Below are 57671 nucleotides of genomic sequence, written 5' to 3'. Positions count from 1 at the left end.
TGAACTGTAGATATAAGTCTTGAGCCTAACTTCTCTGAAGCTTCCCTTAACTCTTTTTGGCTTTTTTGAGCCTGTAATCTTATATTTAGCTTTAAAAGCTCATCTTTTTTTCCTTCTATATAATAATTATAAGCTAGATATACAGCTAAAAAATCATTATAATAAAAGCTAGTTTTTAAATAGTTTATTAAGTATTTTTTTGTATCTTTGGAATCTTTAATCAAATTCTTTAGGATATAATTTTCAAGTCCATAAGAATGAGAATAAGAACCTACAGGAAATTGACTATCATTTAATTGAAGGAGGATGAGCTCTTCTTCATATTTTTTTCTATTCATGGTGGTGATGGTGATCATGGTCGTGATGGTGATGGTGGTCGTGATCGTGGTCATGATCATGGTCGTGGCTATGATGATCAACTACTTGACCTTGAGGTAGAATTGCCATCAAGTTGTTTTTTGCCAATAACTTTGCCATAACCTTATCCATCTTTATACCATCTACGTTATTTAGCATTTCTTCAAGAGTCTTCTCGTATGGCGTAATTAGAGATTTGCCATCTTCTGACCAGTATAATTTTGCATGACGATTGCCGATAATATATGCCAAGTTGACAAAGCTCTTAGCCTCATCCATAGAAAGCTTTAAGCATTCGAGCTCTTCTATATTGATAGCATAGACTACATTATTTTCTCTATAAATTATATCTCCATGCTTTAGACCTCTTTGTCTATCTTCTTCAGAAAGTTTTAGACCCAAGTCCAAACCCTCATATTCAAATCTTTGAATTTTCTTATGGGCATGGTCGTAAGGCATATTAAGCCAATTAATTTTTAAATTTTCTTCATTTATTTCAAAAACATTTCCAATAATTTTTTCTATTATCACTTTATTCACCCCTTTTTTTCCAAACTTAATAGTACCCCATAAAACAAAAAAAAGCAATCACTTTGCATTATTTAAAGTGTGATTTCTCTTTATTCTCCCTTTCAATGATAAGCTTGGCGAAATATCCCAGACAAAAACCGCATATAGAATGTATCCATATACGGTTAATTATTCATAGGATAATTAAGCCCCCCCAAAATTGTAATTATAGCAAAGAGTACCCAGGTCTTCATGATGATTTTATTAAAAAGCTCGATATCACTTTCAAAGATATGATCTAAAAATCAAAAACTAAAGGATAGAAATAAACTCTTATTTAAACAATCCTTTCAAAGACCATCGTCGCTCGAATCTTGTCTCCTCCGAAAAACCCTTTGATCCACAAGATGGGGTTGTCATAGTATGAAGCTATATCCTAAAGAAGCTTGTTTATTTATGGCAGCTTGTAGGTTAGTTAAACTTGTGATTCCCAATCCTGTTCCTAAAAATTTCTCTATAAGCAGTACTTGAAGAACACCTTATTTATAACAAGCAAATCATCTGCTTCTGTCAGATATTAAAGTTTTTAAAACTTCTAAAGGTAAAGATTTAATTAGTTTGTCAATTGCACTATCATTGAATTTTTACTCCAATCTACTGTTTGTTATTTCTCAGGAGACCATTAATTATGGAGTTTTCAGATATGGATTTTATGATATTGGTATCTGCTTTTGCCTTTCTGCCTTTAAGTGATGTTTTTTCAATCTTATCTTTTTCGACATAGATAGCTTCATAATCATTATCGCAGCTTTTTAATTCTCCAGATATTGTTGAGTGATGAAAACCTAAAATTTTTGCTATTCTTTTAGAAGAATATCCCTCTTTACTTAATGACTCTATCATATTTCGCACATTTATGGTAAGATGTTTATATCTCACATTAACCTCCGTGTATTTTTGTCCTTTTTAACATTTCACACGAAATTAGTATGAGTTTTCTATTTTATTACAGTGTCGCATTTAATTTTACAAATTATCAAATAAAAATGGAGGACTTATGCTTTATGTTATAGGTCCTCTAAAATGAAAATTATCATAATTTTATTTTAATTTACAAAGTAATTAACTCTTCCATAAACTTGTTTTCCAGCCCTATCTTTATATTTCAAATATTTCATCGCTTACTTCATTCAAAAACTCAATATCATGGGAAACTATAAAAATTATTTTATCCTTATTTCTGTATTTTTTAATAAGTTTGGATATTTTTTCCATATTTGAATAATCCATACCACTTGTAGGTTCATCGCAATAAACAAATGTAGAATCTTTGCACATAACTGATGCTATCGCAAGTCTTTGCTTTTGTCCTCCTGATAAACTCATAGGGTGCCTTTCAATAAATTCTTCTAAACCTAAATCTTTTAAAATGATTTTTGCCTTTTCTTTATTGAAATTTTTTACTCCTAAACTAAGTTCGCTAAATACCTCATCCGTAAATAGCTGATGATTTACGTCTTGCATAACAAGTGAAGAGTTTTTAAGTCTTTCTTTCTTAGACAGTTTCTCTCCCTTAAAATAAATTTCTTCTTTTGATTTTTTCTCAAGACCAATTAAACATCTCAAGAGCGTTGACTTTCCTCGTCCATTAGAGCCTATTATGCCATAAATTTTGCCAAGCTTAAAAGAAATATTTTTTAAACTTAAATATTCATCCTCAGTAAATTTGTAGGAAAGATCTTTTATCTGATATTCTCCATCTCCTTTTAAATGAGGTACTTCCAACTTAGTTAGCTTCTTATCCCTTAAGGCTAAGTTATTTAAGTCTCTTGTATCTAATTTTAAAAATTCATTTCTTGTATAAGTTTTTTTAAGCTTACCCTTATCTATGAAAAAGATGTGGTCAACTATATCCATCAAATAATAAATCCTGTGCTCAGCTACAATTATGCTTATGCCTTTTTCTTTTAGTATTTTAAGCATCTTTGTCAAAACGCCTATACTTTTAATATCCAAATTTGATGATGGCTCATCCATAACAATAATCTTTGTGCCTGCTATATAAGAAGCTGCAATACAAAGTATTTGTTTTTCACCGCCAGATAGGTTAAATATATTTCTGTTCAAAAGATTTTTTATAGGGAAAATTTCAAGCATGTCCTTTAAACGCCTGTCCATCTCTTCTCTTGCAAGTCCAATATTTTCTAAATAAAACAATAATTCTAATGTCGTATTAACATTAAAGAAATATGTCTTAGGATTTTGAAAAACAGTTGAAACAAGCATTGAAATTTGATAAAGTTCCAAATCTTTTATATTATTACCATCAATAAATATTTCGCTCTTTGTCTTCGCGTTATCATATCTTACGGCTAAGCCATTGATTGAGTTTATTAAAGATGACTTACCACTTCCACTTTTTCCTGTAAACAACACGCACTCTCCCTCAGCTATGGATAGTGATATATCATCTATTATATGGTCTTTGCCATAATCAAGGCTTAAATTTTTTATTTCTACCATATTAAGCCTCCAACAATAAGTCCAGTTATAATTAAAACATATACAAAATCTATAGTCTGTATCTTTACAGGAATATATCTAGTCTTGGCAATTGGATTTTCTATTGCCTTTGTTTCTGCCGCTTTTGCAATATCATCTGCAATGTTTGAAGAAATAATTAATAGTGGCACTGAAACGTACTCAAGATATTTGATTGGATTTTTAAAATTTATCCCCCTTACCCTCATAGCCATTTTGATGTTTTTCTTCTCTTCTTTGAAAGATGGGAAAAATCTAAACATAACCGCAATAGGTATGGAAAGATTTTTTGAAATTTTAAGCTTATCCATTGATGAAATTATTGCGCCTACATCAGAGGTCTTTATCATAAAGCTAGCTGCCATAAATGGCAATAAAAACATTCTGAAGATAATAAATAAGCTTAAAAACATCTTAATTATTGGATTTATATTAGATAACACCATAAAATTAGGTAAAGCATATAATATTGCGCATAAAATTATCCATTTAAAAAATGTTTTTTTGTACCCATTCAAATAAAATAAAATACCAATAAGACAAACAATCGCTAGCTCAAAACTGATGTTTAAGCTATGCACAACAGTTAAACCTGTAAGAAATACGACTAATAACTTACTTATTGGATTTGGATTAAAGGGATAATTTGCAGAAAAGGTAGGCATTATACAATGCCTGCTTTTTCAAAGTGTTTTTTCAATAGTGCCTTGCCTATATATGCCCCTATAATTCCTCCTAGGAAAGCACCTAAGGCTACTAAAGCCATGTGAGGATAAGTTATTAGTTTTTCCATTGCATCAACATAATCTTTTCCCATCATCATAGATAATTCAATATATTTTTCTTTAGCTAAAAGCATTTGCATTAAAGAGCTACATATCCATGTGCTGAAGATTGCATAAGAAAGCATATTGTATTTAAATGAATTATAATTGCCAATCTTTCTAATTAATTCTGCTATTATCATTACTATAAGTGATAAGACTGCAACTACATAAGTATGTCCCATAGCAAACATCACAAGAGGTGATATCATACCGAGTATAAATAAGGCCCATGGTTTTTGAACTTTAGTCATAAATAACATAAGAACAGGCCCTTCAATTATGCCTAAAACTGTTGGGTATATTAAAAACAATATTGGAATCATACCCATCATGCCAACACCAAACATCAAGACGAAATAAATTACGGCAAAAACACCGATACTTACTAAATCTTTTACTTTTAATTTTTTAGTATCCATTTTAATCCTCCTAATAAATAAATTCTTCTGCCATTTTTGTTTTTTCTATTAAATTCATGTAAACTTTTGATTTTTGTAAAAGCTCTTCATGCTTGCCTTCACTTTCTAATTTTCCGTTTTCAAGAACTACAATCTTGTCTGCATTTTCTATGGATTTCATTCTGTGTGAAATGATGACAACAGTTTTATCTTTAATTAAATTATTTAAAGACTCTTGAATTTTTTTCTCATTGTCAACATCAAGGCTTGCTGCTATCTCGTCTAAGATCAATATCGGTGCATCTTTTAAGAAGGCTCTGGCTATTGATAACCTTTGTCTTTCTCCACCTGATAGTTCAGCACCGTTTTCACCAATAACTGTATCGAAACCCTTATCCATTTTTTCTATAAAATCTGTGCAATTTGCAAGTTTTGCTGCTCTTTTAACTTCTTCGTCACTTGCATCTTGCTTTCCGATCCTAATATTTTCCATAACGCTTTGATTAAATAGAACTACATCTTGGAAAACAATAGACACCTTATCAAAAAGGGATTCTGTTGATATTTCTTTTATATCTTTGCCATCGATTAAGATTTGTCCCTCGTCGTAATCATAAAGTCTTGATATAAGTTTCAATATAGTTGTTTTGCCACAGCCACTTGCTCCTACCAAAGCAGTTACCTCTCCCTGCTTAGCTTTAAAGCTTACGCCATTTAAAACTTTTGTGTCTTTATTGTAGGCAAATTCAACATCTTTTAAATCAATGTCAAATTTTTTTAGTTCATAGTCATCGCCTTCTTGTAAATCTTGATTTTGAATTTCTTTTAATCTTTCAATTTTAGGCGATAAATAAAATATCTCCATCATTCCCTCTTTAGATGCATCAAGAGCGTCTTTTATCTTCATGGCCGCTAGTAAATAACCTACAAGGTAGAGAGGGCTTATCTCTTTATTAATAATTAGATTTACGCCAACAAATATCACAACAGCAAGGGAAATAAAGCTAAAAATTGATGAAAGTGACATAATTAAAATAAGTCCTATCTCTGTCTTTAAGTGCACTTTTTCACTTTTATCCATTTTTTCATATAGCTTATCTTTCATTTCCTCTGATAAGCCATAGGCTTTGATCTCCATTTGCATCTCGATATTTTCTTGAAAGCTTTCTGAGTTTTCTCTTAAGACGTCATAATATCTTTTTTGTCCCTTAACCTGATGTTTTTTAGATAGGGGTATAAATATAAAGCTTAATATCGTTGGTATAATTACAGCTAAACCCATCTTCACATTGCTCACTAGCATCATAATGGATATTAGTGGGAAGAAGAGTGCCATACCGCCCACTTTTGGTATCGAGTGGCTCATTGCATGCTCTATACCTTCAATATCAGACATGATTGTCTGTGCTAGGTCTGAAATATCGTGTTTAGAAAAGTATGATAGAGGTAGTTTTGATAAATTTTCCGCTGTCCTTATTCTTAAGTCCGCACTTTCTTGATAGGTTGTGCTGTATAATTTATCGTATTCGATAGAAAGCAAAATATACATTACTATCAAGGTAAAAACTGAGAATGCTATATAAAATCCCTTGCTTTTAACAATATTTTCCAAAACTTCCTGAGCAAAAATCATTAGTAATATCGCAGGAAGCATGTTTATACAATAAACGAAAAATGAAGCCAGTGTTGCTTTACTTAAATTTCTTGCTCCTTTATCTGTAAGAGCAAATCTTTTTTTATAAAACTCCTTCATTTAAAACCCTCCATTCATTCGCACTGTTAAACATATCTTGCAGTCTCTTATACTTTGTATCACTTGACATTAATTCTTTGTCAGAACCTCTTTCTATAATTTTTCCACTATCCATTACAATAACTTCATCAAGGTCTTTAATTGTAGATAGTCTGTGTGCAATCATGATAACTGTTTTATCCTTCATCAGATTTTTAAAAGCTTTTTGCAATTCAAACTCGTTATCTGGGTCAATAGATGCTGAAGCTTCATCCATAATAATAATTTTAGAATCCTTTAAAATTGCTCTAGCAATTGCAATCCTTTGTTTTTCTCCACCGGATAAATAAACTCCTTTTGAACCTATGATAGTATTTTCTCTTTCTGGGAATTTGTCTAGTATCAAATCGCATCCTGCTAATTTTAAGGCTCTCATAACGTCATCTCTGCTCGCTCCTTTATTAGCTAAAGCAACATTATCATAAATGCTCTTCTTGAATAATTTTGAATCTTGAAAAACAAAGGAAATAGCTTTAATTAAGGCTTGGTCAGAATATTCAGATATTGGAATCCCGCCTATCTTTATGTTTCCTTCGTTAACATTGTAAAAACCTGATATAAGTTTTGCTACAGTCGATTTGCCTGATCCAGATGAGCCGACTAGCGCATAGGACTTTCCTTCTTCTAATTTAAAGGATAAATTTTCAATGACAGCTTTATCGTTATAAGCAAAGCTAACATTGTCAAACTCAATATTGTAATTTTTAAAATTATTGACATTGCCATGGACCAATTTATCTTTTTGCATATCATTATAAAGCGCCTCTAAAGTATCTACTGCATAATTGCCTTGAGAAATATACATAGCGTACCACATTATCCTCATAAATGAAACAAAGAGAACTCCTGATAAGAATAAAATCATGATAAGCTCAAGTAAAATCACCTTGGCGCTGCCTAAGCTAGTCATAAAATAAACTATAGGTATAATTAAAATTGCAATTAAACCAAAAAATAACCATTGATACAAAACATAGGGTTTTTTACAAGATAGTGAATAATCATAAGCATACTTTGAGTAATCTTTTATCGCCTTGTAAAAGCTTTTAAATGACTCTACATTTGCTCTAAATATCTTTACTACCTGCATTCCTCTTACGTATTCAACAGTCTCTGCACTTAGTTTAGATAGAGCTTCTTGGTATATCTTCATAAATTCTTGCTCTCCCATCATTGCACCTAAAATCAAGCCATCGATTATGGTAAGAGCAAGCAAAGTTATGCCAACTCTTATACTTACTATAAAGCCGAGTGCTAGTACAAGTACGGGTGTAACTATTGCCTGAGAACTATCGGGAATCATGTGAGCTACAACCTGATGAGTTTGCGCGGCGTTGTCATCTATGATCTTTCTTATTTGACCAGATGGATTTAAGTCAAAGAACCTAAAACTTGCTTTCTCTAAGCCGTCTATCCCCCTTTTTCTTAAATTTGTTTCAAGCCTAAAACCTAGTATGTGAGAACATGTTCCTGAAACAGAATAAAATATTGCTCCACTTGTTAGTGTGATGACAGATTTTAGCGCTATGCTCTCTGCGCCAGATAAATCTGAATTAATTATTAAATTATCCAGAAATTTGTAGATTAAATAAAATCCATATACCGTAAGTACAGCAGATATAGCAGAAAAGACTATAGCTAAAAAACCAAGATATTTTTTATCCTGCACATAAGCAAATAGTTTTTTGTAAATCTTCATAATAATATCTCCTTTCTTTGATATCCATTTTAGATATAAATTCGCTTAATTGATAATAACTATCATTGCTTTTTTATTATACATCGCTTATAATTACTAATACAATAGTTTTGAATTAATAAGGCTAATTGGAACATTGTCTAAAAGGGATAGGTGTATTATGACATATTATGATTTTGTAAAAGATTATTTGAAAGTAGATGAATGTAAAAACAATAAGAAGTACTCAAGTGCAGGGCACACTTTTTGTTGGAAAAAAGAGGACTCAACTTATGGAGAAGGCCTATATTGGTTTTATGAAGGAGATGGGTTTATTATTGATATACATGATTTTTATATCAGTGAAGAAGTAGTTCAAAATAATACCTATAGTATGGCAGACTATGTGTCGATATACACAAGCTACATAGTTAGCGCAAACGGAGAAAAATTTAATCCATATCAAACACTTACAGCGAACTCATTATGTACTTTTGATTTTGATAATATACGAGATGATTTTGTTTTTTTATTACATGAGAACTGTTATTATCTAGCTGTTTCCATTGGTTTTAAAAAAGAACTCTTAGAAAAGCATCTAGCAGCTATCAATATAGATACAGAATCATTTTATTCAGCTTTACTTCAACCGAATCAAATTATTCTTACAAAATCTTTAGAAAAAGTGGCTATGGAAATTCTAAATTGTAAGATGGATGCCCCCGCCGCTGATTTTTTCTTTAAAGCCAAGGCAAATGAGCGGGTAAGCATAGTTATTGACACATACTTAAATAGAAAAAAATATAAAATTGAATCTGATGATAATAAAGCACTTGAAGATGTAGCCAGATTTTTAGATGATCATTTCGCCATGAATGTAAATCAAGAAACCCTTGAAAAAATATCTAAAATGAGTGGAACAAAATTAAAAAATTTATTCAAAGAAAAATATGGTCAAAGCATTACAGAATACACTCAAAGAAAAAGAATGAATGTAGCTGAAACTCTACTCTTAAATACCAAACTTCCTATAAAGGAAATAGCCGAATCTGTAGGATACACATCCCATAGCAAATTTTCCATTTATTACAAAAGATACAAAGGAAAACTTCCTAGCGAGGTACGTGGTTTAGCTTGCGACCATCAAACTTTAAAATGTGATTGCTGTGATTAAACTATTTTTTTATATTTATACACCTTTATCTTATATGAGTTTATAGATATTTGTATAGGTATATATAAAATGGGTAAAAAGCAAAAAAAGAGCAGCCTTTTGAGCTACTCTCATAGAAAGTACCAAATGAGTTAAATATATTTTTTGTGTTTCCTCATACCAGTTGCAAAACAACACTCACGTCAATGTAGTTTTTTTGAGTCTTTTTGACGTATCCTTCTTCATCTTTATCGAAGACAAAATGCTTATAAACTCATCAAAATGCAGGATTTCTAAATTTACATCTTTTGTATCAACGCTATGGCTTACACATGGCTTGAGTGGTCAGTATGGATAAATTTTGAAAATTTTCAAAAGCCTCGTATGTGGGAATATATTAATCAATACGTATCTTCTAATACATTATATCATTCTGGGGCAAAGAAAGAAAAAACAGCCCTCATGACCTGAACCCCAAAATCCGGAATACGGATGGAGGGGTTTTTGTATGCCAAAATACACAAAAGAATTTAAAATCAAACTAGTAATGGAATATTTATCAGGGGAATCTGGAGGCAGTCCGATGATTGCTAAAAAATACGATATACCCGAAGGAACATTACAAAACTGGATAATCAAATATCAATCAGGTGGATTTGATAACTTATCAAAAAAGCAAAATCAAGATAAATTCACTAGTGAATTTCAGCTATCTGTAATACAATATAGGCAAATCAATAATATCTCATTCAGACAAACCGCAGAGCACTTTAATATAAGCAATAGATCAATAATATGTAATTGGGAGAGAGCATATAGACAGCTTGGTTTATCTGGACTAGAGGATAACAGAGGAAGGCCTAAAAAAGACATGACCAAATCAAATAAGAAGTTTAAACCTAATACTCCAATAAATGAAAGTGAAAGAGAAGAGTTAATAAGATTAAGAGAAGAAAATAGACTTCTCAAAATGAAGATAATCTACGAAAAAAAGTTACAAGCCTTGCTCCTGGAAGAGGAAACAGAAACAAGGAAAAGACAAAGATAATCCTCAACTTAATAAGAGAATATCCACAAAGTAAAATAAGTGAATGGATAGAAATAGCTAAGTTACCAAAATCATCCTACTATGAATGGAAGATAAAATTAGAAAGTCCAGTAGATAAAGACAAAGAAGTTAAAAATGAAATTAAAACCATAACAGAAGCTTCAAAAGGTCGATATGGCTACAGAAGAGTAACTATGGTATTAAAAAATAAAGGCTTTAATATTAATCATAAAAAAGTCTTAAGAATAATGAGAGAAGAATCCTTGCTATGCGATAAATTCAAAACTAGATCAAGAAAATACTCATGTCTAGACAATTCCCCAATGGAGAACTTCTTTGGGATATTAAAACAAGAAATGTATTATGGTGTGGAATTTAAAAGTTATGATGAATTAGTTAGTGAGATAGAAAAATATATCAAATGGTACAATGAGGATAGGATTAAGATAAAATTAAACGGAATGTCTCCTGTTATGTACAGATTACATTCCGCTTAAAATATTATTAGATTATTCCGTGTTTACGGGTTCAGGTCAAGGAGTCTTGTTTGCTATGTTTTTTTTAATAGTTTTTACTTATTTTAGTTTTGATATTCTATTAGCGTTTAAGTATTTATTTTTAAATGAAAAGAGAGACTCGAGTTAACAAGTCTCCCCAAAATTTGACAAATAGCCTATTTTAATCATTATCTCTTTGCATCAATAATAATTCTACTTTATTTATTTTATTAATAGCAATAATTGAAGATATTGGTCCTAACAAGGTTCCCAAAATTATTACTATTATTAACATTAGAATCATAAGGAATATATTCGGTCTTAAAAAAGGCATATTTAAAATTGATGAAAATACATTATTGAAAGTTATACTTAAAACAAAGGAAAGCACAGAACCTATGACTGCACCTGTACCATTAATTAGCATAGATTCAACAAGAACTACTTCTCTGAGTTTTTTCTTTGTTGCTCCTAATATCCTTATGGTTGCAAATTCTCTTTTCCTTTCCTTAACTGATAAGGTATTTACAAGACTTAAAATAAAGAAAGCTAGTATCCAAATCAAAGCTATCAATATATACACATATATAAGCATGTTTTTTGCTGAATCTGAAACTTGTGTCATTATTTTTCTTGGCAATAAAGGATACACTTTTTCTTTTTTAAATTCTTCTTTAATAAGTTTTTGAATTGTTTTTGGATCTTTGTTTTTTTCAACTTTTACTAAAATAGAAGATATATCATCTTTTTTTGCCACCGGATGATTAATTATCTTTTCATATTCCTTGGCTAATCTATGAGTTTCTTCTATTGTCATAAAAACTGAATTATCAAAACCCATGCCCGTTTTTGCAAGCCTACCTCTTATATCAAATTCTTGATTAAAAAATTTAACCTTATGATTAATATCCCCCACAATATTAGCACCAACAACAACTTGCCCAGCTTTAATTGGAGTTTTAATCTGTTTTTCAAGCCAAGGTTTAACGCTAAAGTCATCAGAAAAGTCAATTCCTATAACTTGAATGGGAAAAGAACAGCACCCAGCAGAAAGTGTAGCTAGATAAACTTGGCCACAAGCTTTTTCTATGCCCGGTATTTTTTTTACTCTACTTAATATGTCCTTGTCAAAAAAAAATGTATTAGGTTCTCCCCTTAATATTGCACCTGTAATTTTAGAATCATAACCTTCTGGAACTACTATAATGTCTGCTCCCATTCTATCTGATAAAGATTTCATGCCATTTTCAAGAGAAAAAATTATAAATGATGACATGAATAAAATAAAAGTTAAAATTCCTACAAGAAAAATCAAGGTAATTGATCTTGTCTTCTTATTTTCTATATTTTTTTTTGCCAAATTAATTGTGTATAAATCTTTCATTATTTTGCACCATCAAGAGCATTATTGCAAGCTTCTATAAATTGCTTGTAAGTTCCTGTTGCCCCCGAAATAACGTCCACTCCTTCAGGATTTCCTTTTTCCACTAATCTATCTGGGTATGATTTTGCAAGATTTATAGCTTGTTGGGCTATCTTATATAGTCCTTCATTTTGGCTTTGACCATAAGATTCATCCTTTTCTTTTCCATCTCCATCAATGTTTTGCATTGTGCAAGATTCAATCTTATTGTCTTTAACAGTTATATCCACCTTTACAAGTCCGCCTCTTTCATCTTTGGCAGATTCTCCATGATATGTGCCGTCCTTATAGCTTACGCTTGGAGCTTCTTCTTTTTTATCTCCTCCACAAGCAACTAGGACAAGCCCCAAAGAAAAAAATATTAATACATTTAAAATTTTTCTCATATAAACTCCTTAAGTTTTTGATCTTTTTTTACAGAATCAAGAACTGGTCTTTTTCTTTTCATTTTTTCTTCTTTTAAAATTTTACCATGATCAAGAGTTATCATTCTTTCAGATTCTTCACCGACTTCAGGGTCGTGAGTTACAACAATAATTGTTGATCCTGCATTGTGAAGTTTTTTAAATATATCAAGAACTATATATTCATTCTTTTCATCCAAATTTCCTGTAGGTTCATCGGCTAAAAGTATTGCAGGATGATTAATAAGAGCTCTAGCGATGCATACTCTTTGTTGTTCCCCACCTGATAATTGGTTGGGTAAGTGCTTGGCTCTATCAGCAAGACCTACTGCAGCCAAAGCTTCCATTGCTTCTTGTGCATCTGGCATAGAATGATAATATTGTGACATCATTACATTTTCCAAAGCACTCAAATAATTAACTAAATGAAATTGTTGGAAAATAAGTCCTATCTTATCCCTTCTAATAGCTGTTAGTTCCTTAGGTGATTTTTTTGCTATATCTTCACCATCCAAAATAACTTCACCAAGTGAAGGTTTATCCATGGCACCAATAATATTCATCATTGTTGTTTTACCAGAACCTGATGGACCCATTATAGAAATCCATTCGCCCTTTTCTACACTTAAATTGATTTTGTCAAGGGCTTTAAGTTCACCATAAATTTTTGAAACATCTACAAGTTTTAATATGTCCATAAAATTCCTTTCTATTCTCCACGAAGCACTAAAGCTGGATCAATATCAACAGTTTTAGATACTGGTATTAAAGATGCAACTATAGTTATTACTATACAGACAATAATTGTCATAGGTACTAAAAGAGGCAAGAAACTTACCTTTCTAGCAAATACCGAAATACTTACTCTATTGGCAAATATATATCCTAATGCAACACCTAAAAGTCCACCAAAAACCCCCAAAAATGCTCCTTCACCTAAAAAGTCAACAATTACTGACGAATTTGTGGCGCCCAAAGCTTTCTTAAGACCTATTTCTTTACGCCTTTCAGTTACAACTGCCATCATTGTTGTGGATACACATATCATCATTATGAATAATACTATTATCGTTACAATGAAGACAAGAGCTTGTAATTTATTCAAAACTATATCTTGTGAGGCGGTAACTCTTTTTACCATTTGTGGAGTTAGAGATCCATCCTTTTGTGAAATATTTGATACTATTTTTGAAAGTTCATTTTGTTCAGCTTCTATTGAATATTCTACGACATCAAAATTTTTGTCTTTAACAAGCTGTGAAATATCATCAATACTCATAAAAATAAGTTCTTCTTCTTTACCACCTGTTGTTACAACTCCTGAAACAACAAAATTAGTATCTATAGAACCTTCTCCATTAACTTTGGGAGTATTTATGATAATTTTATCTCCCTCTTTTAATCCCAAAGCCTTTGAAACTTCATTACCTATTAAAACTTCTCTCGATTTTTCAGGCCATGAACCGTCAATAAGCCAGTATGGAGAATTTTCTTTCGCTCCCTTTAAATCTGTACCTGCAAGCATATAAGGTTGTTCATTAATTTTTGCATTTGTATAAATATAAGGTGCCTGACCTACAAGCTTTCCCGAAGGAATTAACGATTTAACTTCATCTAACTGTTCATTGGTGATTTTTTTATCAGGGTTAGTGGGAATTACCAACATATTTGCACCATAAGACCTAAACTCCTTACCCATTTGTCTAGGAATATCATAGTAAATAGTAACAAGTCCTGAAATAATTGTTGCTCCCATAGCTATAGCAAGTAGTGCTGTTAACATTCTTGCACGTCTCCTTGCCAAGGAAGTCATTATCATTTTTAAGTAAAATTTATTTTTACTTTGTTTATCTGCCATGTAGTACCTCCGTAGGATTTAAATTCAAAAGGTATCTTATAGCTGGTATTGACCCCAATATTGTAACAAGAATAATAAGTATTGCTACAATAGGAACTACCATAGCTGTTGGAGCTATTGCTGAGCCAAAAACTGTTAGACCAATAATCTGAGTAAGTAGCAGACCAACACCGTAACCTATAACTGTTCCAAATATCGCTGTCAAAATTATTTCTACAAGAATTATGCAAATTATCCTTCCATTTGACGCCCCTATAGCTTTCTGAAGTCCAATTTCATTAGATCTTTCCATTACAGATGCTGTAATAAGATTAGAAATACCAAAGCCTGAACCAATCAAAGTTAATACTGTAATTAAAACCATAAGAAGTGTAGTCTTATTTAAAATATCTCCTTCACTTTCTGCAACTTGGCGAATTGGCTTAGCTACAGAATCAGTCATTACTTCTGTTATTTGATAACAAATAGCAGATACATAAGCTGTACAATACCATACTTCCCTTTCCTTAATAGTTAAAGATAGTGGGTTTCTGGCAGCCTTTCTTGCTAAGTCATTGTCTGGTGTAGTAAGAGCTGATACTTCAACTTTATTTACAACTCCAGTAACTCCAGCAAATTCTTGTGCTGTTTTTAAAGTAGAATATATAAATGCATCTTCATCAGAACCTGATGAGAAAATACCCTTAACTTTTAATTTTTTATCTAAATTATTGCTTTTTAGTTGGATTTCATCACCAACTTTAAATCCATTTCTATCTGCAAAAATCTTTCCAAGCATAACTGAATCGCTATCATTTTCTGATAACCACTCGCCTTGAACTTCCCACCAGTTTTTAAGTCTAATCATACCAGTATCAACCGATTCTCCAGTAGGCAAATTCATATGATTATTAAACCATGTTCCTACCATCTTAGTATGTTTAGAATCATTATTACAAGAAACCCAAGTGTTAAGATATGGCGTATAGTCTACAATATTGTAAGCCCAAAAAATAGTTTTAATGTTAGGAAGTTCTGATTCCTTTAAATATTTTTGAACCTGCCCCTCTTTTTCTTGCATGCCATACAAATCATCAAGAAGGGAAGCTTCCTTTGGCAATACATTAATATTTGCTCCATAGGTCTTTAATTCTTGATTAACTTTATCTCCAACACCGAGCATGGTATTTAACATTGAAGTGGCAAGAGAAGCTCCAAGGGCAACTGTAAATGCAATAAGAGCCATCTTACCCTTTTGTCTAAAAAGCGCTCCTTTAACTATTCTCCAAAACATAAGCCCTCCTACTTAAATACATAAGACAATGCGTCAAGATCTTTTTGCGCAATCTTTATCTTTTTATCATGGACAATGTATGGGAAAGGTATCGGGTTACATCCACCCTTAAAACCTATTGTACCCCTATTCATTACAACGTCGCACAACTTACAAATAACATCATCGCCTCTTTCAAAATATCCAGATGGACCACATATCTCGCAGGCATCAAGTACAACTCCATAGGAACCTTCTGATTTTTTAATGCAGAAAAATCTCATTTGTACACCATCCTTTGCCTTATACAAATATCTGTGCAAATGCATATCCTCTAAGCTGCTTATAGGAATAACAATCATTCCATTTTCAGTTTGATAATCTTCAGGTGGTGAAAGGGCCTGTTCCTTATTAGAATATGCCTTTCCAACCGTTAATGAAAAAGTATTAATAAATAGAACGACAAGGAAAAAAATCGCCCAATGTTTTTTATTCTTCATTCTATACTTTATTTTTCTTAACTGAGCCCTATTGCTATAATCTTCATTAACTTTAATATTTTGCTTATATAAAATTACTGGAATAGCTATCATAATTAGCATTGTTGCAAATAAAAACACATTTTCGTGATTAGCTATAAATGCAATAACTCTAAAAAAGTTAACATTTCTAGGAATAATCCCTTTAGAATAAAACCTTTGAATTATGATATTAAATTGGCTGATACCCGAACATACCAAGCTCAAAAAAACAATAATCTTTAAGTTTTTACCTTCAAGTTTAACTGAAGACTTATATATGGCAAGTCCTGATAAAATCATCATGATTATTCCAAAAACAAAGCCTAAAATCCTAAAAAGTACAATAGTTGAAACAGCACTTTCGCCATAATATACAAATTTGTTTGATTGGTTAAATACATACGGTAAATAATAAAAACAAATTCCTACAAGATAAACAACAACCGATGATGAAATGAAATTATCATAAATTTTAGCATTTATCTTATCTTCAAATATCATAAAAATTAATATTAAAAATACTGAGATAACTATGGGTACCATAGACCAGAAATTCAATTCTGTTCTATTAATAAAATTAGGTATATTTCTTATAATTATTGAAACAATTGCTGCAATTACCCCTAAAACTAAAGAAATTATAATAACATACTTTTTATATTTACTTTCTTTAGTTGTATAATAGGCAAGTATTAAAGAGATCATTAGAGAAAAGGCTATTCCCGCCTCCATAACTTTAATAAAAATTTTTAAAATAATTTCACCCCCCATAAATGTATATAAGGGGAACATAAATTCCCCTTATAAATATTATAAATTTTTAAAACTTTACCATTGTGGTCCGTTCCATTCGAAGTCAGTCCATTCTGCAACAAGTGGTTCTGTCCAGAATCTACCTGTTACACCAGTTTCTTTATCTACGTGTAGTAAGTAGTCATTGCCTGGTGCAGCTACTTCGAATTTTACATCATAAACGCCAACACCTTCGTCAAATTTAACATTTGCACCATAGTGTGGACCATCAGATGCGTTCATTGGCATGAAAGCTACTTCTTGAACATGGTCTGAACCTTTCTTTTGTAAATAAGCTTTTACTTTTAACCATGGAACAAAATCACCAACACCATAACCTAATGTTGAACCTTCTTGTGATGCTGTAATGTCAGCTTCAATATGGCAATCAGCTTCTTCTTTAGGAATTGAGTTTCCTGCTGGTTCCATATCAACTGGTTGGAAATATACACCAGAGATTACTAAAGGTCCTTTAGTTTGGTCATCGCCAATTGGAAATTCTTCAAATCCTGCATCTTCTCCTGGAGCTGCAGCTTTTGCATCTCCTGCTTCTTTCTTGTTTCCTTCAGCTGGTGCTTTTTCTTCAGCTGGTGCTTTTTCTTCAGCTGGTGCTTTTTCTTCAGTAGAAGTATTAGCTGTATTATTAGCTTTTGTATCTTCTTTTTTACCACAAGCTGTAAACATTAATACACACACAAGTGTCATAACAACAGGAAATAAATTTTTCTTTTTTAACATAATATCCTCCTATTTATTTTCCTGGCTGGCTTCAAGCTCAGCTCTAATTTTTTTGTTTCTATTATTTTGATAGATAACAGAAACAATGGTTACTACTAATAGAATAATTTGTGGAATAAGATTTTCATACCTATCGTATATACCTATAACTTCAGCAGACCATCCATTCATCCAAGGAACTATAGTTCTGCCAATTACATCTGCTTCTTGTAATTCTCCTATGCCCTTTCCTAAGAAAGACAAGCAAAGTATAAACATTAGCCAAGAAGTAAATGTAAAGAATGGTTTTAATGGTAGCCTTACAGAAACTTTAGCAATTAAATAATATACAATTGCAAGTATTATGGCGGCAACTAAAAGTCCAATCCACATATGCATTGGATTTTCAGAAATGCCTGTTCTCATACCTTGGAAAAACAAAATGAGTTCTGCACCCTCTCTTGCTACTGCTAAGAATGAAGTGAAAGATAAGGCAAAATAATTACCCTTGGAAACAGATTGTTCAACTTTGTTTTTAATGTATCTATTCCAAACTTCAACTTCAGATTTAGAAAGCATCCAATTGGATACATAAAATAGTACGATAACAGCAAGAAACATCGCAATTCCTTCGAATATTTCTTGTCCCATTCCAGACTCAACTTCTCCCACTGTATTGGCGATGATATTAAATACTCCAGCTAGGACTGCTGAAAAAACAATGCCTAGCAAGGCTCCAATATATACACCTTTTAAATAAATTCTATTATTAGTCTTTGATAAATATGCAGCAATGGCAGCTACAACTAAAATGGCTTCAAGTCCTTCGCGAAGTGTAAGTCCAAGAACTGCAAAAAATGTACCAAATCTTTTTAGCAGCTCTCCCAACAATTGACCTGTTGAAAGGCTATTTGCATCTTCTTGACTTTGACCACTGGACTTAGAATCTCCAGAGGTTCCATCAAGAGTATGGGCATCTTCATGAAGGTAAGTTATAAGTGCATCAATTTCATCTTTAACTTCTTTTGGGTCTGCATCTTCTTTGATAGAATTTTTTGCTCTGTAAAATTGATGTTCAACCATTGAACCCCTTTGGCCTGAAATTGCAGTCATAGTTGTTTTTTCAAATCCAATTTTTTCATAGAATTTAAAGTAAGCTACATTAACTGCATCTGTGGCTGCTTTTTTAGCATCCTTATCTCCAGGCTTGTAAACTTCCACAGCTTTTTCTAAATGTTCTGACATAGCATCAGCGACTTCAACCCAGTTACCATAATTTGTTTCTGCTGCAAAAGCAGGCGTTAAAGTTAGGCTAATCATGATTACCATGATTGCAAAAACGCTAGTCATTTTCTTTAATAAATTCATCTCTATCCCCCTTTCTTTATTAAACTTCCATCTTCCATTTGGTAAAGTGTATTGCCGTATTTTAAAATATCAAGCTCATGAGTAACTATAATAAGCGCAGTACCTTTAGAATTTATTTTTTTTAATAAATCCATTATCTCCATAGTAGTATTTTTATCCAAATCACTTGTAGGCTCATCTAAAATCAAAAGCTTCGGCGAATTAATCATAGATCTGGCTATCAGCACTCTTTTTAGCTCTCCTCCAGATAAATTTTTAGGAAAATCATCTTTCAAATGCAAAATTCCCATCTCATCAAGAAGCATAGCTGCTTTTTCATAAGCAGAGTCATCTCTTTTAAATAGATAATAAGGAAGAGACACATTCTCTAAAACATTTAAATTTGGAAGTGTTCCTAGACTTTGTGGCACAAAACCTATGATTTCATTCCTATATTTGCTAATTTCTCTATCAGAAAAATCACTTATATTTTTGCCCTTAGCAAAAATTTTACCTTCAGTCGGTTTTAATAAACCAGACAAAAGATTTAAAAAAGTTGACTTTCCAGAACCACTTCTGCCAATTATATTGACAAAATCTCCCTCCTTCAAGGTAAAGTTTACATTTTTAACAGCAAAAAGTGTATTAGAACCTCTTTTGAAACTCTTGCTTAAATTTTCAGTTTCAATTATTGATTCCATTATGAATGTCTTTCTTTCATACAATAATAAATATTAACTAAAACCAATATGCCTGACAACAATGTGCAAAACGGAATGGTTATTGCTCTGCAAGCCATATCGGCTTTCATGCATCCACCAATAAGCACTTGAGTGTTTAGTATCTCTAAAATACCAATTGCTATATTTGAAATAGATAATCCTAAAGATATTTTTGAATCTTTAACTACAATAAGAATAATTGCTAATACTAAAATGACTGCGCCAATACCTATAGTCATATTTCCCATCCAATGGCATTTCATGAACATCCCATTTTCCATAGGAGGGCAAACGGGTGTTATAAATTTTGGTGCAAGCACTAACAAGATACCTATAATAGCAGAAATATATCCCAAAATCTTTTTTCTACTCATTTTAATCATCCTTTCTACTTATCTTTATTAATAACATTGTAATATAAAAACGTGTTTATTTTTTTATACTTACCGGACTTTTTTCAACAGTTACCCCTGGCAGTTACCAACATATTGGTTGGAACCAGTGAGGCCGTTAAAAAGTGTTGACTTACCACTATTGGTGTTGCCGGCAAGTTCAATAATGATAGCCATCTTAGTCCTCTTTCTTTTCTATTTCTTCAATTGCAATTAATTCAGCATCTGCTTTTCTAATGCTAAGTTAATAATGTCTAATATTAATTTGCACAGGGTCGCCAAGTGGCGCCACCTCCCTTATGTAAATTTCTGAATTTTTTTGTAATTCCCATGTCCATTATCCTTCTTTTCAAAGGACCAGAACCATTGATTTTTTTAACGATATAGTATTTTCCTACAACTGCATCTCTTAAAGTTTGCAAGTCTTACATCTCCTATGCCAATATTTTTTTCGCTATATCTTTTCCGATTGCAACTCTTGAATCTTTAACATATACAATTAAATTACCATCGTTCTCATTAACAACTTTTATAACTACATCTTTGACAAAACCAAGATTCGCCAGGTTGGGACTCAGTTACATTACTATCTCCTAGAGACTTAATCCTAAAAATCTTATAATTAACATTTAAGGGTGCCATTACTAAGTTAAGCATCTAATCACTCGTTTCTAGTTTTAATTTTATTAAAACAAATTAATATTTGAAATTGATTATCATCTTCTTAATAATTATAACATAGAAAATTAAAAATTCAAATCAATTTCCCAGTCTTTTTAAAAGAATGGGATATTTTTAAGATTGAGAATATTTTTAATTTCTTTATCTATCTCCATATCAGAGATAAGTAAAATATGAGATTTCTCATGATTGTATGTCGAGCTAAGTTCTTTGGAACTCAAGAGAATACCTTCATTAATTAGCACATTAATAAATTGATCTATTTCCTCTATCGAATAATATTTACTAAATTTCTTGTGTATTTTTTCTCTATTGCCAAATTCTTTTACTAAATTGAATACCTCATTCAGTATTTCGTAATCGCATTCAAGAGTTTTGAAACAATTATCTTGATAAATATTGATTTGATTATTGTTAATTTTAGATACCGAAATTGTATCATTTACTTTAAGATTCACATCTAACCTCATAATATAATAGTTAATTTGTAACATTTAAGATTTAAGATTTGATTTTTATTAATTAGATCTCAGTGTGTGAGAACGAGAATCAACACTTGATTGATTATAGTTAACATTTTTTTCGCTGTTCACTTTTATTGTCATTTCCACGCACCTCCTCGTATATTGGAGATGTAGTAAAAACACTACATTTTATTCTCAATCCCATTGTCTTATGGGATAATAATTGTATAGATAGAGGTCGTAGTTCACCTCCTTGAAGCCTGTCTTCCCGTGAAAGGGTTACGCCTCTACTTTACGTCCTTATCAGTATGAGCTGGATAACACATTTGGTTGCTGTATGTCTAACGAGGTTTGATTGTCGTAAAGTTCCTGAGGGTCTTTCTCTATCTAAATTTATATTAGAGTTAGGTGATTTTATGTTTTATATAGGTATTGATATTGCTAAGAACAGCCATGAAGCTTCTATTATTGATTCTAATGGAAAGCTTGTTACTGGTCCTTTTTCCTTTTCTAATTCTGTTAGAGGTTTAGAAAAGTTTGAGAGAATTATTTCATCTTTTTCTCTTTCAAATAACAATTGTATTATTTGTATGGAAGCTACAGGTCATTATTGGCTTTCTCTTTATTCTTTCTTGATTGATTTAGGGTTTTCTTGTGTTGTTATTAATCCTATTCAGTCTGATGCTTTTAGAAAGATGTATATTAGACAGACTAAGAATGATTCTGTTGATTCTTTTGTTATTGCTCAAATTCTTAGGTTTGGTGAGTTTTCTATTTCTCATTTTTCTGATGAGGATACTTTTGCTCTTAGAAATCTTTCTAGGTTTAGGTTTGCTCTTGTTGATGAAGCTTCTGATTGGAAAAGAAAGCTTGTTGCTATTTTAGATCAGGTTTTCCCTGAGTATTCTTCACTTTTTTCTAATGTCTTTGGTGTAGCTTCTAAAGCACTTTTGAGTAAGTTCCCTTTTCCTGAGGATATGATTTCTATTCCTGCTGATGAGCTTGCTAAGCTTTTGTCTAAGTGTAGTAAGGAGCACTTTGGTATTGATAAGGCTAAAGAAATTCAAGAGAAGGCTTCGAATTCCTTTGGTGTTAAGTTTGCTTTGAAGTCTTTTTCTTTTCAAATTAAACAGATTATTGCTCAAATTTCTTTTCTTTAAGATCAGATAGCTGATATTGAAGATGAAATTTCTTCTATGATTAATTCTTTATGCCCTGTTATTACTTCTATCACTGATATTGGTGATGTCTTAGGTGCTGCTATTTTCTCAGAAATCGGTGATATTTCTCGTTTTGAGAGAGCTAATCAGTTGATTGCTTATGCAGGTTTAGATGTTGCTGTTAAACAGTCTGGTAATTTTAATGCTACTGACACTGAAATATCTAAACGTGGTTCTCCTTATCTTAGACGTGCTATTTGGCTTGCTGCTAATGTTGCAGCCTTTAAAGATCCTGCCTTATCCTTGTATTATCAAAAACTCAGACAAAGAGGAAAGGCCCATGGCACAGCTATTGGAGCTGTTGCTAGGAAGCTAACTAACATAATATTCGCCGTTTTAAGGGACAACAAAGTTTATGTACCTAATATTTAGTTATCATAATTCATAATTTCTAAGCCTAAAATTTAGGCTTATTTGACGTGCCATAAATGACAAGATTAATTATTTTTTGATTTTTTCTTGACATTTGATAGCTGGTCTTCTCATTTTGTATCTTTCTACAGTGTTATTATATCACAAGATTAACTACTTTCTATCTCTCTTCTTATAATCATTTTCTATTCTATTTTTTATTTTTGTATATTCCTTATCATTAATTAATTTAAGATCATAAAGTCTACATAACATAGCAACTCTCATACTATAAATCTTTATTGCTTGCATTTTAACCTCCTATATAAGTTGATTTTTTTAACTTGGTAAGTGAATTAAATTTGAAATATGCTAATCTCACATAATCAATTTCAAGAATATTCACACTTCAAAGTATTTTGATTTTTATAGAAAGATGACAAAATACCCCTCACCTTATAAAGTGAAATTTGCCCTCTTCGGAAACCAGAATTTTTATTTTTTATAGTATTTTTAAGTTTCAATGATTAATTTGAACATAAAAAGAGGACTTATGCTCTAAGGCATAAATCCTCAAAAAAATATTATAAAGTTTATATTATGGAGTATCATGAAAAATACTATTTACAACTTCTCGTTCTTCTTGCTTATTTATCATATGTCCCTCTTGTAATTTACTAATGTATGCATTTTCATAAGTAAGTAAAATCAATCACTTTATCACAAACTGATTCTAAAAACTCAACATCATGGGATATTATTAAAATCAACTTATCTTCTTCCTTTACTTTCTTTATGTTTTTAGCTACTATTTTCATATTTCTATAGTCCAATCCACTGGTTGGTTCATCGAAAAATAGAATTTTCTTGTCGGATAGTAAAGCGGATAAGATAATTACTCTCTGTTTTTGTCCTCCTGACAAGGTGTGAGGATTCCTATCACTGATATTTTTTAACTCCATATCTTTTAGCCAAGTATCTAAAACATTATCATCTTTAATATTTGATGTTAATACTATTTCATCTTTAACGCTATCTGTGAATAACTGACAGTTCACTTCCTGCATAATAAGTAGACTTTCATTTAACCTGTTTTTTGTTTTGAAATTCTCATCCTTTTTAAAAATTTTTCCTTTATTTTCTTTGTATAAGCCACATATGATTTTTACTAATGTAGACTTTCCCTACAATGTCAAGCAATTGTTACATAAAATTAGACGATATTTCTATCGCCTAATTTATATACAAAACTTTTATTTTAACTTTTTTATACGTTCACTTTCTGTTAGAATCCTCATTTGTTCAATAGCAATTGCATTTAATTTTTCTATCCTTTCAGTTGCATCCATTCCCTCATTTATAAAAACAGCATTTAAGTTCTCAAGATTTGATAAACACACTAATTGTGATATATCAGCATAGTCTCTCATATTTCCTTTTAACTCCGGATTACTTTCACGCCATTCTTTTGATGTCATTCCAAACAAAGCTACATTTAATATATCTGCTTCACTTGCATAGATATAGTTTATTCTTTCCTTTGATAATTTCTCAGGGACAAGTTTATTCTTAATTGCATCTGTATGAATTTTGTAATTTATCTTAGCTAAATTCCTCTTGATATCCCAACCTAATTGTTTTTGTTCTTCTTCTTTTAAGCGCTCAAACTCTTTAATAAGATAGAGCTTAAAATAAGGTGATACCCACGATGCAAATTCAAAAGCTATGTCTTTATGTGCATATGTTCCACCATATCTTCCTGCTTTGGCAACAATTCCGATAGAATTCGTCTTATTGACCCATTGTTTAACCGATAAAATAAAACGATTAAAACCTGCTTCATTTTTAATTCCCTCGAATTCGGTGGAATTAAAATTCGCATTATACATTTCTTCCCATATTCCTAAAAATTCAATTGTATTTTAATTCCTTAGCCATTTTTCTATTAGTGCCACACCATTTTCAAGATTTCTAACCATGTCGGTTAAAGAAATATAATCTCTATTATCTATGGCAATAATGCTAATTTCTGATCCTTCCACATTTATTTTAGACACAAAAATCACCTCACAATATCTCATTTTAACTATAATTATATCATTTTTTTGTTCCTAAATATTTACCTTATCAACTCATAGTAAACAGTACTATTTGTTTCCGCAAATTTCCTCGCCATTATTTTTATTTTGGCGTATTAAAATTAAAGTTGGCGAGATTATGAGTTACTTTTAATGCTATTCATCTATTTTTCTACAATTTCTCTTTCTCCACTTCTTGATACAACTATTTTATCAATAGAACTATCTACATAGGCTTTCAATAAATTATTCTTATCTAAGGAATTACCATCAAATTCTTTCTTCAAATCAATCTCCTCTGACTTCAATTCTTTCAACTTACTCTCCAATAATATCTTTTTATCTTGTATAAGAGATTTTTCCTTTAGATACGCCTCTTTCGAAATATTTTTCTTTTTATAGTTTTCATAGATAATTTGTAAATTACTGTTTAATATGGATATTTCCTTTAGAATCTCTTCTTTTACATTCTTGTGTTCTATAACTTTCTCTTTATTTAATGTGTTGTGAATCTTAAAATCTTTTAATTTAGGTTTTATAAGTTCAATAATATCTTTCTCTTTGATATTGTTTGGTTTTTTCTCAGCTTTACATAAATTACAATAATAACTTTTATACTTGTATATTTTATCAGAATTCTTCTTTTGTCTACTGTCACATCGAAAACTCATAGGTCTACCACATTCTTTACAAAATATCTTACCAGAAAAAATAGAGCGATTTTTCTTTCCTGTATAAACATAAAATTTCCTTTTTTCTTTTATTGACTTAACCTCATCAAAAACCTCTCTTGAAATAATTGCTTCATGAGTATTATGGATTACTTTCCACTCTTCTTCAGGAAGTAATATCTTTTTTCGCCTACCAATTCTTGTTTCTTTATACTTGTTATATACATAATCTCCTGTATATAATTCATTTCTTGTAATTTGTGATATGCAAACACTTGTCCAAACTCTTTTCTTTACCTCACTTCCAGTAATTAAATTTCCAGTATAATCAAAAAGTTTCAGTTCTTCTTTTCGCTCAGAGCGAGTTATATAGCCTTTTTCATTAAAAATATTAGCAATTTGAGTACAAGAATACCCTCTTAAAATTAAATCAAAAGCTTCTTTAACTATAAAAGCTGTTTTTTCATCAATGATGATACTATGTTTATCTTTTGGATCTTTAATATATCCAAAAGGTGCTGCCCAATTTATATTTTTCCCCTGTGATTTAATTTGTTTTAAAGAATTGCTTACCTTTTCAGATAATTCCTTACTGAATAAATCATAATACAATGTCTTAAACTGTGTATCCATATCTAATCCATTTCCATTTTCGTTTATGGAATCATAACAATCATTGATAGCTATAAATCGTATTTTTAAAAATGGAAATATATTGCTCAAATAATCCCCAAGCAAGATATAATCTCTTGAAAACCTCGACATATCCTTTACTATGATAGTCTTTACTCTTCCTTCTTTTACATCATCAATAAGTCTTAAAAATGCAGGTCTGTTTGTATTCGTTCCCGAATACCCATCATCTACATATTCCTTTATTTCACAACTCTTTAAAGATGATTCATTTTCAATATAATTTCTTATATAATCTCTCTGATTTACTATGCTTATACTTTCATCCATTTTGTTATAATCTTCGTCTGAGAGTCTTAGATAAATAGCCACCTTATTCATACTCTACCTCCAACTGCTCTTTTATATCTTTATCAAGATTAAACTTAAAATTTATGGTTACTTTCTTATTATGTGAAATTTCTATATGGTTAATGAGAGTATCAACCAATCCTTTATCCACTTCTATACTCTTATCAGCATCTAAGCAGTAAAAGAGAGCTTCTATGAATTTTTTCAGTTCCCTTTTCCTTTTCTTTATATTTCTTATTCTTTCATCAAAAACTTTTAATTCATTTTTTAAGGTTTTTATTTGATTATTTATTTTTTTACTTTCTATTTTAAAATCACTTAAAAGAACCTCTCCTTTAACATAGTTTTCATATTGTTCTTGTAAATTGATCCTAAGAGAAGCAATCTTTTTATTATTTACATCTGTTTTTAGAGAAACTTGATTTATCTTTTCAGCACATATATTTTCTAAATATATTTTTAGTCGTAATCTTTTATCCTTTTTATAAAAGCTTGAAACCAGTTTTTTTAAGGTATCTACTAAAATTTTGTCTAGGTCTGTTTCGTATATTCTTACATGAGATTTTTCTAAGTTTAATCTGTCTCCACCTTTACAATAATAGCAATAGCAAATCTCATCATGATATTTCAGTCCTCGTGGTCCATATCGTTTTTTCAAATATCTGCCACATACACTGCACTGTATGAGGTCATCATACTTTCCTTCTTTTTTATAATCTCTTTGAATTTTTACTCCAACATTTTCTTTTCCGTCTTTTATTATGTTTTTTAGTGAATGGTAAGGTAGATAGTTTTGTTTTTTCTCCTTTATCTCTCTGATATTTTCAAATGTAGTTTTATCTATCAAACCTTCGTGGGTGTTCTCTGTTATAATCCACTCTTCTTTATCACGAAACTTACTTTTCCTACTTGGATCATGTCTATTTGAGTATACTCTTTGAATCAAATTCCCAATATATACTTCATCAGAAAGCATTTTTGATATATAAGAAATATCCCATTGTTTTGTATCTTCTTTATCCTTAAAAATTTTACCTGTTCTTTTATATTCATCAGGTGTCGTATATGTTTTAGTCAATTCTCTTGCTATTTGCATATTGGATTTACCTTGACTTGCCATATAAAAGATAAGTCTTACTACATCTGCTGCCTTTTCGTCCATCACCAGAACTCTTTTTCCATCAATTTTATCAACCTTATAGCCATACGGAGCCATCGCTCCTATAAAAGACCCTTGTTTCATTTTTATTTCTTTAGATGCTTTTATTTTCTTTGAAATATCTTTTGCGTATAAATCATTGAAGATATTTTTTATTGCTATTTCATAACTCTGATCTGATTTTATACCGTCTTTAGTATCAAGATTATCATTTACGGAAATAAATCGAACTCCCAAAAATGGAAATACTTTTTCGATATAGTTTGCGATTTCTAAATACTCTCTACCAAACCTTGACATATCTTTTACTATGATACAATTTATCCTACCTGTTCGGATATCTTCCATCATTTCAATAAATGCAGGTCTTTTAAAATTTGTTCCAGAATACTCATAGTCCTTGTATACTCTTAAAATCTTTATATCTTTTTCTTTTGCAGCATTTATACAGAGTTCTTCCTGCATTTCAAGTGAATTACTTTTATCCCTGTAAGCTTCCTTTCTTTCCTGTGATAATCTAGCATAAATACCGGCAATGTATATTTTTTCAATCACTTTTCCAACTTCTGTTCCTGATTGTGATATATGCCTATTTTTTGTTCTAGCCACAGCATACCTCACTTTCAGCGCTTACAAGACTTTTATTCATAACAGTGGGTATAGTTTTTGACTTCCTGCTTTTATCGATACTTTTCTTTTTTATAGTGTTGGCTTTAATGTCAGACTTATCCATTTTTGTCATTTCTTCAAGTAAAGACAATTCTTCAGTATGATTAAACCTAACATCTATCGTCTTATCTTCAGAAATAAAAATTTTATCAATAAGCATCACAACAGACAATCTATCTATTTCAGATAAATTTTTATACTTGTTAATGTCGATGATCCAACTCTTATTTTTATCAATCTTCTCCTTAGTATCTTCCTGTTTTTTTAATCTATACTCGATACTTTCATCTAATTTAGTCAATTTCTCTGTATAGTTTTTTCTAAAAAGTTGATATTCTTCTTTACTAATAACATCTTCTTTTAGGTCAAGGTATAGGGAAGATAAGAGTTCTTCTGTCATCGCTTTTTCTCGTTTTAGTATAGGAATTTGATTGTCTTTCAAATTTTTATTTATATCTATACGCTGAACTTTAGAATATAGATTTTCATTAAATTCAATGTAGGACTTCATTATTTTAGATACTGCTTTTATCAAGGTTTCTTCTTTTATGCTGTGTCTTGTGCAAGATTTTTCCTTGTTGTACTTTGAACAGATATAGAATATCTCTTCTCTTTTTTTATACTTTACAGTCCTTCTAATCAAAGAACTTCCACATTCTTTACAAAAAAGCATTCCTGTAAAAATATCAATTTTGTCCTTTCCACGAGAATTATTCAAATCTCTTTTTAACATAGTATTTGCAATAGTAAAAACTTCTTTACTTATAATTGCTTCATGGGTATTTTCTACTCTTATCCATTCTTCTTTCTCTTTTTCTATCTGCTTTTTATTTTTATAACTTAAAGTAACACTCTTTCCTTGTAAAGTATTTCCAATATATACTTCATTTTCTATAATTCTATTTACTGTCTTTGCTGACCAAGTTCCACCTTTTGTATTTTGAAATCCATTACACTTAAATCCTTGACTTTCTTTATATTTTCTTGGAGTTAAAACTCCTAAATGATTTAGTTCATCTGCAATTGCCTTTGAGGAATATCCCAAGAGCTTCATATCAAATATATTTTTAATGTTTTTAGCAACTTGTTCATCAACCACTAACTTATTTTTGTTCTTTTCTGATTTTTTATATCCATAGGGTGCAAAGGCACTGATGAAATCACCTTTTTCTCTTTTTATCTTCTGGGAGCTTTTTACCTTATTGGAAATATCTCTGCAATAACTGTCATTGATGAAGTTTTTTATAGGAAGTATAAGATGTGTATCGTTTATATCTGCACTTTTACTATCGTAATTGTCATTTACTGATATAAATCTTATACCGTTGTCCGGAAATATTCTTTGAATATATTTTCCAGCTTCTATATAATCTCTTCCGAATCTCGATAAGTCCTTTACAATAATTGTATTGAACTTTCTATCATAGGCAGCCTTTATCATTTCTTTAAAATTGGGACGATCAAAATTTGCACCTGAATACCCATCATCCACATACTCTTTGATCATTGTAATTTGATTTTTTCTTGCATAAGAGTTTATAATTTCTCTTTGATTGGATATAGAGTTACTTTCTGTTTTTTCGCCATCTTCTTTTGATAATCTTAAATACATAACTGCCAAATTTTCTTTTGCTAAATTGTTTTTAAACATAAAAAAGCCTCCTTTAATTCAATTTACATACAATAAATCGAACCAAGGTTAGGCTTCCACAAAAATATTATAACGCTCCTTATATTTTTTGTCAGCCCCTAATAGACAGAAATTTTTTCTTTGATGTATTCCTCTACTAAATTTTCTAAACTAAATCCATTTTCATTAAATTTAACTTCTATATTCCAACCATCAATTTGATTTATCATCTGTTTATCTTTTTTATCTGTTTTCATTTCTGTATTTATATTATGTTCATCACACATAATATCTTCTCCTTATCTTCAATTTCTTTAAGTTTTTTGACATTAACAGGCGTGTAGGTCACGACATTGGAATTTCACCACCGCCCCTTTTCAAGATGAGCCGGCAACAACTGTAGAAGTATCATTATCCCCATTTGCTTCAATGCATCAGTTTCCTAGGCTGAATATATAATTTCTTTTTGTCGCTCGTTTTCTTTTATCCTTCTTTTAACTAGAGTATTTATTTAAACCGAAACTCTTATCAGCAGAAAAGTCATGGCGAAGAAATTATAAAGCTCCACAAATGGTTAATGTCCTGTCTTGGTCTATTCAGTTGTCAAGGTTCAAATCTATATATAACGAGGTTTTAAAAGTCCCTCTATATATAAACCTTACTTTCAGGACAATTTTTAACACTTTTTTGAATATTTTTTTGAAGAATTTTTAAAAAATAGAGGACAGAGATATTTTCCCCTGCCCTCTAGTTGATTTACCTATCCAAAAGTTTTCTCAGTTTCTCTAAAACCTTATTTCTTAATCTACTGATTTTCATCGGATTTGTATCTTCTTTCTTTGCAACTTCTGTGAGAGTTTTATCCTCAAAATACAGTGATTTAATTAGGTTTCTCTCTTCGTCATTTAGACTGTCTAATGCACGATACAAATCTTCTATACGCATTTTGGTTTCAATAATCTTTTCAACATCAACTGTATTATCTGCAATATCTACAACACTTATATTATAATCTCCAAAATGAAACACCTTATGCTTTCTATCTAATCTTTTCAAATGAGCTTCATGATTAAGCTCTTTTTTATATGCTCTATACACTTCATCGGAAACATAGATCTTTTTACCTTTAACATAAATGTATTTTTCTTTATCATTATCTGACATACTTTGGTCCTCCTTTTTTAACTCGTTTTTCGATTTTTGAGCATAAAAAAAGGAGGTCCTCGACATTTTGACATGCGAAGACCTCTTGAATGTAACCAATTAAAAGCTCTTTGACTTTCTATATATTCAGTTTTTAATACTTTAAAAAGGGTAAAAGATGGAAATCAGATTTGCTTTAGAAAAACATAAAATATACTTATGATTTTTTCTTGATAATAAAAATATTTTACCCATACTATTTCCCTACTTTCTTCCTTATACTAAATATTCCCCCTTAAAAGTTTTGTTCATCAAAGTTAGATGTTAAAGAACTATATTTACTAGCAAATATCTCAATTGTATAACATATATATACCATTTAAAAATTGTCTATGGAATACTTCAAAGAATCTCCCAACAATCACCATCTTCAATAGAAATCTTGCATAAATTGCACTTTTTATTTTCACAATAAGTATTTTTTTGAATTTTCCTGATATAACCATTATTTTCTAGATATTCTATTTCTATTTTTATATCATCAAGATTTCTATTAGTTAATTCACATAATTCTTGCAAACTATACACTCTATTTTCTTTAAGAAGTTCCAATAATTGTATTAACACGTTTATTCCTCCTTTAAAATATAAGCATTCCTATACGATATACTACAGCTGATATTACCAAAGCAGATAAAATATAATACATTGCAATTTTTATCGTCCATTTTTTTGAATGTGTTTCTTGTGCGGTAGCTGCAAGAGCCATTAAACAAGGCATATTGAAGAAAAAGGCAAAAGTAAATGCTAAGGCTTCCGGCTTTGAAATCATTGTCAACATATTATTGCTTAGAATAGCGGTATCTACTGCCCCTTTAACCTCAACTGCATGCCATATTCCTGAAGAAGTAAATAATGATGCCATTACTCCTAATGCCGATTCTTTTCCCATTGCAGAAGCAACAAAAGCCATAAATAATTGCCATGGTAACCCAAACAATTTTGTTACAGGTTCTATAAATGTTCCTACTTTATAAATAAGACTGTTAGCTATATTTCCATCAGGCGTATAGGAAAGAATCCAAAATATAACAGAAATAAGGATAATGATACTCAATGCCCTTTTCAGTACATTTCCCATCCTATTCATTACAGAAGAAAGTAAATTTTTCCAATGTGGCTTGTGATATGGTGGAAGTTCCATAATCATTCCAAAATGTTCACTTCCCTCATAAAGCGATTTTCTAAAAATCATATATGTGATTAGCAAATGTAGAAAAGCAACTGCAAATAGGCTTAATATCACAAATACTGCCTGTTTTCCGAAGAATGTTCCTGTAACAAGCCCGACTACTCCCCATGTTGACCCGCAAGGGACTACCCAAGATAATGCAATCGTCATAACCCTCTGTCCCCATGAATCAATTACTCTCGTTCCTGTGATTCCACCTATATTACAGCCGAAACTTAACAAGAACGGCATAATTGCTTTTCCTTGCAATCCTAATTTCGACATAGTGTTGTCAAAGACATAGGAAACTCTTGCCATATATCCTACATCTTCCAAGAATCCAAATACTAAGCTAATTCCCAATACATAACTTGCCATTTGCAATGCAAAAGTAATTGCAGTCATTACGGCTCCACACAAAAGTGAAATCAGCCAATTTGATACTCCAATGGCGACAAGCCCCTTTGCCAACAATGTTGATATTTTAGGTATAACAAACCCAAATAACCCCATTAGCGGAAATCCGATGAGCATAGAAGCAACTAATCCTAAAATGATAACTCCGATAGCCATAGGTTTTCCGAAAGCTTTACTTGTGGCTATACGATCAAATTTGCTTCTCTTAAATACTCTCTTTTTCTGAATAACATTTGCATTGATAAGTTTATCTATCCAATCGAATTTGCAATTACCGGTTATCAGATTCCCATTTTTGATGCCTCTTAATATATCCTCTATTTCTTTAAATTTGTATTCATCAACATTATCTTTTACCAATTCGATTACTTTCACATCTTGATCGAATAATTTCCCGACAATCCATGATTTTGAAAATACGCCTATCCCTTCATCAGGAATGTAATTTTTCAGCAATTTATATTTATCTCCGGCGGCACTTTCATATGCTCTTTCAAAATTATTGTCTGCTAAAATCCTTCCGCTGTCTGAACGCTCCAGAAAAGCATAAAACTCTTTGTATTCCTTTTTATCTGCCGCAACGATAGGAATGACAGGTATATTCAAGGATTTTTGTAACCCCTTTATATTTATATTTTTCCCTTGACTTGTAGCAACATCCATCATGTTCATGATTAAGACAACCGGAATATTTATTCCAATGTAGTCAGAGAGCATAAATAGACTTCGATTTAATTGTGAAGCATCTGCCATAATAGCAATTAGGTCTGCGTTCCCGGTTTCTATATATTCTCTTGTTATAACTTCTTCCTCTGAATTTGCTGATAATCCGTAAGTTCCTGGTAAATCCACAATCGTATAATTGGTATCTTTATACGAAAATTCGCCTTCTTTTTTCTCAACGGTTTTACCCGGCCAATTTCCAACATGTTGATTTGAGCCTGTCAACCCATTAAACAAAGTCGATTTTCCAGAATTAGGCTGCCCCAGCAAAGCAATCGTTATTTTCTTCATATCTCAAAGCACCTCCATCATTATTTTCTCTGCCTCTATCTTATTGACAGCTATCATCGTATCTCTACAATAAATGAGAATAGGTTGCTTTTTATAATTCTGGATAACTTCAACATCGCTTCCGACAGTTATTCCGATAGATATTATTCTGCTTTGAAAATGTGTATCACCAATAATTTCAACAACTTTACCTTTTGTCTTTTCTTTCAAAGTACTAAGCCTCTCCATAACTATTCTCCTTTATCATCCACTTTTTCGCTCTTTCCTGTGTATTTACCATTTCATAGTAATGTCCTTTTTTTCCATAAAGTTCATTATGATTTCCTTGTTCTTCAATTCTTCCGTTATTTATCAAAATAATTTGATTAGCGTTTTTAATGGTATTCAATCTGTGAGCAATAACAAAAACTGTCTTTCCTTGCATTAAATGCTCCAAAGCATTATTGATTTTAGCTTCATTATCAGGATCAAGAGAAGCTGTAGATTCATCCAACAAAAGAATTGGTGCATCCTTCAGAATCGCTCTTGCAATAGCAATCCTTTGTCGTTCACCGCCGGATAATGTACTTCCTCCATCTTTTATTTCCGTTTCATATCCATCCTTCATTTTCAAAATAAATTCATGGCAACAAGCTAATTTTGCAGCTTGATAAACTTCTTCCTTTGTTGCATTAGGTTTTCCAACCCTGATATTGTTATAAACAGTATCGGTTAACAGTACATTATCTTGAAAAACCTGACTAACATATTTAAGCAACACATCAGGTTTTATGGATTTTATATTTTTTCCACCAATTATAATTTCTCCGCTGTTCACATCCCAAAACCTTGCAATCAAATTGGCAATTGTGGTTTTTCCTCCACCGGAAGGACCGATTAAAGCTGTACAAGTCCCCTCTTTTGCTTCAAAAGAAATATTATTCAGAATCGTTTTATTTCTATCATAAGAAAAATTTACATTCTTAAATTGAATATCAAAATTTTCTAATTCAACTTCATTTTCAGAATAAGGCAATGGCTTCGTTTCATAAGCTTTCTCAAGATTACTTGCAGCTAATTTCAAATCTTTCAATAGTCCATAGGAATGTTGAAAGGCAATAAGAAGTGCAGATAATGCTAAACTCATAAGCATAAAAGCCACAAACTGTTCAGTTCTAACACTACCATCTATAAGCAAATATCCTCCTATAAGAAGAACTATCGGAAGCAAAAAGTTAACTGTGATAAAGTACATACTTGTAGGTAACGCCATTTTCTTTTCTGCGTTTACGCTTGTCTTTCTAACATTTTCAAGTGTATTTATCATTCTTTCAAAATGTTCACTTGTCATATTAGCTGACTTAAACGCTTTCATACCTTGAATGTACTCTAAAATAATAGAAATCATCTTAGAATTTAAATTTCTTTTTCTTGCCCCGTATTTTTCTATCAATTTGTTGCCCCATATCAACATAGGATATGCGATAAGCAATACTAAACACTCTAATAATGCGAGCTTCCAATCGATAAAAAATGTGCCTAATAAAATCAATATTGCTGTAACTGCCGTTTTAATAACCGATGGCAAGGTGTGCGTTATGATCAGTTCAAAACTACTCAAATCTTTTGTAAGAGTTGATAATAGATAACCACTACTATTTTTTTGGAAATGACCAAGGCTCAAACTCCTATAATGATTTGCTAAATCCAAACGCATATCTCCACACATTTCAGCTCCTCTTGAAAAGCTCAAATAGTATGCATGCCTATAAATCAGTATCCTTGCAATCATACTGGTGAAACATATTACCGTATATTCTATGATTAAGGTTTTAGTTAATGTATTTTGCAATATATTAACAACGGTAAAATAGAGCATTAAATACAAAACAATGCTTCCTATCGAATCAATAACCATTAGAAAAATCGGTAAATACAATTTTTCTTTTTTATCTTTCAGAAGTGTTCTAATAATCTTAAGCATTTGCACTTACCCCCTCTCCAAAGTAATCTTTTGTGTATGTATTCCACATACTTTCATAGACCCCTTTTCTTTCTAAAAGAGTTTTATGTGTTCCAACCTCTACGACTTCCCCTTCATCAAATACAACAATTTGATCTGCATTCTTAATAGTATGCAAACGATGAGCAATCATAATGATTGTTTTATTTTTCAACAAGTTTTGAAGTGCTAACTGTATCTGATACTCATTTTCTATATCTGAATAGGAAGTTGCTTCATCAAAAATAATAATTGGAGAATCTTTGAGTATTGCCCTTGCGATTGAGATTCTTTGTTGCTGTCCACCTGACAATTTCACCCCTTGATCCCCGATTCTTGTCTGATATCCATTCGGTAAACTCATAATAAAGTCATGAATTTGTGCTGCTTTTGCAGCCTCAATAATCTTATTTTCATCTGTATCTGTTCCCATACGAATATTCTCATAGAGAGTGTCCTCCAAAAGAAATACATCTTGAAAAACAAATGATGTAATGTCCATCAAATTATCTATTTTTAATTCATTGATCGGTATGTCGTTAATTTTAATTACTCCACTTGTTACATCCCAGTACCTCCCAATCAATTGTGCAGCAGTTGTCTTGCCTGCACCGGAAGGTCCCACAAAAGCATTTATTGTATTCGGTTTTAAGGATAAATTTATATGTTGTAATGCTTTATTTTTTGTTTCTTCATCGTCATAACTGAAAGTAACGTCTTTAAAATCTATTTTCATACACTCATTCTTGTTTATGATTTTTGTTCCGTCTTTCAATTCATCCATATCCATTATTTTTTTTATGTTATCCAATCCGCTTCCAAGCTCCATAGATTGCATAAAGATTGTTACCATATTTAAGAACGAAACAAAAAAGCACATTGTAAGCATAATAAATAGCAAATAGGATGTTGCTGATAAAGAATTTCTCAAAAAGAAATATCCTCCGAACGGCAATGTAAATAAGATTGCTGAATCCAAAACCACTAAAGTTATTGATAAAGGATAGCAAGAACTCACACACATCTTTTTCCAACAAGTAATATACGCATTCAATGAGCTTCTATATTGTTCAAATTTTTCTGCTGTTAAATGATACATTTTTATTACAGGCATAGCCTTTATAAATTCGTTTGCCGAAGCATTTAAATCAGCAATATCTTCGGATAGCTCCGTTGACATATCCGGATAATTTTTTATTAGCATCATAGGAATTCCTAATCCCAAAATCATAGGAATAAGCATAACAAGTGCCATCATCCAATTTAATTTCAACATGAAAATGAACATAATAACCGGAACAACTGCCACCTGAGCTAATTCCAAAGTGCTATGAGCCAAAAAATTTTCAACTCTATCTACATCATCAAACAACAATGTTTTAATTTCTCCGGGGGCATGCTCTTGAAAGAATCCCAAATTAAATTTTGAAATATGATTTACAACTTTCAGCTTAATTCTGTGTATTGTGTTAAAAGCTGCTGTATGAGATAAAATGCCCGCAAAGGACATTAGTATTGCTTGCAAAACAGCACTTATAATTCCTATACCTGCCCACATTAAAATTTCTGTATACAAAATATTTTTCTGAAATATCATTAGTAATATCTTATAAACTACAAAATAAGGAACTAATGATAAAGTCGCAGAAATGACAGATAAAAACATTCCTAAATGTAGCTTTTTTCTCTCATCTTTTGCTAATTGGAATACATAGGAAATTCCCATTTTCTTTTTTTCCATTTCTAGATAACATCTCCTTTAAATAAATTTATATTTAGTAATAATAAATATCAATAGTATTATACTATATTTTTCTGCGAAATTAAATCTTAGTATCGTGATTTTTAATTTTGTATAAAACCTCTAAAATTAAGCATTATTTAGATATTTTAAATTTTATTTTTTATAAGAATGTGATATAATAATATAAGATATTGATACTATATTTTAATACGTAGGAGAAAAAAACATGGAAAAAACTATTATAGATTACTTATCAAATTTAATTAACATAGCACCTTTTATTTCAATACCTGAGCTATCATCCAAAAATGATCAAGTATACAAAATACATCCTAACTATGCAATCGGAAAATTTCGTATACTTAAATTCGATGGAAACCAGCTGTTAATTTTAATTGCTGATTTCACTCCAAAAGAAACTATTGAAAAAGTGACAGAAGTGTCAGAAAAATATCTTGAAATTAGTCAATTTGAAACAAGTAATAGTTCTTTTAAGATTGGTGGAAGAAGAACAAATTCAGTAGAAAAGGGAATATATTATTACTTAAACACTGAAAAGAAAACATATACTTATTGTGAAGCAAATAAACCAGTAAAATTTACTAAAATAATTCTTACCAAAAAATACTTTGATACTTTTTTAAAATTAAGATATGAAAATATTGAATATAACAAGACAAAGATGGTAAATAATAATTTATTAAAAATCCAAAATTCTCCTGAGTTAAATTTCATTTTTCAACAAATAAGACAAAGTCAGGTAGAAGGAAAACTACTACAACTCTACCTCGAAAGCAAAATAATGGAACTTTTATCTTTTATCATTTCTAGTATGGATAAAGCGGATAATAATATATCTGTAACACTTACTAAAAAAGATAAGCAAAATTTAAGAAAATCAGTTGCTGCAATGAAAAATGATTTATCAAAACACATAGATGCCTTTAATCTTTCTAAAATCGCTTTAATGAGTCCCGCTCGTTACCAATTAGCTTTTAGAAAATATTATGGTGTGCCACCATATGAATACTTAAAAGAATTAAGATTGAATAAAGCTCTATTACTACTAAAAAATCCAGAAAATAATATCTATAATGTAGCTGAAAAAGTTGGATACAAACATGCTGGACACTTTTCAAAAGTTTTTAAAGCTACTTATGGAATTCTACCAAGTCAATACAGAAAAATGATTTTTTCAATTTAAATTCCAAAATAGGGGGGGGACTATTAATTTGATAGAAATATATTTTTTAGAAATTGAAAATTTAATTTGGACAGATATAGATAATAATTTATTAAATCATATTTCAGAAGAAAGAAAAAATAAGGTATTCAAATTCTATAATATAATAGATCGTAAACTTTGTCTTTATTCTGCCCTCTTAACAAGAATGATATGTTGTAAGAAATTAAGCTTATCTAATAAAGATTTATGTTTTTATACACTAAAATATAAGCCGCTTTTAATTAATGATAGTAGTATACATTTCAGTATATCTCATTCGCAAAATTTAATTGCTGTGTCTTTTTCAGAAAATAATATAGGTTTGGATATTGAGAGAATACAAGATGCACCTTTTTATTTGATAAATTATATATTTCATCCTTACGAGTGTGAATATATTAATAAAAACAATAATTTAAATGAACTTAGATTTTTTGAAATTTGGACAAAAAAAGAAGCTTTTGGTAAATATACTGGTTCGGGATTGGATTATAATTTGGAAGAATTTAATACTATATCAAAAAAAGTAAAGAAAAACTTTTATACTTCTGTTTATAAAAATTATATTTTATCTATATATTCAAAAAACATATCTACAATAAAATTTATTAATATCACAGAAATAGATATTTTTTATTTTTTCACAAAAAAACACATCCTATAAAATCGTTTTAGGATGTGTTTTTTAGTTTATGGAATAAACATTTGGCTATCGTTTAATGTTTCGCCAACTTTATCGCAAATATCTAACCATTCTTCAGTTTCTTCGAAATCATTACTCACAACTTTACCAGCCCATTTGTCACAATAATAGCAATACATATTGGATTTATTTTTATCTTTCATACAACCACAAATTTTATTATTACAATCAAAATTATCAATGAATTTTTCAAAAAATCCATCTAATTTTTTATTATCAATATAAATATTGGGTAAATTAAATATACTTGCATACCTCATTAAATTCTTTTCATTAAACTTATGAAGTCTTCTTAAGGTTGATTCATCTTTATAATTAGGTCCACTAATCATTTCTTCAGCTTTCGGCCACAATAAAATATCTAAAAGATTTCCTTCATAACTTCTATTAGCATATGCAGTTACTACTCTAGACAAGAATTTAGTTGATTTTGTTCTCTCAACCAATTTTATTGATAAATCAAAATTATCAACTTCTTCACATAACTTTTCATAATATTTTAAATCCTCAGGTCGTATCCAATCGGAACTAATTAGATTATAACTATTTTTAATTTTTTCATGTAAACATTTAAATATACAATAGTCTATATCTCCGTATACATTGCTTTCAGAGCAACTAATATGTCCTTGAACTGTTCCATGCATAATACTATATGGACACATATGTAGACATAAATTATTTGCAATTAATCTTAAAGTAACATTTTTATCTTTTGTAAATTCTAACATTCTTTTTAATGTTTTAAAATCTCTATTGTTATGATGAGCCAATGTTATTTCATCAGCTCCTAAATCAATCCATCTTTTAATTAAATTTAAATCAAAAACATACGAATATAATCCAATGGTTACTTTCATTTTAGGAAATTGTTTTTTTATTAGCTCACATAAATATGGAGAGTTTACTGTAATTGCATCAACACCAATACTTTCTAATTGTTTTATAAAATCTACAATTTTAAAATGACTAGCTATTTCTAATTCTTTATTCTCCATACACATTGGATTAATTAGATAATTAAATGTCAACTTATTTAAATGACATAATTCTATATATTTCTCTAATTCTTTTATGCTAACATCAGGTAAAAAAGCTGAAGCTCTTCCACCTCCCAATAGGTCAGTTTTTAGCTTTCCAAAGACCGATTTAAATTCATTACATTTGTTATTTTTATTTATAACTCTAATTAATTCTGGATCAAAATTAGTACCAACATCAAACGTTAATTGTTTTTCCCTAATATTATTATCTTTTTTCATGACATAAACCTTCTTCCTTAATATTGAATGAGTAAGTTAAATATGATGATATTAAACTTTTACCATCATATTTAACCTTTTTATAGTTGCTAAATTATTTTTTGTCTAAAAATCCCCTTTCCTTACCATGCGAAATCAATTTTTTTATCATAGTACCATCTGGTTTTTGCCAATAAAAATCTAATTTATTCAAAATTATCTCAGTCTTATCTTTCGCAAATTTAAATATAGTTCCATGATGCCAAGGAAGATACTCTATATAAGTAATCAAATTATTAATTTCTCTAATTATTTCATAATTTTTATTATCTTCATACTTTGTAAAAATATAATCAATCATATCATCATATTCTTTTAGTTCAACATATTCTCCAATTTCATTTAAATATTTTCCAAAATCAGTAAACGAAATTAGTTTTGTGTTTTCAATATGGAATGTTTCGTTTTTAAAATTTCTAACCGTAGATAATAAAAATATAGCTCTAGCTGCTTTATCTACATATGTTAAATCAACAGTATTTTGATGAGAAATAGGAAGCATTCCTATTCTAAGAAAACTCCTAGTCAAAATATAAAAGGCACTTTCATTAATATTTTTTTGAAATTTACCCGTTTCATATTCACAAGAAATATTTCCCATTCTAAATATAGTTACATCCATACCTTCTTTTCTTGCAATATTCATCAATTTTTCTGCTTCATATTTTGTTTTTGAATAGTTATCATCAATTTTTTGCCCTTTTTCAAAATCATTTTCTGAAAATAAAACTTGATTAGTATTTTTAATTGTTCCAAACCCTACATTCTTTGTTGATATGTGAAATATTTTGGCATTTTTAGTTTTCTTAGCAAACTCCAATATATTTTTACAACCCTCGACATTTGTTTTATACATTTTATCGTACAAACCCAAATGAGAAACTATAGCAGCACTATTAAAAATACAATCTATTTTTTGAGTCAATTCAATAAATTCGTTATCATTTATTCCAAGTTGATTTTTTGTTATATCTCCTAATACAATATTAATTTTATCATCCCATTCTTTATTGTATTTATCAAAATATACGAGATTTTCAATTACTCTTTTTTTAGCTGTTTCTTTATTGTTTCCTCTAATCAATAAGTGTATATTAGAATTTGTATTTTTTAAAAATTCATATAAAATATGTGTTCCTAAGAAACCTGTTCCACCAGTAATAAATATATCTTTGTATTCATTCTTATCTCTAATATCTAACTGCTTATATACTTTAATTTTATCTAAATATTCATTATATTCATTTATCACATTGTCATCCAAATTCATAAACAGGTGTTCTTTTTCTTTAAACTCTTCCTTCAATTTTCTAAAATAAATTTCTGGATTTTTCTTTTTTAAAATTTTACTTAATGAATATGCATTTCTATATCTATATAAATCTTGCACATTAAGTTGGTATTTCTTAATCAGTTCGGCATAAACTTTTAATGCAGAAATTGAATCACCCCCTATTCTAAAGAAATCATCATATTTACCAATATTATCCATATGCAATATTTCTTTCCAAATATCAACAATCTCCTTTTCCTTTTCTGTATCTATTTTAGAAGATTTCATATTAATAATCTCTGGTTTTTGTAGTTTCTTCTTATCAACTTTCCCATTAATATTGACTGGTATAGATGATATTCTCTCATAATACTGAGGTACCATATACTCTGGTAAACTTAATGATAAAAATTTACGTATTTCTTCTTCATCAAAAATATCTTCAGAAATTATATAGGCACACAAATATTTTTGACCTCTATCTTTTTCCCAATCAACTACCACACAGTTATTTATATTTTCGTATTTAAGAAGCTGATTCTCTATCTCTCCTAACTCAATCCTATGCCCACTTATTTTGACCTGGTGATCTCTTCTTCCTAAAAATATGATGTTCCCTTCTCTGCTCATTACACCATAATCGCCAGTCCTATATAATCTTCCATACTTAGAATGGTTTATAAATGCAGATTTTGTCTTTTCTTCATCTCTGTAATATTCTCTTGCTAACCCTTTGCCACCTATATACAATTCCCCTGCAACTCCAACCGGACAATCTTTTAAATCATAATTTAATACATAATATTCTTGGTTTGCTAAAGGCTTGCCATAAGGAATACTCTTCCAAGAAGTATCTACCTTTTCAATTGGATAATATATTGACCATATTGATGCTTCAGTAGCTCCGCCCAAACTTATTATCTCTGCATTTTCATACTGCTCTTTGATTTTATCTGGTAAACTTACTGGTATCCAATCCCCACTTAATAATACTAATCTTAAACTATCTCCCCATAATTTTACTTCTATGATGTCTTCTGATCCTGTTTCTACATAATTATTCTGTGCATCATTATGAATAATCAGCATATCTATTACCGCAGGAACAGAATTCCAAATTGTTATATCTTCTTTTTCAATAATCTCAGATATATAGTTCATATCATGAATATCTGGTATCTCTACAAGTGTTGCCCCTGTAGACAAACTTCCAAATATATCATATACTGATAAGTCAAAACACATTGAAGATAAACCTATTATATTATCTTCTTTATTGACACCAAACTTTTGATTTATATCTATAACTGTATTCATAGCAGATTCATGTGTTATTGCTACACCTTTTGGTCTCCCTGTGCTTCCTGATGTATAAATAATGTATGCTAATCCTTTTGGATCATATTCAATTTGAGGATTAATGGCTGAATAACTAGAAACTTTATTCTTTCCATAAAAATCTCTATCAATATATAATTTGCTCCTACTATTTTCTAAAATATATTTTTGTCTTTCTAATGGATGTTCTGGATCAATAGCTACATAAGCCGCTCCCGATTTTAGTATTCCAAGAATATTTATTATTGTTTCCTTTTTTCTCTCTCCTAAAACTGCTACTATATCCCCTTGTTTTATTCCTTTCTCAATTAAGAAATTACATATTTGAGCCGACTTTTCATCTATTCTTTACAAGTGATACTTCCATCTTTATCTTTAACCATTACCTTGTCAGGATATTTTTCTACTATCTTTTTAAATTCATCTTGTACTGTAGTAGATGGGATTTCTTCTTTAGTTTCATTATATGTCTTCACTAAATTACTATCGTGCACGCTTAAATCTGGATAAGCAATGTTTTCTCCAGCCAAACTCTCTACCAAAGAAATATATTGATTAAACATTTGATTTATCATAGATTCATCAAATAGTTCTTCTACATAATCCCAATTAATTAATACTCCATCAGAACTATATGATATTTGCAAATCTAAATATACTTGAGATGTCTGACTTATAGAATACAATATCTCACCAAGTGCATTTATGTTATTTTGCCTTTCGGAAAATAACATACTTGTAAATACTATAGGCATAACACCACCATCATAAAGATTTCTCTCTTTAGATAATTCTCTTATAAACTCAACTCCATCATAATTTTGATGTGATAGTCCTCTCAATAATCTTGTTTGTATGGAATAACAATTTCCCCAAAATGAATTATCAATAGATAAGGAAGCATCTAAAATTAAATTTTTTGTAAATTCTCCTATAACTTCTTCTATACCATCATACACAGGCCTATTCATAGTTGTTACATTAATCGATAAGTTATTTTGATTACTCCAATATCCTAAAATATATGCATATGCTGTGCATAGTGCAACAGAAATACTTACATTTCTTTTTGATGCTTGTATATAAATTTTATTGAACAAATCTAAACTAATCTCTTTACTCACTCTCTTGCTATTAAAGTTTTTTATATTTTTAGTTTTGTCTTTTAAATTCAAATTTGGCTTTTCGGGAATCTCTGGTGAAATGTTTTTCCAATATTTTTTATCATCAAAGTATTCTTTAGTATTTTTATCATCTTTTTCTTGATTTCTATATTTAAAGAAATCAAATTTAACATTTTTAATGTCTTTATCTTCACATATATCTCTCCATTGTCTCATGAATAATCCTATACTAGCACCATCCATAATTAATAAATCTATATTAATAAATAGTATTGTTTTACCTTGAACATTTTTTAAAGCTTTTATCTTAAACAGAGGCCATGTATTTGGTGATAGGACAGTTTTTGATAACTCATCTCTAATATTATTAATCCTGTGTTGTATGATTTCTTCTGAAACATCACTACAATCTTCATACTCAATACAATATTTTTCAACAGTATCCATCACTTTTTGTTTGTGTTCATCTATAAAAATTGTTCTTAATGACGGTTGTTTATCTATTAAAATGTTTAAACTATTTGTTAGCTTTTCGATATCAAATTCCGTTTTTACTTCAAAATATACATGTGTTGATACTCCTCCCATTTCATATTCACTATTTCTCCCAATGTAGTATGCTTCTTGTATAGATGAAAGCGGGAAATTTTTTTCTTTATTCAAATTATCTCCGTTTTCAACTATATATTTTGCAATATTAATAATATTAGATAATTCGATAAACTTCATTGGCGAAATTTTTAAATTAAAAGTTTCTTCTATTTTCTTTATTAACCTCATCATTATAAGCGAATTACCACCTATTGCATAGAAATCTTCTTCAGGGGATATTTCATGTTTGAATGTATTTTCCCATAATTTAACTAACTTTGTAATTTCACAATTATATTCTATGTTTTTCAAATTATTTAAATTTTTCATAAAGAAAATTCTCCCTTCTCAAATCGTTTTTTCATTATGTTCCTCTGTTTTTTTCCAATTTTATTTTTATCAATTTTATCAACAAAAATTATATATGATACAGATTGATTTATAGCTTTACCAACCTCTCTTTTTATTAATTTTTTTATTTCTTCTTCCTTCATATCTATTTCACTTTTCTGCACGAATATCACAAGTTCGTCTTTTAGTGTTTCTAAATTTATTATTCCACAAGCAACAAATTCACATTTTTCAAGTAAAGTTATATTTTTACATATACTTTCTATCTCTCCAGCATAAATTTTCAATCCATTAAAAAAAATAATATCCTTTTCTCTTCCTGTAATTATTAATTTATTTTTAATAATTGTTCCCATATCTCCAGTATTAAAAAAACCATCATCATTTACTAAAGGTAATATTTTCCCTTCTGAAATATATGATTTTGCAACGCTTGGTCCCTTGATATAAACATTTCCAATCATACCTTCTTTAACTTCATGTCCGCAATTTAAAATTTTAATCTCATTTTCTATTAAAGGTTCTCCTACAAATGCAATATTAAAAAAATTATCTTTTTTAATATTAGATGGACTATATGGAGATATAGTATGTTCATTTAAGTATACTTCTCTATCACATCTATAATATCTGTCTAAACAATCATATGAATGAATACTAACTGCACTTGTTGTTTCAGTCATACCATATACTACTGTCATCGCTTCCTCTCTGTAGCCATACTTACTATACTTTCTATAAAATTCCAAATTATTATTATAATTTATTAATTCAGAACCATTAATTAAGTATCGTAATTTACTTAAACTTATGTCAGATATGGATTGCTCTTCACTAAAATTTAATAAAAATTCTAATGCAAAATTAGGTAAAATTGTAACACTAGCATTAATATCACTAAGTAAACGTAAATATTCACAAGTAGAACCTATGAAATATTTAGGAGTTGTAAGTACTTGATTAGACTTTGTAAAAATAGGTAAAATATGAGCCAACATTAATCCGGCTACATGTGTCAATGACATCCAATTTACGAAAATATCTTTCTGACTAATATAAAGTTTATTTAATATTTGATTCATATTTTTATGTATATTTTCACGGCTTATCATCACACCTTTAGGAGATTGTGTACTTCCTGAAGTATGCATAACTAAGGCTATTTCTTTGCCTTCATGAGAAATACTCTTATGTTTATTATTAGTTTCATCATATGATTTTAACTCTATTATAGTTGGAATTTTTATTATTTCTATTGTCTCCATTTTAACATTATTTAAGAATTCTTTTATTTTATCCCCATCTGTAAATATTCTTATATTTTGAAAACCTCTATATGTTTTTATAAGATTTTCTACTTCTCTTTCATTTTGAATACTTATATTCTCGTATGGAACCAGAATATATCCATAAATCAAACAAGACCAAAATAATATTATAAACTGAACATTATTATCTATTTGTGTTAAAATAAAATCTCCCTTTATAATTCCTTTGTCATTCATCCAGCTTCCTAATTTCATCGAATAGTCATATATATCTTTATAGGATAAAAAAATTTTTTCTCCTTGTCCTACAAAAGTAACTCCCAAATCTGTAAATTTAGAAACTTCTTTAATAACATTATTTAAATACATTTATATATCCTCCTCATCAGCATAACCGAATTCCATGCTGTGAATAAAACTCATCGTGTCACTCATAGGAAAGATTTTTTTTATTTTTTCATAATCCATATCTCCAATCGAACAACTTCCAATATTATATGTACTTGCTATATAAGAAACCAACGAAACTATCAATCCTGTATCTATACAAGCATATAAATAAGACATTCCCCCATATTTAGGTGCGGTTACATTAGAATCAAATATGAAAAAAATTGTAAACGCTGATCCATTAAATATCTCTTTGTTCAAAAAGAATTGACTTTCACTATTTAAAACTTCTCCTGTCTTAATTCTCTTTAATTTATTTTCACAAGGAGAGTAATAATATAGTCCTCCAGCAATTTCTGAAATCCTACTTTCTTTCACATAAACATATATATCTATCGGATATAATCCTCCAGCACTTGCATAGTAGTAATTTGAATCTTCATTCCTTTTTCTTAAACAAGAAATTATTTCTAAAAAAACATTTTTAGGTATGTTTTTCATGCTGTATTTTCTTATAGTTTTCCTGTTTTCGATTATAGAAGAAAACGCTACTTCTGGAACATCTATTTCCTCAAACACTATTTCTTCTGAAATGGGATTTCTATTTAATTTTTCTTTCTTATATTTATTTAATAAATCACTATTATAATTTAACTCATCTCTATACATCTTAGCATCTATTATTTTATTTTGAATTGAAACCAATTTTTGAATCTCAAGTGGACTATATATTAATACTTTTTTCTTTACCAAATCACGTATGAATGCTTTATACTTTGGAATACCTTGATGACCTGTTTTTTCTATCAATTCATCCTGTGAAATTCCATTTTGAGTCAAAAAATAAAATTCGGGAAATAAATCTTTAAAGCTACTTCCATAATTGAAATTTCCAATATGCAAATTATTATTTTGTATACTCCAAAAAAATGTCGGAGACCAGTATAATATGTTGTTCATAATATCACTCCTTAATAAAATTTCTTTTTCTATTTCTTGTAAATACCCTTCATACTTATATGGAAAAAAATGTCCTCCTTTAAAGCTCCTAATCGTAAACTTATTAGAAGTTACTTTTTCCCACCTATTCATTATAAATTTATTTGCTTCTGCATCCGTTTCTCCACAATGTGCTACAATTGGGCAACTAACAATTTCTCCATTGTATTCAAATGTCTCATGTAATTTATAATCGTTCATTATTTCAGGTAGCAATAAATTTTTGAATGTTTCACTATTTAATAATTCTTCCGGTGTACCTCCATTTTCTCTTAAAGTTTCCAATAATGCCTCAAAACCCATACTACTATGAAATTTCTCATTGTGTTTATCTTGTGGTGATTGTCTTCCTGCTATGATAAGTTTTTCTGGCGTTTTATTAAATTTATTCTGACATAAATAAGCTACTAAGAAAGCTAATGCTGCTCCCATGCTATGTCCATAAAACAAAAACTTTCTCTCGTCCAAGCACTCATAAATTTCATTTGATATACAATTAGCTATATCCCTAAAAGAATCGTTTGGATTTCGTTCATCTAAACTTATTGGAATTACTTCTATATCACTATTTATATCTGTAATCCATTTTTCAAAAGTCAATCTATTTCCTCCAGCATGAGGAAAACAAAAAAGTCTATATTTTTTATTTTTATTATATTTTTTTAAATTTAAAAACAACTAATATCATCCCTTTCTCCTATTTAATTCTATTATTGCTAATCCAATTTAATATGTCATTTAGTGTTTCAATGTCTATAGACTGTCTAGCATCGCTCCATGCTGAATTTGGATTTATATGTGTTTCAATCATAACTCCATCAGACCCAGCTACAAAAGATGCTTTTGATAAATCTTTAATCAAATTTTTATTCCCAGTAGCATGACTTGGATCTGCGATTATTGGTAAATGTGTCATATTTTTTAAGAAAGATATGGCGGCTATATCCATTGTGTTTCTTGTATAATTTTCGTAAGTCCTAATTCCTCTCTCACATAAAATAACTTTTCCATTGCCACCAAGCATAATATACTCAGCACTTAATAAAAATTCTTTTATCGTTGCACTTAACCCTCTTTTAAGTAAAATAGGTTTATCCACCTTCCCTAATTCTTTTAATAGAGAGTAATTGTACATATTCCTAGCACCTACTTGTAATATATCAACCTTATCTATCATATAGTCCAGTTCTCTGATATCCATTATTTCTGTTACTACAGGTATATCAAGATCTTTACTAATCTTATTAAGAATATCTATTCCCTTTCTACCTAAGCCCTGAAAATCGTAAGGAGATGTTCTTGGTTTAAAGGCACCTCCTCTTAATATATCTGCTCCTGCTTTTTTTATACCTATTGCTATATTCCTTACAATTTCTTCTGACTCAACAGAACAAGGCCCTGAAATAACAACAGGTTCTTCCCCTCCAATCCTGATCCCTTTTACATCAATTATGGTTTTCTCTTTATATTTTTTTGTTACTAAATATCCATTCTCAATAGAAACATTTTTTGTATTTAGAAAGGCTTCTTCCTCATTTTCTATCTTTGAACATAAAGTATTATCAAAAACATTAATGATATAATAATCTTTAATATCATAATCTTGGAATAGAATATCTTCTTTTTTCAAGTATTTCACACATGCCTCAAAGTCTTTTTTTCCCTTCAGAATGTATTGCATTTTATCACCCCTTTTCTACCTTTTTAATTAGAGATTCAATGGCTTGTAAATAACCCTCAAACCCCTTCCCGCAGATTGTCATCTCAGCATGTTCTGAAATAAATGACTTTTTCCTATAATCCTCTCTATCCATTATGTCTGTTAAATGAACTTCTATTGTTCTTATTCCTACAGCTTTTAAGGCATCTAAAATAGCTATGCTGGTATGAGTATAGGCTCCTGGATTAATCACTATTCCATAATATCTACCATAAGATTTTTGAATTATGTCTATTATTTCTCCTTCATGATTAGATTGGAAAGTATCCACTTCAATATTTATCTTATTTGTATATTCTTTGATCTCCCATAATAATAGAATCCTTTATCCCTGATAAAAATTTTATTTCATCTCTTTCTTTTCTTTGAGTTACATATTTCCCAGAACCTGGTTTTCTTCTTGTCATAAATTTGTCTAGTTTTTCCATATCAACTTTTTGTCCATGAAGTAATCCATCTATTACTCCTCCAATAGCAAAACCATGAGATTCTCCAAAAAGGCTTATTTTTATGTTTTCTCCTATACTAACTGATGACATCAAAGATCCCTCCTACTTTTTTAAAGTCGTCAAAAAAATTAGGATATGATTTTTTTACCGCTCCTGCATTTACTATCGAGACAGGTTCTTTACATTTAATAGATGCCATGGTTGCTGACATAACAATTCTATGGTCATTAAAAGAATTCACAATTCCACCATCTAAAATTTCCCTCCCTTGAATAATCAGTCCATCATCTCTTTTTTTTACGTCTGCCCCTAAACTTTTTAACATCTGAAATGTACTTTCTATTCGATTGCTTTCTTTAAGTTTTAGTCTTTCTCCACCTTTTAAAACACTTTGTCCTTTTGATAATGCAGCCACTACTAATAAAATCGGAAATAAATCAGGTGTTTCAGAAAAATCTACTTCAAAGGAGTTTAAATGGCTTCCATTAGAACTTATGCAATCGTCAGAACAGGTGAGAATTGCTCCAGCTTTTTTAAGAATTTGAACTACCTTTTTATCTCCTTGACTAGATTCTAAGTTTAAACCATACATTTTTATCGAGTCTCCTAAACAACCTCCTGCAATAAAAAATGCCGCATTAGACCAATCACCTTCTATTTGATATTCTTTAGGCGGGAGTATTTTGTCTCTCTCCCCATATATTTCAAATACACCCTCTTCTAATTCATTAACTATTATTCCAAAATCTCTTAATACTTTTATTGTTATATTTACATAAGCCCTAGATTCTAATTTAGTAGTAAGATATATTGAACTTTTTTGATCTAGTAGCGAAGAAAGCAAAAGCAAGCCACTGACATATTGAGAACTAATATCACCAATAATTCTAAAAAAATCAGAGTTTACATTTCCTGATATTTTAATAGAAAATTCCTTCTCTTCGAAATATAACCCTGATTCTTCTAATGTTTCGATTAATTCTCTAATTGGTCTTTTTCTAAGACCTTCAGAGCAATCTACTGTTGCTGTTTTTGAAAATGTACTTACAAGTGGTAAAAGTAATCTAAGTGTTGTTCCACTTTCTCCACAGTGCAATTCAACTTTAGATTTCTTTATATTTCCAAGGCTTGCAATTCTAATGGAGTCTCCTTCCACCTTAATTTTAGCTCCTAATTTTTCCATACAAGTAAGCGTAGCTTCTATGTCTTTTGATATTGTGTTTACATTCTCTAATTTAGTTTCTCTATCCTTTGATATTCCACTTAATATGATGGCTCGATGTAATAGTGACTTTGATGGTATCGACTTCAGCTCTCCATTAATTGCATTCGGCTTAATTTTTACATTCATTCGACAACCACCTCTCATAAGCAATGTTTTAACAATTTTAGTAAGTTAGATTTATCTACCGTATCAATTCTGCAATCACCTATTAATTTAGGATATATAATATTTATCTTGTTTCCATTGCTTTTCTTGTCTTTTAAAATTTCACTGTAAAGGTCTTCTGTACTATAGCTACCATGAGTTGGCAGATGATTTTTTCTAAGTATTTCTTCTACTCTTTTATAAGTTTTCTCATCTGTTTTTCCCATTCTGTAATATCCTCTAGTTATCATTGCCATTCCAATTGCAACCCCATAGCCATGTGGTAAGGTATAGTCACTTAATTTTTCTAAAGCATGACCTATTGTATGACCAAAATTTAAAAGTTGTCGTTCTTTTGTTTCTTTTAAATCCCTCTCGACAATTTCCTTTTTAATTTCAATGCTTCTTTTTACAATCTTCTTTATTATTTCTTCATTGTTTAAATCGCTTTCTATAATTAATTCGAATAGTTTTCTATCTTTTATAGTAGAAGCCTTAATTGTTTCAGACAGTCCATTTAGAAATTCTTTTTGAGGAAGCGTTTTTAAGTAAGCAAAATCTATAAACACAGCTCTAGGATTATAAAAACTTCCGATTAAATTTTTCCCGTCTTCTGTATTGATTGCCGTTTTTGATCCAATGGATGAATCAACCATAGCTAAAAGACTAGTAGGTATTTGAATATAATCTATGCCCCTCATATAAGTAGAGGCCGCAAATCCAGCTAAATCACCAACTACCCCACCACCTAATGCAATAATTAAATCATGCCTATCCACTTTTATTGAGGTCAAATATCTTATTATTTTATAGTATGTTTCTATATTTTTGGACTTTTCCCCTGCTTCTATAACATACTTATAAAGCTTATAATTTTTTAAATTAAAACTGTTGCCTATAAAATGGTCCACATTGCTATCTGTTATTACTATAATGTTCTTGTACTCTTTTTTGCTTGCAATAAATTCATTTAAGTTTTTTAAAGCTATGCAATCTAAATATATTTTGTATTTAGATTGCGTAGTGTTAATAAATATATCCATCTCTTAATCTTCTATATAAACTAACTTGTCTAAAATGCTTCCTGCTTTTTCTTTAGTTTCTTCTAATTCTCTTTCTGCTTTTGATAATTTTACAATTCCAGCACCTACTCGAATCCATGTTTCTTTGTCTGTTTGAAATGCAGTTCTTAAAGCTAATGCCACATCCATTGTTCCATTTTGATCATAAGTTAGTACGCCTCCGCTATATAATCCTCTTTCGTCTTTTTCTAACCTATCTATAGCATCTATACACTCTGTTTTGGGTATTCCAGATGCGGTAACTGCCGGGAAAAGAGTAGTAAATGCATGCCATTCATTGAATTCTTCTTTAAGCGTCCCTTTCAACCTTGATGCTAGATGCTGAACTGAACCCCTCTCCAAAACCTCCATGAATTTAACTACCGATATACTATCCTTTATACAAACTTTTTCTAATTCTTCAAAAGCTAACTTAACAGAAACAGCATGTTCAGCAATCTCTTTAGGATCTTTTAATAATTCACACTTTAATTCCTTATTCTTTATAGGATCATCTGTTAATGCTCTGGTTCCAGCTAGAGGAAATGTATATACTTTTTTTCTTCATCCACCTCGACAACTATTTCTGGACTAAAACCTATAACTTCAACATCACCAATTTTCAGACAATATGAACGTGCAGGGGGATTGTGTTTTCTCCCTAATAAAAAACTATCTTTTAGCAAGATTTTTTTCTCTAACTTAATTTTTCTGGACAAAATAACCTTATCATACTTACCATTATTAATTTCTTCTATTCCTTTAGAAACATTCTCTTTGTAGTATTCGCTATCTATTGATTTTAGCTTTTCTAAAGCAACTGGCGAAGTATTTTTTTCAAATCTTCTTTAGTAGAATTTATTGCACATTTCTCCACTGCTGAAATTATTTCGTCGATATTATCAACAGATTTTACTTCTATTGAACCTTCTAAAATTCTGATGTCAGTTCTTGGAATAAACATCTTTAACAAAGCTCCCTTATCACTCAAATTTTTCAAAAATGTATGCTTTGCATAATTAAAACCAGCGATTTCATACATACTCCAGTCAGTAAAGTTTATATTTTCGAAAACCTTCTTCATGTCTTCACTTAGAACGTTTGCCTTATGTTCTACAGTATCGTCATTTTCAGTTATTAGGATTTTGTCTGTATACACTTCAATTCCAATATATTCTCCTATAGCAACTGATATTTCATTGAGATTTTCATACACCACATAAGGTTGAATTTCATTAGCTACATCTTCTTTTATTTTTATCGCTAACACAAATGAATTCATATTGTCATTATCTGAAATATCTATAGTGGTCTTACCATAAGTTTCTCTGTTTATTTTAGGAATATTATCCTCCTTTATTAAGTTAGTTTTGACTAACTTAATTTTAACATATATATTTATAAAAATCAATATGTCGCTTCAAATAATTTTAAAATTCGTAAAGAAATATAAATTTCTACAAAAAAGCAATTCTAATTAAATCAACTTAGATTTACCTAATAATTTAATTAAAACTGCCTACCTGAAAATATTTGCTTATTTTTTACTGCTTTCTTCTATAAATGCTTTAATCTTTTTAAATGTTTCATTTGATATTACATGTTCAACACTACATGCTTCTTCATTTGCTTGTTTAGGTTCAACGCCTAAATCTAAAAATAGATTATAAAAATAAATATGTTTATTATATAATTCTTTACCTATTTTTTCTCCTTTTTCCGTTAGCTTTATTGACATAGATTTCCTGTACACATACCCCTCATCTATTAAATTATTTATAGCCACACTAACTGATGGTTTGCTTAACTTCGTATAGTTAACAATATCTTTATTATAAACATCCTCTTTTTCTCTCAATAAAACATAAATTACTTCAATATAGTGTTCCTTAGAAAAAACTTTTCTGTGAAGCTTAACGCCCAAAATCATACCCCTTTTCTTTTTTATATTTTAATGTATACCCCATTAAGGTAATTATAAAATATATTCTCTAACATTACAAATATATTAAAACCCCTTAACACTTGTTCAGCAAGCACAGTAAGTGCATATGCACTTACAAAAAAATTGACGAAAATAGTCCCTGCTATTGCATCGGACTATTTTCGTCAATTTTAGCTTGTTGGGGAAATCCCCAAACCCCTTGATACCTTCTTTTTCTCTATGTCATAATGAAACCCTTTTAACCGATTTCATATTAGTTTTTCAATTTTTGAAAATTGATTTTTACCATATTTTCTGATATAATATACTCATAAAGACAGATTCTCTACTGCTTTGTGCAGGTGATTTTACACAAGGAATATATTTTAGAATTAGACCTGTAAATTAAGTTTTTTTACTTAATTTTACAGGTCTTTTATTTTACATATTTTTAAGGAGATAATTTTATATGGCTAATAGATATAGAAATAATGGAATATATTTAATGCTCTCAGATGATGAACTTGAGATTTTAGAAAAAAAATATAAGCTATCCGGTTGTAAAAGTTTAAGACAGTTTATTATGAAATGTATTTTAGAAAAAGATATTTTTGTACTTGATATGGATGTATTTAGAGATATGTCCACAAGCATTTCAAGAATTTCTTCTAACATTAATCAGATAGCTAAAAGGGTAAATTCAACTAATGTAATTTATAAGAACGATATAGATGATCTTAAAACCTTACTTACAAAACAAGGGAAAGAAATACTTGATATGAGAAGAAAGATTTATTCATTTGGTAATTTAGAGACTCATAGGATGGAGGACAAGTAATGGCGGTTACAAAAATACACCCGATAAAAAATACATTGTATTTAGCATTAGATTACATCATGAACGAGGATAAAACAGATGAAAAAATTCTAATTTCGTCTTTTGCCTGTAATCCACAAACTGCTCATTTAGAATTTGAGCAAACCAAAAAAGAATGTAATTCTAAGGCAAAAATTTTAGCAAGACATCTAATTCAAGCCTTCGCTCCTGGAGAAACCACGCCTGAGCAAGCACATCAAATTGGATTGGAACTGTGTGAGAGAGTCTTGCAAGGAAAGTATGAATATGTACTTACTACTCATATTGACAAAGACCATCTACACAATCATATCCTTTTCAATAATGTCAGCTTTGAAACTGGCAAAGCATACCAAAGTAATAAAAGGACCTATCATCAAATTAGAAATATCAGCGATGAACTTTGTAAAGAAAATGGCTTATCCGTTATTGATGAAAACTATAAGATTTTTAAGACCAGATACAAAACGAATGGAAAGTCATATAAGGAATATATGGAATTCAAAAAGGGAAATTCTTGGAAAAATAAGCTTCAAATCGCAATTGATAAAGCAATAGAAAAGTCTAAAACCTATGAGGATTTTATTAAAACTATGGAAGAATTCGGCTATGAAATCAAGTTTGGAAAATACTTATCCTTTAGACACAAGGATAAAAAAGATAGTGGTAGATTTACTCGTGCTAAAGCATCTACCTTAGGAGAAGATTACACAAAAGAAAGAATAAAGGAACGAATTGAAAATTCACATAAAGAAATTTCTGATAGCAAAACCTACTTGTATGAAAAAATTTCCTATACTAATCTTGGAAATATTGTCGATACCAAAAATAATGAAAAGGTTAAATCATCAAAGGGCTATGAAATATGGGCTGAAAAACATAATATGAAAACTATGGCTTCAACCTTAAATGAGTTTAGAAAATATGGCATAAACTCACTTAATGAAGTTGAGCAGAAATTACAGGATATTGCCCTTAACAGACAAAAGATATTAAACGAAATCAAGCAAAAAGAAAAAGATATGGCTTTAATTTACTCTACAATAGAAAGTTTAAACACCCTGTCTAAAAATAAATTGACCTATGATATGTATAAGAAAAATCCAAAAGATAAATTCTATTATGAGGAATACAAGGCAGAGATCATTGCTTATGAAACCGCTAAAAAATCTATTGATATTTCTCCATACAAAAATCTTACTACAAAAATTTTATCTGAAAAATACACTGTCTTGAAAAATGAGAAATCTACCTTAATGAACGATTTTTCTATCCAAGATACTATGCTTCACGATTTACAACAGGCGAAGAAAAACGCAGATAAATATCTTGAAAACAGTCTTGAAAAATAAAATATAGGGAAATTAAAATCTTTTCTATATTAAAAAAAATAAAAAAAAGACTTAGACAGATAGAGAATTACTCTCTTCTGTCTAAGTTATTTTACATATTATCTTCCAAGCTCTCTTCTCTTTTCCTCCATACAAAAATCGCCACAATTCCCATTAAAATATAATTTACCACTTTATTTATATCCTGATTGTTTAGAAGTTGCAAATAATAAAAGCCCTTTTCTTGAATAAACATACTTGTTATTAAATGATATGTTGCAACAACTCCTACATAGGAAATTACAAAGTTTATGATTTTTCCAAATACTCCAAGCCTATCATAAATTAGCTTAAATAGTATCGCATATATAAAAACAACTATCAGCGAAAGTGAAATATTCCAAAAATAAACTGCATTTCCTGATGCTACTTTTACTGAAAAATAATTATGAATAAAATAATAGGATATAAAGAAAACCATCATCTTATCTACAGAGAAGATTAGTGCCTTTATAAATGTTTTTCCCATAAAAATCGAGAACATTATCATTCCTATAAACACAGCTAAGTAAAGAGCTAATAAAATTTCCATCTATTCTAACCTCCAATCTTTTTTACTTATATTATACCTTTTAAGTTGTATTTAAATAAAGGTTTAAATGATCGAGTAGGGAGGACTTTCTCCTCCCTCTCACACCACCGTACGTGCCGTTCGGCATACGGCGGTTCAAT

General features: G+C 30.0%; 52 protein-coding genes and 6 pseudogenes (1 of these 58 running past the window's edge). 8 read left to right on the top strand and 50 right to left on the bottom strand.

Annotated features, from left to right (window positions below):
* From HMPREF1630_RS08290 to HMPREF1630_RS08255, 8 genes are all read right to left on the bottom strand, one after another.
* On the bottom strand, nt 1-338 hold the start of the coding sequence (locus HMPREF1630_RS08290; RefSeq protein ID WP_037328703.1) for an urease accessory protein UreF. Its footprint begins 367 nt before the window's first position; the window shows 338 of its 705 coding nt (coding positions 1-338); the start codon lies at nt 336-338; its stop codon lies off the left edge, out of view.
* Nucleotides 331-888, bottom strand: coding sequence for an urease accessory protein UreE (locus HMPREF1630_RS08285; RefSeq protein WP_052039424.1), 558 nt, complete (start codon nt 886-888; stop codon nt 331-333). The genes HMPREF1630_RS08290 and HMPREF1630_RS08285 overlap by 8 nt, the downstream gene beginning before the upstream one ends.
* A 633-nt stretch (nt 889-1521) precedes the next feature.
* Entirely contained in the window at nt 1522-1806 is a 285-nt protein-coding gene (locus HMPREF1630_RS08280) for a helix-turn-helix domain-containing protein (protein WP_052039417.1), read from the bottom strand.
* Nucleotides 1807-2025: 219 nt separating this feature from the next.
* The gene (locus tag HMPREF1630_RS08275) at nt 2026-3390 is read right to left on the bottom strand and encodes an ABC transporter ATP-binding protein (protein WP_037328700.1); all 1365 of its coding nucleotides are present in this window, start codon (nt 3388-3390) and stop codon (nt 2026-2028) included.
* Entirely contained in the window at nt 3384-4073 is a 690-nt protein-coding gene (locus HMPREF1630_RS08270; protein WP_037328698.1) for an energy-coupling factor transporter transmembrane component T family protein, read from the bottom strand. Before HMPREF1630_RS08270 ends, HMPREF1630_RS08275 begins: the two co-directional genes overlap by 7 nt.
* Entirely contained in the window at nt 4073-4654 is a 582-nt protein-coding gene (locus HMPREF1630_RS08265) for an MptD family putative ECF transporter S component (protein ID WP_004827315.1), read from the bottom strand. The genes HMPREF1630_RS08270 and HMPREF1630_RS08265 overlap by 1 nt, the downstream gene beginning before the upstream one ends.
* Nucleotides 4655-4664: 10 nt before the next feature.
* Entirely contained in the window at nt 4665-6386 is a 1722-nt protein-coding gene (locus HMPREF1630_RS08260) for an ABC transporter ATP-binding protein (RefSeq protein ID WP_037328697.1), read from the bottom strand.
* A complete protein-coding gene (locus HMPREF1630_RS08255) occupies nt 6370-8124 on the bottom strand; it encodes an ABC transporter ATP-binding protein (RefSeq protein WP_037328696.1) in 1755 nt (584 codons plus the stop codon). Before HMPREF1630_RS08255 ends, HMPREF1630_RS08260 begins: the two co-directional genes overlap by 17 nt.
* Before the next feature lie 160 nt (nt 8125-8284).
* Here HMPREF1630_RS08255 and HMPREF1630_RS08250 point away from each other — a divergent pair, with 160 nt between their 5' ends.
* From HMPREF1630_RS08250 to HMPREF1630_RS08240, 3 genes are all read left to right on the top strand, one after another.
* Entirely contained in the window at nt 8285-9277 is a 993-nt protein-coding gene (locus HMPREF1630_RS08250; RefSeq protein ID WP_004827312.1) for a helix-turn-helix domain-containing protein, read from the top strand.
* Nucleotides 9278-9764: 487 nt separating this feature from the next.
* Nucleotides 9765-10304, top strand: coding sequence for a helix-turn-helix domain-containing protein (locus HMPREF1630_RS08245; protein ID WP_037328693.1), 540 nt, complete (start codon nt 9765-9767; stop codon nt 10302-10304).
* Nucleotides 10301-10801, top strand: a complete 501-nt coding sequence (locus HMPREF1630_RS08240) for an IS3 family transposase (protein ID WP_331279828.1) — start codon at nt 10301-10303, stop codon at nt 10799-10801. The genes HMPREF1630_RS08245 and HMPREF1630_RS08240 overlap by 4 nt, the downstream gene beginning before the upstream one ends.
* Before the next feature lie 181 nt (nt 10802-10982).
* Here HMPREF1630_RS08240 and HMPREF1630_RS08235 read toward each other — a convergent pair whose 3' ends face one another.
* From HMPREF1630_RS08235 to HMPREF1630_RS08175, 14 genes and pseudogenes are all read right to left on the bottom strand, one after another.
* Nucleotides 10983-12185 (bottom strand): ABC transporter permease, encoded by a 1203-nt coding sequence (locus HMPREF1630_RS08235; protein ID WP_004827308.1) that lies wholly within the window; start codon nt 12183-12185, stop codon nt 10983-10985.
* Nucleotides 12185-12610: an FMN-binding protein gene (locus HMPREF1630_RS08230; protein ID WP_004827307.1), complete on the bottom strand. Its 426-nt coding sequence runs from the start codon at nt 12608-12610 to the stop codon at nt 12185-12187. Before HMPREF1630_RS08230 ends, HMPREF1630_RS08235 begins: the two co-directional genes overlap by 1 nt.
* The gene (locus HMPREF1630_RS08225) at nt 12607-13326 is read right to left on the bottom strand and encodes an ABC transporter ATP-binding protein (RefSeq protein WP_004827306.1); all 720 of its coding nucleotides are present in this window, start codon (nt 13324-13326) and stop codon (nt 12607-12609) included. The genes HMPREF1630_RS08230 and HMPREF1630_RS08225 overlap by 4 nt, the downstream gene beginning before the upstream one ends.
* An 11-nt stretch (nt 13327-13337) precedes the next feature.
* Complete coding sequence (locus tag HMPREF1630_RS08220) at nt 13338-14486, bottom strand: ABC transporter permease (protein WP_004827305.1); 1149 nt, start codon at nt 14484-14486, stop codon at nt 13338-13340.
* A complete protein-coding gene (locus HMPREF1630_RS08215; protein ID WP_004827304.1) occupies nt 14476-15759 on the bottom strand; it encodes an ABC transporter permease in 1284 nt (427 codons plus the stop codon). Before HMPREF1630_RS08215 ends, HMPREF1630_RS08220 begins: the two co-directional genes overlap by 11 nt.
* Before the next feature lie 8 nt (nt 15760-15767).
* Nucleotides 15768-17030 carry a DUF2318 domain-containing protein gene (locus tag HMPREF1630_RS08210; RefSeq protein WP_004827303.1) on the bottom strand — a complete coding sequence of 421 codons (1263 nt, stop codon included), beginning with the start codon at nt 17028-17030 and terminating at the stop codon, nt 15768-15770.
* Nucleotides 17031-17087: 57 nt separating this feature from the next.
* Nucleotides 17088-17789 carry an iron transporter gene (locus HMPREF1630_RS08205; protein ID WP_037328689.1) on the bottom strand — a complete coding sequence of 234 codons (702 nt, stop codon included), beginning with the start codon at nt 17787-17789 and terminating at the stop codon, nt 17088-17090.
* A gap of 9 nt (nt 17790-17798) precedes the next feature.
* A complete protein-coding gene (locus tag HMPREF1630_RS08200) occupies nt 17799-19136 on the bottom strand; it encodes an FTR1 family iron permease (RefSeq protein WP_004827301.1) in 1338 nt (445 codons plus the stop codon).
* Nucleotides 19137-19138: 2 nt separating this feature from the next.
* Complete coding sequence (locus tag HMPREF1630_RS08195; protein ID WP_004827299.1) at nt 19139-19816, bottom strand: ABC transporter ATP-binding protein; 678 nt, start codon at nt 19814-19816, stop codon at nt 19139-19141.
* A complete protein-coding gene (locus HMPREF1630_RS08190) occupies nt 19816-20211 on the bottom strand; it encodes a DUF4418 family protein (protein ID WP_037328686.1) in 396 nt (131 codons plus the stop codon). Before HMPREF1630_RS08190 ends, HMPREF1630_RS08195 begins: the two co-directional genes overlap by 1 nt.
* A 61-nt stretch (nt 20212-20272) precedes the next feature.
* Nucleotides 20273-20406, bottom strand: a pseudogene (locus HMPREF1630_RS08185) (FeoB small GTPase domain-containing protein); the annotation flags it as partial.
* Nucleotide 20407: 1 nt separating this feature from the next.
* Nucleotides 20408-20651: pseudogene (locus HMPREF1630_RS09685) on the bottom strand (FeoA family protein).
* A gap of 12 nt (nt 20652-20663) precedes the next feature.
* The gene (locus HMPREF1630_RS09680) at nt 20664-20762 is read right to left on the bottom strand and encodes a FeoA domain-containing protein (RefSeq protein WP_231549539.1); all 99 of its coding nucleotides are present in this window, start codon (nt 20760-20762) and stop codon (nt 20664-20666) included.
* 243 nt (nt 20763-21005) lie between these two features.
* Nucleotides 21006-21368, bottom strand: a complete 363-nt coding sequence (locus HMPREF1630_RS08175; protein WP_037328683.1) for a hypothetical protein — start codon at nt 21366-21368, stop codon at nt 21006-21008.
* Nucleotides 21369-21790: 422 nt separating this feature from the next.
* On the opposite strand from HMPREF1630_RS08175, the pseudogene HMPREF1630_RS09790 reads away from it, so the two are divergent.
* Nucleotides 21791-22966: pseudogene (locus HMPREF1630_RS09790) on the top strand (IS110 family RNA-guided transposase).
* Nucleotides 22967-23119: 153 nt separating this feature from the next.
* Here HMPREF1630_RS09790 and HMPREF1630_RS09570 read toward each other — a convergent pair.
* The 13 genes and pseudogenes from HMPREF1630_RS09570 to HMPREF1630_RS08110 all read right to left on the bottom strand — a co-directional run bounded on the left by HMPREF1630_RS09570 (nt 23120) and on the right by HMPREF1630_RS08110 (nt 37663).
* Nucleotides 23120-23257, bottom strand: a complete 138-nt coding sequence (locus HMPREF1630_RS09570; protein WP_004838640.1) for a hypothetical protein — start codon at nt 23255-23257, stop codon at nt 23120-23122.
* A 380-nt stretch (nt 23258-23637) separates the two neighbouring features.
* Nucleotides 23638-24117, bottom strand: a pseudogene (locus tag HMPREF1630_RS08165) (ATP-binding cassette domain-containing protein); the annotation flags it as partial.
* 81 nt (nt 24118-24198) lie between these two features.
* Nucleotides 24199-25002, bottom strand: a pseudogene (locus HMPREF1630_RS08160) (KilA-N domain-containing protein).
* 185 nt (nt 25003-25187) lie between these two features.
* Nucleotides 25188-26708, bottom strand: a complete 1521-nt coding sequence (locus HMPREF1630_RS08155) for a recombinase family protein (protein ID WP_037328680.1) — start codon at nt 26706-26708, stop codon at nt 25188-25190.
* Entirely contained in the window at nt 26701-28446 is a 1746-nt protein-coding gene (locus tag HMPREF1630_RS08150) for a recombinase family protein (protein WP_037328678.1), read from the bottom strand. The genes HMPREF1630_RS08155 and HMPREF1630_RS08150 overlap by 8 nt, the downstream gene beginning before the upstream one ends.
* Complete coding sequence (locus HMPREF1630_RS08145; protein WP_037328674.1) at nt 28439-30157, bottom strand: recombinase family protein; 1719 nt, start codon at nt 30155-30157, stop codon at nt 28439-28441. The genes HMPREF1630_RS08150 and HMPREF1630_RS08145 overlap by 8 nt, the downstream gene beginning before the upstream one ends.
* A 98-nt stretch (nt 30158-30255) precedes the next feature.
* Entirely contained in the window at nt 30256-30423 is a 168-nt protein-coding gene (locus HMPREF1630_RS08140) for a hypothetical protein (protein WP_004838473.1), read from the bottom strand.
* Between the two features lie 469 nt (nt 30424-30892).
* Nucleotides 30893-31300: a sigma-70 family RNA polymerase sigma factor gene (locus HMPREF1630_RS08135; protein ID WP_037328670.1), complete on the bottom strand. Its 408-nt coding sequence runs from the start codon at nt 31298-31300 to the stop codon at nt 30893-30895.
* Nucleotides 31301-31681: 381 nt separating this feature from the next.
* The gene (locus tag HMPREF1630_RS08130) at nt 31682-31906 is read right to left on the bottom strand and encodes a FeoC-like transcriptional regulator (protein ID WP_002841646.1); all 225 of its coding nucleotides are present in this window, start codon (nt 31904-31906) and stop codon (nt 31682-31684) included.
* Nucleotides 31907-31919: 13 nt separating this feature from the next.
* Nucleotides 31920-33941: a ferrous iron transport protein B gene (gene feoB / locus HMPREF1630_RS08125; protein WP_037328667.1), complete on the bottom strand. Its 2022-nt coding sequence runs from the start codon at nt 33939-33941 to the stop codon at nt 31920-31922.
* A 3-nt stretch (nt 33942-33944) separates the two neighbouring features.
* On the bottom strand, nt 33945-34169 hold the full coding sequence (locus tag HMPREF1630_RS08120; RefSeq protein ID WP_002416391.1) for a FeoA family protein: 225 nt from the start codon (nt 34167-34169) through the stop codon (nt 33945-33947).
* Nucleotides 34156-35904 (bottom strand): ABC transporter ATP-binding protein, encoded by a 1749-nt coding sequence (locus HMPREF1630_RS08115; RefSeq protein ID WP_037328663.1) that lies wholly within the window; start codon nt 35902-35904, stop codon nt 34156-34158. The genes HMPREF1630_RS08120 and HMPREF1630_RS08115 overlap by 14 nt, the downstream gene beginning before the upstream one ends.
* A complete protein-coding gene (locus HMPREF1630_RS08110; RefSeq protein WP_037328662.1) occupies nt 35897-37663 on the bottom strand; it encodes an ABC transporter ATP-binding protein in 1767 nt (588 codons plus the stop codon). The genes HMPREF1630_RS08115 and HMPREF1630_RS08110 overlap by 8 nt, the downstream gene beginning before the upstream one ends.
* A gap of 229 nt (nt 37664-37892) precedes the next feature.
* Between HMPREF1630_RS08110 and HMPREF1630_RS08105 the strand changes: the two genes are divergently transcribed.
* Nucleotides 37893-38870, top strand: coding sequence for a helix-turn-helix transcriptional regulator (locus HMPREF1630_RS08105; protein WP_008901412.1), 978 nt, complete (start codon nt 37893-37895; stop codon nt 38868-38870).
* A gap of 28 nt (nt 38871-38898) precedes the next feature.
* Nucleotides 38899-39555: a 4'-phosphopantetheinyl transferase family protein gene (locus HMPREF1630_RS09270; RefSeq protein ID WP_052039416.1), complete on the top strand. Its 657-nt coding sequence runs from the start codon at nt 38899-38901 to the stop codon at nt 39553-39555.
* 26 nt (nt 39556-39581) lie between these two features.
* On the opposite strand, the gene HMPREF1630_RS08095 is transcribed toward HMPREF1630_RS09270, so the two are convergent.
* From HMPREF1630_RS08095 to HMPREF1630_RS08035, 14 genes and pseudogenes are all read right to left on the bottom strand, one after another.
* Nucleotides 39582-40856, bottom strand: coding sequence for a U32 family peptidase (locus tag HMPREF1630_RS08095; protein ID WP_008901410.1), 1275 nt, complete (start codon nt 40854-40856; stop codon nt 39582-39584).
* Nucleotides 40857-40950: 94 nt separating this feature from the next.
* Nucleotides 40951-43851 (bottom strand): non-ribosomal peptide synthetase, encoded by a 2901-nt coding sequence (locus HMPREF1630_RS09265; protein WP_269319704.1) that lies wholly within the window; start codon nt 43849-43851, stop codon nt 40951-40953.
* Entirely contained in the window at nt 43848-45551 is a 1704-nt protein-coding gene (locus tag HMPREF1630_RS09260) for a condensation domain-containing protein (RefSeq protein WP_052039414.1), read from the bottom strand. Before HMPREF1630_RS09260 ends, HMPREF1630_RS09265 begins: the two co-directional genes overlap by 4 nt.
* On the bottom strand, nt 45548-47209 hold the full coding sequence (locus HMPREF1630_RS08085; RefSeq protein ID WP_008901406.1) for an AMP-binding protein: 1662 nt from the start codon (nt 47207-47209) through the stop codon (nt 45548-45550). Before HMPREF1630_RS08085 ends, HMPREF1630_RS09260 begins: the two co-directional genes overlap by 4 nt.
* Nucleotides 47210-48907: a thioesterase domain-containing protein gene (locus HMPREF1630_RS08080; RefSeq protein WP_008901405.1), complete on the bottom strand. Its 1698-nt coding sequence runs from the start codon at nt 48905-48907 to the stop codon at nt 47210-47212.
* A gap of 19 nt (nt 48908-48926) precedes the next feature.
* On the bottom strand, nt 48927-49910 hold the full coding sequence (gene aroF, locus HMPREF1630_RS08075) for a 3-deoxy-7-phosphoheptulonate synthase (RefSeq protein ID WP_037328660.1): 984 nt from the start codon (nt 49908-49910) through the stop codon (nt 48927-48929).
* Nucleotides 49911-49914: 4 nt separating this feature from the next.
* Entirely contained in the window at nt 49915-50220 is a 306-nt protein-coding gene (locus tag HMPREF1630_RS08070) for a type II 3-dehydroquinate dehydratase (RefSeq protein ID WP_008901403.1), read from the bottom strand.
* Nucleotides 50221-50233: 13 nt separating this feature from the next.
* Nucleotides 50234-50488, bottom strand: coding sequence for a chorismate synthase (locus HMPREF1630_RS08065; RefSeq protein WP_037328658.1), 255 nt, complete (start codon nt 50486-50488; stop codon nt 50234-50236).
* A complete protein-coding gene (gene aroA / locus HMPREF1630_RS08060) occupies nt 50475-51749 on the bottom strand; it encodes a 3-phosphoshikimate 1-carboxyvinyltransferase (protein ID WP_037328656.1) in 1275 nt (424 codons plus the stop codon). The genes HMPREF1630_RS08065 and aroA overlap by 14 nt, the downstream gene beginning before the upstream one ends.
* A gap of 14 nt (nt 51750-51763) precedes the next feature.
* Nucleotides 51764-52810 (bottom strand): 3-dehydroquinate synthase, encoded by a 1047-nt coding sequence (gene aroB, locus HMPREF1630_RS08055; protein WP_037328655.1) that lies wholly within the window; start codon nt 52808-52810, stop codon nt 51764-51766.
* Nucleotides 52811-52813: 3 nt separating this feature from the next.
* Nucleotides 52814-53374: pseudogene (locus tag HMPREF1630_RS09665) on the bottom strand (chorismate-binding protein); the annotation flags it as partial.
* Complete coding sequence (locus HMPREF1630_RS09780) at nt 53365-53625, bottom strand: chorismate-binding protein (RefSeq protein ID WP_081931894.1); 261 nt, start codon at nt 53623-53625, stop codon at nt 53365-53367. The pseudogene HMPREF1630_RS09665 and the gene HMPREF1630_RS09780, both read right to left, overlap by 10 nt.
* A gap of 14 nt (nt 53626-53639) precedes the next feature.
* Entirely contained in the window at nt 53640-54110 is a 471-nt protein-coding gene (locus HMPREF1630_RS08040) for a hypothetical protein (protein ID WP_156095827.1), read from the bottom strand.
* 255 nt (nt 54111-54365) lie between these two features.
* The gene (locus tag HMPREF1630_RS08035) at nt 54366-54758 is read right to left on the bottom strand and encodes a metal-dependent transcriptional regulator (RefSeq protein WP_008901394.1); all 393 of its coding nucleotides are present in this window, start codon (nt 54756-54758) and stop codon (nt 54366-54368) included.
* Between the two features lie 463 nt (nt 54759-55221).
* Between HMPREF1630_RS08035 and HMPREF1630_RS08030 the strand changes: the two genes are divergently transcribed.
* Both HMPREF1630_RS08030 and HMPREF1630_RS08025 read left to right on the top strand, forming a co-directional pair.
* A complete protein-coding gene (locus HMPREF1630_RS08030) occupies nt 55222-55590 on the top strand; it encodes a plasmid mobilization protein (protein ID WP_037328648.1) in 369 nt (122 codons plus the stop codon).
* Entirely contained in the window at nt 55590-56960 is a 1371-nt protein-coding gene (locus tag HMPREF1630_RS08025) for a relaxase/mobilization nuclease domain-containing protein (protein ID WP_037328645.1), read from the top strand. The genes HMPREF1630_RS08030 and HMPREF1630_RS08025 overlap by 1 nt, the downstream gene beginning before the upstream one ends.
* Before the next feature lie 91 nt (nt 56961-57051).
* Here HMPREF1630_RS08025 and HMPREF1630_RS08020 read toward each other — a convergent pair whose 3' ends face one another.
* Nucleotides 57052-57531, bottom strand: a complete 480-nt coding sequence (locus HMPREF1630_RS08020) for a hypothetical protein (RefSeq protein ID WP_037328643.1) — start codon at nt 57529-57531, stop codon at nt 57052-57054.
* Nucleotides 57532-57671: the final 140 nt, after the last annotated feature.

Source organism: Anaerococcus lactolyticus S7-1-13 (assembly GCF_000758765.1).
GTDB classification, from domain to species: Bacteria; Bacillota; Clostridia; order Tissierellales; family Peptoniphilaceae; genus Anaerococcus; species Anaerococcus lactolyticus.
The sequence above is the reverse complement of the archived record's forward strand: the minus strand, read 5'-3'. Positions and strand labels throughout refer to the sequence as shown.

Bases quoted from the DNA above. Each gene is read 5' to 3' on its own strand.
- HMPREF1630_RS08275 (WP_037328700.1), bottom strand. From the start codon at position 3,390: ATGGTAGAAATAAAAAATTTAAGCCTTGATTATGGCAAAGACCATATA.
- HMPREF1630_RS08270 (WP_037328698.1), bottom strand. From the start codon at position 4,073: ATGCCTACCTTTTCTGCAAATTATCCCTTTAATCCAAATCCAATAAGT.
- HMPREF1630_RS08265 (WP_004827315.1), bottom strand. From the start codon at position 4,654: ATGGATACTAAAAAATTAAAAGTAAAAGATTTAGTAAGTATCGGTGTT.
- HMPREF1630_RS08260 (WP_037328697.1), bottom strand. From the start codon at position 6,386: ATGAAGGAGTTTTATAAAAAAAGATTTGCTCTTACAGATAAAGGAGCA.
- HMPREF1630_RS08255 (WP_037328696.1), bottom strand. From the start codon at position 8,124: ATGAAGATTTACAAAAAACTATTTGCTTATGTGCAGGATAAAAAATAT.
- HMPREF1630_RS08250 (WP_004827312.1), top strand. From the start codon at position 8,285: ATGACATATTATGATTTTGTAAAAGATTATTTGAAAGTAGATGAATGT.
- HMPREF1630_RS08245 (WP_037328693.1), top strand. From the start codon at position 9,765: ATGCCAAAATACACAAAAGAATTTAAAATCAAACTAGTAATGGAATAT.
- HMPREF1630_RS08235 (WP_004827308.1), bottom strand. From the start codon at position 12,185: ATGAAAGATTTATACACAATTAATTTGGCAAAAAAAAATATAGAAAAT.
- HMPREF1630_RS08230 (WP_004827307.1), bottom strand. From the start codon at position 12,610: ATGAGAAAAATTTTAAATGTATTAATATTTTTTTCTTTGGGGCTTGTC.
- HMPREF1630_RS08225 (WP_004827306.1), bottom strand. From the start codon at position 13,326: ATGGACATATTAAAACTTGTAGATGTTTCAAAAATTTATGGTGAACTT.
- HMPREF1630_RS08220 (WP_004827305.1), bottom strand. From the start codon at position 14,486: ATGGCAGATAAACAAAGTAAAAATAAATTTTACTTAAAAATGATAATG.
- HMPREF1630_RS08215 (WP_004827304.1), bottom strand. From the start codon at position 15,759: ATGTTTTGGAGAATAGTTAAAGGAGCGCTTTTTAGACAAAAGGGTAAG.
- HMPREF1630_RS08210 (WP_004827303.1), bottom strand. From the start codon at position 17,030: ATGGGGGGTGAAATTATTTTAAAAATTTTTATTAAAGTTATGGAGGCG.
- HMPREF1630_RS08205 (WP_037328689.1), bottom strand. From the start codon at position 17,789: ATGTTAAAAAAGAAAAATTTATTTCCTGTTGTTATGACACTTGTGTGT.
- HMPREF1630_RS08200 (WP_004827301.1), bottom strand. From the start codon at position 19,136: ATGAATTTATTAAAGAAAATGACTAGCGTTTTTGCAATCATGGTAATC.
- HMPREF1630_RS08195 (WP_004827299.1), bottom strand. From the start codon at position 19,816: ATGGAATCAATAATTGAAACTGAAAATTTAAGCAAGAGTTTCAAAAGA.
- HMPREF1630_RS08190 (WP_037328686.1), bottom strand. From the start codon at position 20,211: ATGAGTAGAAAAAAGATTTTGGGATATATTTCTGCTATTATAGGTATC.
- HMPREF1630_RS09570 (WP_004838640.1), bottom strand. From the start codon at position 23,257: ATGCAAGCAATAAAGATTTATAGTATGAGAGTTGCTATGTTATGTAGA.
- HMPREF1630_RS08155 (WP_037328680.1), bottom strand. From the start codon at position 26,708: ATGAATAAGGTGGCTATTTATCTAAGACTCTCAGACGAAGATTATAAC.
- HMPREF1630_RS08145 (WP_037328674.1), bottom strand. From the start codon at position 30,157: ATGTTTAAAAACAATTTAGCAAAAGAAAATTTGGCAGTTATGTATTTA.
- HMPREF1630_RS08140 (WP_004838473.1), bottom strand. From the start codon at position 30,423: ATGTGTGATGAACATAATATAAATACAGAAATGAAAACAGATAAAAAA.
- HMPREF1630_RS08135 (WP_037328670.1), bottom strand. From the start codon at position 31,300: ATGTCAGATAATGATAAAGAAAAATACATTTATGTTAAAGGTAAAAAG.
- feoB (WP_037328667.1), bottom strand. From the start codon at position 33,941: ATGAAGAAAATAACGATTGCTTTGCTGGGGCAGCCTAATTCTGGAAAA.
- HMPREF1630_RS08120 (WP_002416391.1), bottom strand. From the start codon at position 34,169: ATGGAGAGGCTTAGTACTTTGAAAGAAAAGACAAAAGGTAAAGTTGTT.
- HMPREF1630_RS08115 (WP_037328663.1), bottom strand. From the start codon at position 35,904: ATGCTTAAGATTATTAGAACACTTCTGAAAGATAAAAAAGAAAAATTG.
- HMPREF1630_RS08110 (WP_037328662.1), bottom strand. From the start codon at position 37,663: ATGGAAAAAAAGAAAATGGGAATTTCCTATGTATTCCAATTAGCAAAA.
- HMPREF1630_RS08105 (WP_008901412.1), top strand. From the start codon at position 37,893: ATGGAAAAAACTATTATAGATTACTTATCAAATTTAATTAACATAGCA.
- HMPREF1630_RS08095 (WP_008901410.1), bottom strand. From the start codon at position 40,856: ATGAAAAAAGATAATAATATTAGGGAAAAACAATTAACGTTTGATGTT.
- HMPREF1630_RS09260 (WP_052039414.1), bottom strand. From the start codon at position 45,551: ATGAAAAATTTAAATAATTTGAAAAACATAGAATATAATTGTGAAATT.
- HMPREF1630_RS08085 (WP_008901406.1), bottom strand. From the start codon at position 47,209: ATGTATTTAAATAATGTTATTAAAGAAGTTTCTAAATTTACAGATTTG.
- aroF (WP_037328660.1), bottom strand. From the start codon at position 49,910: ATGCAATACATTCTGAAGGGAAAAAAAGACTTTGAGGCATGTGTGAAA.
- HMPREF1630_RS08065 (WP_037328658.1), bottom strand. From the start codon at position 50,488: ATGTCATCAGTTAGTATAGGAGAAAACATAAAAATAAGCCTTTTTGGA.
- aroA (WP_037328656.1), bottom strand. From the start codon at position 51,749: ATGAATGTAAAAATTAAGCCGAATGCAATTAATGGAGAGCTGAAGTCG.
- aroB (WP_037328655.1), bottom strand. From the start codon at position 52,810: ATGGATATATTTATTAACACTACGCAATCTAAATACAAAATATATTTA.
- HMPREF1630_RS08040 (WP_156095827.1), bottom strand. From the start codon at position 54,110: ATGAATTCATTTGTGTTAGCGATAAAAATAAAAGAAGATGTAGCTAAT.
- HMPREF1630_RS08035 (WP_008901394.1), bottom strand. From the start codon at position 54,758: ATGATTTTGGGCGTTAAGCTTCACAGAAAAGTTTTTTCTAAGGAACAC.
- HMPREF1630_RS08030 (WP_037328648.1), top strand. From the start codon at position 55,222: ATGGCTAATAGATATAGAAATAATGGAATATATTTAATGCTCTCAGAT.
- HMPREF1630_RS08025 (WP_037328645.1), top strand. From the start codon at position 55,590: ATGGCGGTTACAAAAATACACCCGATAAAAAATACATTGTATTTAGCA.
- HMPREF1630_RS08020 (WP_037328643.1), bottom strand. From the start codon at position 57,531: ATGGAAATTTTATTAGCTCTTTACTTAGCTGTGTTTATAGGAATGATA.